Origin of the sequence: Sphingomonas phoenicis (assembly GCF_047238005.1) — a bacterium.
Lineage (GTDB): Bacteria > Pseudomonadota > Alphaproteobacteria > Sphingomonadales > Sphingomonadaceae > Sphingomonas.
The window spans coordinates 1055804-1111361 of record NZ_JBDFMC010000002.1; the positions used below are offsets into that span (position 1 = coordinate 1055804).

General features: G+C 68.6%; 59 protein-coding genes and 1 riboswitch (1 of these 60 only partly in view). Of the genes, 29 read left to right on the forward strand and 30 right to left on the reverse strand.

Translation table 11 applies throughout. The features are described 5' to 3' along the window. Window positions 1–14 precede the first annotated feature (14 nt). Window positions 15–452, forward strand: a complete 438-nt coding sequence (locus ABC319_RS06245) for a hypothetical protein (RefSeq protein WP_413069392.1) — start codon at window positions 15–17, stop codon at window positions 450–452. Next, window positions 449–826, forward strand: coding sequence for a hypothetical protein (locus tag ABC319_RS06250; protein ID WP_413069393.1), 378 nt, complete (start codon window positions 449–451; stop codon window positions 824–826). The genes ABC319_RS06245 and ABC319_RS06250 overlap by 4 nt, the downstream gene beginning before the upstream one ends. Window positions 827–889: 63 nt before the next feature. On the opposite strand, the gene hslU is transcribed toward ABC319_RS06250, so the two are convergent. The 3 genes from hslU to phaR all read right to left on the reverse strand — a co-directional run bounded on the left by hslU (window position 890) and on the right by phaR (window position 3493). Next, entirely contained in the window at window positions 890–2188 is a 1299-nt protein-coding gene (gene hslU / locus ABC319_RS06255; RefSeq protein ID WP_413069394.1) for an ATP-dependent protease ATPase subunit HslU, read from the reverse strand. 114 nt (window positions 2189–2302) lie between these two features. Further along, window positions 2303–2845 carry an ATP-dependent protease subunit HslV gene (hslV, locus tag ABC319_RS06260; protein WP_413069395.1) on the reverse strand — a complete coding sequence of 181 codons (543 nt, stop codon included), beginning with the start codon at window positions 2843–2845 and terminating at the stop codon, window positions 2303–2305. Between the two features lie 75 nt (window positions 2846–2920). After that, entirely contained in the window at window positions 2921–3493 is a 573-nt protein-coding gene (gene phaR, locus ABC319_RS06265; RefSeq protein ID WP_413069396.1) for a polyhydroxyalkanoate synthesis repressor PhaR, read from the reverse strand. A gap of 137 nt (window positions 3494–3630) precedes the next feature. On the opposite strand from phaR, the gene ABC319_RS06270 reads away from it, so the two are divergent. Further along, entirely contained in the window at window positions 3631–4557 is a 927-nt protein-coding gene (locus tag ABC319_RS06270) for an alpha/beta fold hydrolase (protein ID WP_413069397.1), read from the forward strand. Between the two features lie 26 nt (window positions 4558–4583). Then, the gene (locus tag ABC319_RS06275) at window positions 4584–5765 is read left to right on the forward strand and encodes an acetyl-CoA C-acetyltransferase (RefSeq protein WP_413069398.1); all 1182 of its coding nucleotides are present in this window, start codon (window positions 4584–4586) and stop codon (window positions 5763–5765) included. 36 nt (window positions 5766–5801) lie between these two features. On the opposite strand, the gene alr is transcribed toward ABC319_RS06275, so the two are convergent. The 8 genes from alr to ABC319_RS06315 all read right to left on the reverse strand — a co-directional run bounded on the left by alr (window position 5802) and on the right by ABC319_RS06315 (window position 13322). Next, the gene (gene alr, locus ABC319_RS06280) at window positions 5802–6872 is read right to left on the reverse strand and encodes an alanine racemase (protein ID WP_413069399.1); all 1071 of its coding nucleotides are present in this window, start codon (window positions 6870–6872) and stop codon (window positions 5802–5804) included. Window positions 6873–6885: 13 nt separating this feature from the next. Beyond that, window positions 6886–7638 carry an ABC transporter ATP-binding protein gene (locus ABC319_RS06285; protein ID WP_413069400.1) on the reverse strand — a complete coding sequence of 251 codons (753 nt, stop codon included), beginning with the start codon at window positions 7636–7638 and terminating at the stop codon, window positions 6886–6888. Next, on the reverse strand, window positions 7629–8597 hold the full coding sequence (locus ABC319_RS06290; protein WP_413069401.1) for a FecCD family ABC transporter permease: 969 nt from the start codon (window positions 8595–8597) through the stop codon (window positions 7629–7631). Before ABC319_RS06290 ends, ABC319_RS06285 begins: the two co-directional genes overlap by 10 nt. Further along, on the reverse strand, window positions 8594–9424 hold the full coding sequence (locus ABC319_RS06295) for an ABC transporter substrate-binding protein (protein WP_413069402.1): 831 nt from the start codon (window positions 9422–9424) through the stop codon (window positions 8594–8596). The genes ABC319_RS06290 and ABC319_RS06295 overlap by 4 nt, the downstream gene beginning before the upstream one ends. Continuing rightward, complete coding sequence (locus tag ABC319_RS06300) at window positions 9424–11292, reverse strand: TonB-dependent receptor plug domain-containing protein (RefSeq protein WP_413069403.1); 1869 nt, start codon at window positions 11290–11292, stop codon at window positions 9424–9426. Before ABC319_RS06300 ends, ABC319_RS06295 begins: the two co-directional genes overlap by 1 nt. 105 nt (window positions 11293–11397) lie before the next feature. Continuing rightward, window positions 11398–11606: riboswitch (cobalamin riboswitch) on the reverse strand. 60 nt (window positions 11607–11666) lie between these two features. Continuing rightward, the gene (gene coaD / locus ABC319_RS06305; RefSeq protein ID WP_413069404.1) at window positions 11667–12173 is read right to left on the reverse strand and encodes a pantetheine-phosphate adenylyltransferase; all 507 of its coding nucleotides are present in this window, start codon (window positions 12171–12173) and stop codon (window positions 11667–11669) included. Beyond that, window positions 12170–13069 carry a polyprenyl synthetase family protein gene (locus ABC319_RS06310; protein WP_413069405.1) on the reverse strand — a complete coding sequence of 300 codons (900 nt, stop codon included), beginning with the start codon at window positions 13067–13069 and terminating at the stop codon, window positions 12170–12172. The genes coaD and ABC319_RS06310 overlap by 4 nt, the downstream gene beginning before the upstream one ends. Window positions 13070–13076: 7 nt before the next feature. Then, window positions 13077–13322, reverse strand: a complete 246-nt coding sequence (locus ABC319_RS06315) for an exodeoxyribonuclease VII small subunit (protein ID WP_413069406.1) — start codon at window positions 13320–13322, stop codon at window positions 13077–13079. 84 nt (window positions 13323–13406) lie between these two features. On the opposite strand from ABC319_RS06315, the gene ABC319_RS06320 reads away from it, so the two are divergent. Next, window positions 13407–14765 (forward strand): NAD-dependent succinate-semialdehyde dehydrogenase, encoded by a 1359-nt coding sequence (locus tag ABC319_RS06320; RefSeq protein WP_413069407.1) that lies wholly within the window; start codon window positions 13407–13409, stop codon window positions 14763–14765. 303 nt (window positions 14766–15068) lie between these two features. Here ABC319_RS06320 and ABC319_RS06325 read toward each other — a convergent pair whose 3' ends face one another. The 4 genes from ABC319_RS06325 to ABC319_RS06340 all read right to left on the reverse strand — a co-directional run bounded on the left by ABC319_RS06325 (window position 15069) and on the right by ABC319_RS06340 (window position 21221). Next, entirely contained in the window at window positions 15069–16757 is a 1689-nt protein-coding gene (locus ABC319_RS06325) for an AMP-binding protein (RefSeq protein ID WP_413069408.1), read from the reverse strand. A 49-nt stretch (window positions 16758–16806) separates the two neighbouring features. Then, window positions 16807–18525, reverse strand: a complete 1719-nt coding sequence (locus ABC319_RS06330; RefSeq protein ID WP_413069409.1) for a sensor domain-containing diguanylate cyclase — start codon at window positions 18523–18525, stop codon at window positions 16807–16809. Between the two features lie 48 nt (window positions 18526–18573). Further along, the gene (gene clpA, locus ABC319_RS06335; RefSeq protein WP_413069410.1) at window positions 18574–20892 is read right to left on the reverse strand and encodes an ATP-dependent Clp protease ATP-binding subunit ClpA; all 2319 of its coding nucleotides are present in this window, start codon (window positions 20890–20892) and stop codon (window positions 18574–18576) included. 134 nt (window positions 20893–21026) lie between these two features. Then, complete coding sequence (locus ABC319_RS06340) at window positions 21027–21221, reverse strand: DUF1192 family protein (RefSeq protein ID WP_413069411.1); 195 nt, start codon at window positions 21219–21221, stop codon at window positions 21027–21029. A 64-nt stretch (window positions 21222–21285) separates the two neighbouring features. On the opposite strand from ABC319_RS06340, the gene ABC319_RS06345 reads away from it, so the two are divergent. The 6 genes from ABC319_RS06345 (at window position 21286) to ABC319_RS06370 (ending at window position 26813) form a co-directional block, all read left to right on the forward strand. Beyond that, window positions 21286–22287: an NAD(P)H-quinone oxidoreductase gene (locus ABC319_RS06345; protein ID WP_413069412.1), complete on the forward strand. Its 1002-nt coding sequence runs from the start codon at window positions 21286–21288 to the stop codon at window positions 22285–22287. A gap of 421 nt (window positions 22288–22708) precedes the next feature. Beyond that, window positions 22709–23173 carry a hypothetical protein gene (locus tag ABC319_RS06350; protein WP_413069413.1) on the forward strand — a complete coding sequence of 155 codons (465 nt, stop codon included), beginning with the start codon at window positions 22709–22711 and terminating at the stop codon, window positions 23171–23173. Between the two features lie 119 nt (window positions 23174–23292). Next, window positions 23293–23979, forward strand: a complete 687-nt coding sequence (locus ABC319_RS06355) for a cell cycle transcriptional regulator TrcR (RefSeq protein WP_413069414.1) — start codon at window positions 23293–23295, stop codon at window positions 23977–23979. An 896-nt stretch (window positions 23980–24875) separates the two neighbouring features. Then, the gene (locus ABC319_RS06360; RefSeq protein WP_413069415.1) at window positions 24876–25739 is read left to right on the forward strand and encodes a dienelactone hydrolase family protein; all 864 of its coding nucleotides are present in this window, start codon (window positions 24876–24878) and stop codon (window positions 25737–25739) included. Window positions 25740–25763: 24 nt separating this feature from the next. Next, window positions 25764–26390, forward strand: a complete 627-nt coding sequence (locus ABC319_RS06365) for a glutathione S-transferase family protein (protein WP_413069416.1) — start codon at window positions 25764–25766, stop codon at window positions 26388–26390. A 72-nt stretch (window positions 26391–26462) separates the two neighbouring features. Next, window positions 26463–26813: a hypothetical protein gene (locus ABC319_RS06370; RefSeq protein WP_413069417.1), complete on the forward strand. Its 351-nt coding sequence runs from the start codon at window positions 26463–26465 to the stop codon at window positions 26811–26813. 3 nt (window positions 26814–26816) lie between these two features. Here ABC319_RS06370 and ppdK read toward each other — a convergent pair whose 3' ends face one another. From ppdK to ABC319_RS06385, 3 genes are all read right to left on the reverse strand, one after another. Beyond that, a complete protein-coding gene (gene ppdK / locus ABC319_RS06375) occupies window positions 26817–29504 on the reverse strand; it encodes a pyruvate, phosphate dikinase (protein ID WP_413069418.1) in 2688 nt (895 codons plus the stop codon). Window positions 29505–29590: 86 nt separating this feature from the next. Beyond that, a complete protein-coding gene (gene glyS / locus ABC319_RS06380; RefSeq protein ID WP_413069419.1) occupies window positions 29591–31822 on the reverse strand; it encodes a glycine--tRNA ligase subunit beta in 2232 nt (743 codons plus the stop codon). Continuing rightward, window positions 31819–32658 carry a glycine--tRNA ligase subunit alpha gene (locus ABC319_RS06385; RefSeq protein WP_413071630.1) on the reverse strand — a complete coding sequence of 280 codons (840 nt, stop codon included), beginning with the start codon at window positions 32656–32658 and terminating at the stop codon, window positions 31819–31821. The genes glyS and ABC319_RS06385 overlap by 4 nt, the downstream gene beginning before the upstream one ends. Before the next feature lie 117 nt (window positions 32659–32775). On the opposite strand from ABC319_RS06385, the gene ABC319_RS06390 reads away from it, so the two are divergent. The 4 genes from ABC319_RS06390 to ABC319_RS06405 all read left to right on the forward strand — a co-directional run bounded on the left by ABC319_RS06390 (window position 32776) and on the right by ABC319_RS06405 (window position 35645). Beyond that, window positions 32776–33693 (forward strand): TraB/GumN family protein, encoded by a 918-nt coding sequence (locus tag ABC319_RS06390; RefSeq protein WP_413069420.1) that lies wholly within the window; start codon window positions 32776–32778, stop codon window positions 33691–33693. A gap of 185 nt (window positions 33694–33878) precedes the next feature. Then, the gene (locus tag ABC319_RS06395; RefSeq protein WP_413069421.1) at window positions 33879–34541 is read left to right on the forward strand and encodes a 50S ribosomal protein L25/general stress protein Ctc; all 663 of its coding nucleotides are present in this window, start codon (window positions 33879–33881) and stop codon (window positions 34539–34541) included. A 142-nt stretch (window positions 34542–34683) separates the two neighbouring features. Continuing rightward, window positions 34684–35250: an aminoacyl-tRNA hydrolase gene (pth, locus tag ABC319_RS06400; protein WP_413069422.1), complete on the forward strand. Its 567-nt coding sequence runs from the start codon at window positions 34684–34686 to the stop codon at window positions 35248–35250. A 206-nt stretch (window positions 35251–35456) separates the two neighbouring features. Then, complete coding sequence (locus ABC319_RS06405; protein WP_413069423.1) at window positions 35457–35645, forward strand: hypothetical protein; 189 nt, start codon at window positions 35457–35459, stop codon at window positions 35643–35645. A 114-nt stretch (window positions 35646–35759) separates the two neighbouring features. On the opposite strand, the gene ABC319_RS06410 is transcribed toward ABC319_RS06405, so the two are convergent. Next, window positions 35760–36194: a hypothetical protein gene (locus ABC319_RS06410; RefSeq protein WP_413069424.1), complete on the reverse strand. Its 435-nt coding sequence runs from the start codon at window positions 36192–36194 to the stop codon at window positions 35760–35762. Window positions 36195–36422: 228 nt separating this feature from the next. Here ABC319_RS06410 and ABC319_RS06415 point away from each other — a divergent pair, with 228 nt between their 5' ends. The 7 genes from ABC319_RS06415 (at window position 36423) to ABC319_RS06445 (ending at window position 40654) form a co-directional block, all read left to right on the forward strand. Beyond that, a complete protein-coding gene (locus ABC319_RS06415; protein WP_413069425.1) occupies window positions 36423–36791 on the forward strand; it encodes a hypothetical protein in 369 nt (122 codons plus the stop codon). A 32-nt stretch (window positions 36792–36823) separates the two neighbouring features. Then, window positions 36824–37435: a TIGR02466 family protein gene (locus ABC319_RS06420; protein WP_413071631.1), complete on the forward strand. Its 612-nt coding sequence runs from the start codon at window positions 36824–36826 to the stop codon at window positions 37433–37435. A 131-nt stretch (window positions 37436–37566) separates the two neighbouring features. Continuing rightward, entirely contained in the window at window positions 37567–37761 is a 195-nt protein-coding gene (locus tag ABC319_RS06425; protein WP_413069426.1) for a hypothetical protein, read from the forward strand. Window positions 37762–37824: 63 nt separating this feature from the next. Then, window positions 37825–38925, forward strand: a complete 1101-nt coding sequence (gene ychF, locus ABC319_RS06430) for a redox-regulated ATPase YchF (protein WP_413069427.1) — start codon at window positions 37825–37827, stop codon at window positions 38923–38925. A gap of 40 nt (window positions 38926–38965) precedes the next feature. After that, window positions 38966–39679 (forward strand): HAD family hydrolase, encoded by a 714-nt coding sequence (locus ABC319_RS06435; RefSeq protein ID WP_413069428.1) that lies wholly within the window; start codon window positions 38966–38968, stop codon window positions 39677–39679. Between the two features lie 302 nt (window positions 39680–39981). After that, window positions 39982–40161, forward strand: a complete 180-nt coding sequence (locus tag ABC319_RS06440) for a hypothetical protein (protein WP_413069429.1) — start codon at window positions 39982–39984, stop codon at window positions 40159–40161. 43 nt (window positions 40162–40204) lie between these two features. Further along, window positions 40205–40654 (forward strand): MaoC family dehydratase, encoded by a 450-nt coding sequence (locus ABC319_RS06445; RefSeq protein ID WP_413069430.1) that lies wholly within the window; start codon window positions 40205–40207, stop codon window positions 40652–40654. Window positions 40655–40736: 82 nt separating this feature from the next. Here ABC319_RS06445 and ABC319_RS06450 read toward each other — a convergent pair whose 3' ends face one another. From ABC319_RS06450 to petA, 4 genes are all read right to left on the reverse strand, one after another. Beyond that, window positions 40737–41378, reverse strand: coding sequence for a hypothetical protein (locus tag ABC319_RS06450; protein WP_413069431.1), 642 nt, complete (start codon window positions 41376–41378; stop codon window positions 40737–40739). Between the two features lie 156 nt (window positions 41379–41534). Continuing rightward, window positions 41535–42383 (reverse strand): cytochrome c1, encoded by an 849-nt coding sequence (locus tag ABC319_RS06455; RefSeq protein WP_413069432.1) that lies wholly within the window; start codon window positions 42381–42383, stop codon window positions 41535–41537. Between the two features lie 22 nt (window positions 42384–42405). Continuing rightward, window positions 42406–43695 carry a cytochrome b gene (locus ABC319_RS06460; protein WP_413069433.1) on the reverse strand — a complete coding sequence of 430 codons (1290 nt, stop codon included), beginning with the start codon at window positions 43693–43695 and terminating at the stop codon, window positions 42406–42408. Window positions 43696–43706: 11 nt separating this feature from the next. Then, window positions 43707–44291: a ubiquinol-cytochrome c reductase iron-sulfur subunit gene (petA, locus tag ABC319_RS06465; RefSeq protein ID WP_413069434.1), complete on the reverse strand. Its 585-nt coding sequence runs from the start codon at window positions 44289–44291 to the stop codon at window positions 43707–43709. 170 nt (window positions 44292–44461) lie between these two features. On the opposite strand from petA, the gene ABC319_RS06470 reads away from it, so the two are divergent. Genes ABC319_RS06470 through ABC319_RS06480 form a run of 3 tightly spaced genes read left to right on the forward strand, consistent with a single transcriptional unit; the run spans window position 44462 to window position 46418 of the window. Beyond that, entirely contained in the window at window positions 44462–44941 is a 480-nt protein-coding gene (locus tag ABC319_RS06470) for a tRNA (cytidine(34)-2'-O)-methyltransferase (protein ID WP_413069435.1), read from the forward strand. Next, window positions 44938–45783 (forward strand): oxygen-dependent coproporphyrinogen oxidase, encoded by an 846-nt coding sequence (hemF, locus tag ABC319_RS06475; RefSeq protein WP_413069436.1) that lies wholly within the window; start codon window positions 44938–44940, stop codon window positions 45781–45783. The genes ABC319_RS06470 and hemF overlap by 4 nt, the downstream gene beginning before the upstream one ends. A 2-nt stretch (window positions 45784–45785) precedes the next feature. Beyond that, the gene (locus ABC319_RS06480) at window positions 45786–46418 is read left to right on the forward strand and encodes a GNAT family N-acetyltransferase (RefSeq protein ID WP_413069437.1); all 633 of its coding nucleotides are present in this window, start codon (window positions 45786–45788) and stop codon (window positions 46416–46418) included. On the opposite strand, the gene ABC319_RS06485 is transcribed toward ABC319_RS06480, so the two are convergent. Beyond that, window positions 46376–47203 (reverse strand): DUF7847 domain-containing protein, encoded by an 828-nt coding sequence (locus tag ABC319_RS06485; protein ID WP_413069438.1) that lies wholly within the window; start codon window positions 47201–47203, stop codon window positions 46376–46378. The two genes, ABC319_RS06480 and ABC319_RS06485, sit on opposite strands and share 43 nt — an antisense overlap. Before the next feature lie 125 nt (window positions 47204–47328). Here ABC319_RS06485 and lipB point away from each other — a divergent pair, with 125 nt between their 5' ends. The 3 genes from lipB to ABC319_RS06500 all read left to right on the forward strand — a co-directional run bounded on the left by lipB (window position 47329) and on the right by ABC319_RS06500 (window position 49295). After that, the gene (gene lipB, locus ABC319_RS06490) at window positions 47329–48006 is read left to right on the forward strand and encodes a lipoyl(octanoyl) transferase LipB (protein ID WP_413069439.1); all 678 of its coding nucleotides are present in this window, start codon (window positions 47329–47331) and stop codon (window positions 48004–48006) included. A gap of 92 nt (window positions 48007–48098) precedes the next feature. Further along, on the forward strand, window positions 48099–48365 hold the full coding sequence (locus ABC319_RS06495; protein ID WP_413069440.1) for a hypothetical protein: 267 nt from the start codon (window positions 48099–48101) through the stop codon (window positions 48363–48365). 228 nt (window positions 48366–48593) lie between these two features. Beyond that, window positions 48594–49295 (forward strand): hypothetical protein, encoded by a 702-nt coding sequence (locus ABC319_RS06500; RefSeq protein WP_413071632.1) that lies wholly within the window; start codon window positions 48594–48596, stop codon window positions 49293–49295. A gap of 182 nt (window positions 49296–49477) precedes the next feature. Here ABC319_RS06500 and queE read toward each other — a convergent pair whose 3' ends face one another. The 6 genes from queE to ABC319_RS06530 all read right to left on the reverse strand — a co-directional run bounded on the left by queE (window position 49478) and on the right by ABC319_RS06530 (window position 55438). Continuing rightward, window positions 49478–50113, reverse strand: a complete 636-nt coding sequence (gene queE / locus ABC319_RS06505) for a 7-carboxy-7-deazaguanine synthase (protein ID WP_413069441.1) — start codon at window positions 50111–50113, stop codon at window positions 49478–49480. A gap of 10 nt (window positions 50114–50123) precedes the next feature. Next, entirely contained in the window at window positions 50124–50822 is a 699-nt protein-coding gene (gene queC / locus ABC319_RS06510; protein WP_413069442.1) for a 7-cyano-7-deazaguanine synthase QueC, read from the reverse strand. Window positions 50823–51044: 222 nt separating this feature from the next. After that, the gene (hslO, locus tag ABC319_RS06515; RefSeq protein ID WP_413069443.1) at window positions 51045–51971 is read right to left on the reverse strand and encodes an Hsp33 family molecular chaperone HslO; all 927 of its coding nucleotides are present in this window, start codon (window positions 51969–51971) and stop codon (window positions 51045–51047) included. A 148-nt stretch (window positions 51972–52119) separates the two neighbouring features. Beyond that, a complete protein-coding gene (argF, locus tag ABC319_RS06520; protein WP_413069444.1) occupies window positions 52120–53037 on the reverse strand; it encodes an ornithine carbamoyltransferase in 918 nt (305 codons plus the stop codon). A gap of 46 nt (window positions 53038–53083) precedes the next feature. Then, window positions 53084–54274: an aspartate aminotransferase family protein gene (locus ABC319_RS06525; RefSeq protein WP_413069445.1), complete on the reverse strand. Its 1191-nt coding sequence runs from the start codon at window positions 54272–54274 to the stop codon at window positions 53084–53086. An 87-nt stretch (window positions 54275–54361) separates the two neighbouring features. Then, a complete protein-coding gene (locus tag ABC319_RS06530) occupies window positions 54362–55438 on the reverse strand; it encodes a DUF5694 domain-containing protein (RefSeq protein ID WP_413069446.1) in 1077 nt (358 codons plus the stop codon). 79 nt (window positions 55439–55517) lie between these two features. On the opposite strand from ABC319_RS06530, the gene ABC319_RS06535 reads away from it, so the two are divergent. Further along, window positions 55518–55558, forward strand: the 5' portion of a protein-coding gene (locus ABC319_RS06535; RefSeq protein ID WP_413069447.1) for a TIGR00266 family protein. Its footprint extends 796 nt past the window's final position; only the first 41 of its 837 coding nucleotides appear in the window; it begins with the start codon at window positions 55518–55520; the stop codon falls past the right edge of the window.

Consider the following 55558-nt stretch of genomic DNA (forward strand, 5'->3'; position numbering starts at 1 on the left):
GCAGGAGAAGGTCGATGCGGCAACGATTGGGCATGGGTTGGATCGGGGCGGCGGCGCTCGCCGTGCCGCTGGCCGCCTGCGCGGCGGGCGGCACGCCCGGGGAAAAGCTGCCGCCGGGCCAGCAAGTGTCGTTCAACGACGGCAAGACGCTGGATCAGGCGCTGGCAGGGTTGACGCCGGGCCAGCCGCTGTCGTGCCTGCCCCAGGCGCGCAGCCCGACCAGCAGCGGGTACGGCAGCACGGTGCTGTACCGGGTCAGCCGCACCGAAATCTATCGCAACGACCTGGGTCCCGGCTGCGAGGGCGTGGGCCGGGGCGACATCATGGTGACGCAGAACCCGATCGGCCGGTCGTGCCGCGGCGACATCATCCAGCTGCTCGACCGCGGATCGCGCTTTCCGACCGGAAGCTGCGCGTTCGGCGACTTCGTGCCGTATCGGCGGGCGAAGTGACCGGCGTCCGCCTCGCCGCGCTCGCCGCGCTGGTGCTCGCCGCCCCGATCGCCGCCGCTCCGCGCGACCCGCTGGCCGGGCGGGTGGCCGGGAAACCGGAACGCTGCATTCCGCTGACGCAGAACCGCGGCGGCATCGTCGTCGATCGCGACACGATCATCTATGACGGGAATGGCGGGCGGAAATACAAGACGGGACCGGTAGGGTCCTGCCCCTCGCTCCGCCCGATGACGACGCTGATCGTCGAGGTATGGGGCGGTCAATTGTGCCAGAACGATCAGTTCCGCACCATCGAACCCGGTCTCAGCATCCCGTCGGCGCGCTGTCGCTTCCGCGAGTTCGTGCCGTATACCCGCCCCGAAAAGGTGCGGTGACCGTCGGTCGATAGAGAGTAACGGGATCCCGGACGAAATCCGGGATCCCGTTACCCACCGTGGCTACAGGACGAAGCGGCTGAGGTCCGCGTTGCGCGCGATGCTCGACAGCTGACCTTCGACATAGGCGGCATCGACGGTCAGGGTGGTTCCGCTGCGATCCTCGGCGTCGAAGCTGACGTCCTCCAGCAGCTTCTCCATCACCGTCTGCAACCGGCGGGCGCCGATATTCTCGATCTGGCCGTTCACCTCGGCAGCAATCCGCGCCACAGCCGCGATGCCGTCCTGCGTGAAGTCGATCGCGACCCCCTCCGTCTGCAGCAGCGCCCGATACTGGACCGGCAGCGATGCCTTGGTATCGGACAGGATCGCGATGAAGTCCGCCTCGGTCAGGCCCTTCAGCTCCACCCGGATCGGCAACCGGCCCTGAAGCTCGGGCAGCAGGTCCGATGGCTTGGCGACGTGGAACGCGCCGGAGGCGATGAACAGGACATGGTCGGTCTTCATCGGCCCGTACTTCGTCGCCACGGTCGTCCCCTCGATCAGGGGCAGCAGGTCGCGCTGCACCCCCTCGCGGCTGACCGACCCGCCGCTGCGCTGTTCCGACATCGCGATCTTGTCGATCTCGTCGAGGAAGACGATGCCGTTCGCCTCGGCATCCGCCAGCGCGGTGCGGTTCACATCGTCCTGGTCCAGGCGCTTGTCCGCCTCTTCCTCGACCAGCTTCTCCCACGCGGCGCGGACGTTCAGCTTGCGCCGCTTCAGCTGCTGGCCGCCGCCCAGCGACTTCATCATCTCGCCCAGGTTGATCATCTGGGCGCCGCCGCCGGGCATCTCGAACGGCATCGCCGGGCCCTGTTCCAGCTCGATCTCGATCTCGGTCCGGTCGAGATGGCCGTCGGCGAACCGCTGGCGGAAGCTCTCGCGCGTCGCCTGGCTGCTGTCCTTGCCGACCAGCGCATCAAGCAGGCGGCTCATCGCCGACTCCTCGGCCTTGTCCTTCACCGCGATGCGGCGGCGTTCCTTCTCCAGCCGGATCGCCTCCTCGACCAGGTCGCGCGCGATCTGCTCGACATCGCGACCGACATAGCCGACCTCGGTGAACTTCGTCGCCTCGACCTTCACGAACGGCGCATCGGCCAGCTTGGCCAGCCGTCGGCTGATCTCGGTCTTGCCGCAACCGGTGGGCCCGATCATCAGGATGTTCTTGGGCGTTACCTCGTCGCGCAGGTCGGCGGACAGGTGCTGGCGCCGCCAGCGGTTGCGCAGCGCCACCGCGACCGCTCGCTTGGCGTCGCGCTGGCCGATGATGTGCGCGTCGAGCGCAGCGACGATGGCTTTCGGCGTAAGGGAGTCGTTCATGCGTTACTCGCTCCCCTCCCGCTTGCAGGGAGGGGCTGGGGGGGGGGGGGAAGCGGCGGGCGACAGCGTGCGGGGAGGTGACCTCCCCCATCCCGCCCGCGAGCGGGAGGTGAATTACGGCACCGCGTCCAGCGTCTCGATGGTCAGCCGGTCGTTGGTGTACACGCAGACTTCCGCGGCGATCGCCATCGCCTTGCGCGCGATCGTCTCGGCATCCGCCTCGTAATCGACCAGCGCCTTGGCGGCCGCGAGGGCATAATTGCCGCCGGATCCGATCGCGGCGACGCCCGCCTCCGGCTCCAGCACGTCGCCATTGCCGGTCAGGATCAGCGTCACCTCCTTGTCGGCGACGATCATCATCGCCTCCAGGTTGCGGAGGAACTTGTCGGTGCGCCAGTCCTTGGCCAGCTCCACCGCGGCGCGCAGCAGCTGGCCCTGATGCTGTTCCAGCTTGCGCTCCAGCCGCTCGAACAGGGTGAAGGCGTCGGCCGTCGCCCCGGCGAAGCCGGCGATGACGCTGCCGTCGCCGAGCCTGCGTACCTTGCGCGCATTGGGCTTCATCACGGTCTGGCCCATCGAGACCTGGCCGTCGCCGGCGACGACGACCTTGCCGCCGCGCCGGACCGAACAGATGGTGGTGCCATGCCATGTCGGCATGGAGTTGGTGTTCCCGCTCATGAACGCCGATGTAGGATGCGGCCGGCCACCTTCAACGCGGCATCCGGCGATCCGTCAGCCGGCGAGCTTGTCGACCTTGTTCTGCAGGTTGGCGAGCTCGGCCTTCAGCGCGGCGATCTCGTCGTCCTTGGCGGCATGCTCGCCCGTGGAAGCGGAGCCGGCGGACGCTGAAGATGCCGCGCCGGAAGTCGCCGTCGCCCCGGGCTTGAACGCCTCGAACATCGCCATGTTGCGGCGCGCCATCTCTGCGAAGGGCGAGTGGGCGAAAGCCCCTTCCACCGCGGTGCGGAACTGCTCCTGATTGCGCCGGAAGCTGTTCATCGATGCCTCCAGATAGCCCGGGACCATCGCCTGCATCGAGTCGCCGTACATCGAGATCAACTGGCGCAGGAAGCTGACCGGCAGCATCGCCTGCCCCCGGCTCTCCTCTTCCATGATGATCTGGGTCAGCACGTTGTGGGTGATGTCGTCGTCGGTCTTGGCGTCCACGACCTTGAAATCGCGCCCCTCGCGCGTCATCGCCGCGAGGTGCTCCAGCGTGATGTAGGAGGAGGTTTCGGTGTTGTAGAGGCGGCGATTGGCGTACTTCTTGATGATGACGCTGCCACCGGCGTTCTGCTTCTTCATGGCTCCCCCCGATTATGTCGTCTGAAAGTCCTACTCCTAACGATGACGCGCCGCAACATGCACCGCGTCCCCTTCCCCTGTTCCTTTCCATGCTGCGCAGCGAAACCGCAGCATCGCCGGCGCGGCAGGCCGCGGCCATGGCCGGGCTCGACGCATACCAGCGCGCCGAACGCCTGCCGCCGCCATCTACGCCGCCGGCCGGACACCGGCATGGCCGGGCGCGCCTGATCGGTTGGGGGCGGCACCGCCGGCCGGTCGTGCTGGTCCCCTCGCTCATCAATCCGTCCGCCATCCTCGACCTGTCGGAGCGGGTGTCGCTGCTCCGCGCGCTGGATGCGGCGGGGTTGCAGGCATGGCTGCTGGACTGGGGCACGCCGAACCCGGCCGAGCGGGCGATGGATGTCGGCGATCACGTCCGCGACCTGCTCGTTCCCTTGCTGGCAAGGTTCGACGAGCCGCCGGTGCTGGTCGGCTATTGCCTGGGCGGCACGATGACCCTGGCGGCGGCGACCTGCTCGTCCGTCGCCGGCGTCGCGACCATCGCGGCGCCGTGGCGCTTCGCCGGCTATGGGCCGGCCCGCGAGGCCATGGCCCGGCACTGGGCCGGCGCGCACGATGCCTGCGACGCGATGGGACTGGTCCCCGTAGAGGTGCTGCAGGCCGGGTTCTGGCGACTGGATCCCGTGCGGACGATCGACAAATATGCCGCGTTCGGGCGCATGGACCCGGCCAGCGAGGAGGCGCGAAGCTTCGTGCGGCTGGAAGACTGGGCGAATGCCGGCGCGCCGCTGACCTTCGCCGCCGGGCGCCAGCTGTTCGAGGACATGATCGCCCGCGACCTGCCCGGCACCGGCGGCTGGTTCGCCGACCCGCGCACGCTGAAATGTCCGACAGTCGAGTTCGTCTCCACCACCGACCGCATCGTCCCCGCCGCCACCGCCGCCGGGCTGGCGGATCGGCGCGAGCTGGCCGCGGGGCATGTCGGGATGATCGTGGGGCGTCACCGGACCGCCCTGTCACGGCCGCTGATCGACTGGATCATGGCGCTGCCAGCCCCTAGATAGGGTCGAACCCTGGAGAGGATTGCCCCATGACTGCCCCCACCGATGTCGTCATCATCGCCGCCAAGCGCACGCCGGTCGGCAGTTTCCTGGGCGCGTTCAGCGCGACGCCGGCGCACGAGCTGGGTCGCATCGCGATCGAGGCCGCGCTGGAGCAGGCGGGCGTCGCCGGTGCCGACGTATCGGAGGTGATCCTGGGCCAGGTGCTGACCGCCGCGCAGGGCCAGAACCCGGCGCGCCAGGCGTCGATGGCGGCCGGCGTGCCCAAGGAGGTACCGGCCTGGGGCGTCAACCAGGTGTGCGGATCGGGGCTGCGCGCGGTCGCGTTGGCGGCACAGGCGGTGGCGACCGGCGATGCGACGATCGTCGTCGCCGGCGGCCAGGAATCGATGTCGCTCAGCCCGCACGCGCAGACGATGCGCGGCGGTACCAAGATGGGCAATGTCAGCCTGGTCGATACGATGGTGCATGACGGGCTGACCGACGTGTTCAACGGCTATCACATGGGCATCACCGCCGAGAATCTGGCGGAACAGTATCAGGTGACGCGCGGCGACCAGGATGCGTTCTCGGTCCGCTCGCAGAACCTGGCCGAGAAGGCGCGCGGCGAGGGTCGCTTCCGCGACGAGATCGCGCCGGTGACGATCAAGGGGCGCAAGGGCGACACCATCGTCGCCGACGACGAGTATATCCGCGCCGGGGCGACGGTAGAGGGCGTGTCGGGCGTGCGGCCCGCGTTCAAGAAGGACGGCACCGTCACCGCCGCCAACGCCAGCGGCCTGAACGACGGCGCCGCCGCGCTGGTCATCACCAGCCGGGCCGAGGCGGAGAAGCGCGGTGCGCCGGTGCTCGCCACGATCCGCAGCTGGGCGTCGGCCGGCGTCGACCCGTCGGTGATGGGCATCGGCCCGGTCCCCGCCTCGAAGAAGGCGCTGGAGAAAGCCGGCTGGACGATCGGCGAGCTCGACCTGATCGAGGCGAACGAGGCGTTCGCGGCGCAGGCGCTGTCGGTCGGCAAGGAACTGGGCTGGGATGCCGAGAAGGTGAACGTCAACGGCGGCGCGATCGCGATCGGCCACCCGATCGGCGCCAGCGGCGCGCGCGTGCTGACCACGCTGATCTACGAGATGGGCAAGCGCGACGCGAAGAAGGGTCTGGCGACGCTGTGCATCGGTGGCGGTATGGGCATCGCCATGTGCCTGGAGCGGTAAGACCGGCATGCCGGCCGGGCGGTTCCGCCTGGCCGGTCAGGTCCACATCCGCGTGAACCGCCGGCCCAGTCCGGTCAGCAGTTCGTACTGCGACATCCCCGACTGTGCCGCCGCGGCGGGCAGGTCGTGGGGAATAGCGATCCAGTCCCCCTCCGCCAGCGGCGCCGCGCCGACGTCCAGCGCGACCAGATCCATCGACACGCGGCCGATGACGGGCAGCGGTGCGTCGCCCGCAAAGGCTACTCCCCGGTCGGAGAAGCCGCGCCAGTAACCGTCGGCATAGCCCAGATTGACGATCGCCACCTCGGTCGGGCCGGCCGCCGTCCAGGTGGCGTTGTAGCCGACCGTCTCGCCGGCCTGGACCCGGCGGCGCTGCAGGATCTGCGCCTCGATCGTCGCGACCGGACGCACCGCACCGGCCAGCGCGGCACTCGGCACGCCGCCGTACAGCGCCAGCCCCGGCCGGGTCAGGTCGAACGCGTAATCGGTACCCAGGGCCACGCCCGCGGAATTGGCCAGGCTCATCCGCCGCGCCCCCGTCCGCCCGGCCAGTGCGGCGAAGCGGCCGCGCTGCGCCTCGTTCATCGCGCTGTCCTCGTCGGCGCAGGCCAGGTGGCTCATCAGCGTATCGATCGCCAGCCCGTCGAGCAGTCCGTCGGCAATGTCCTGCGCCGACACCCCCAGCCGGTTCATGCCGGTGTCGACCATCACGTCGCACGCGCCGCCGCCAGCGTCCCGCCAGCGCGCAACCTGCGACGGCGTGCTGAGCACCGGTCTGGCGATGCCGGTGGTCGCCGCGGCCATGTCCTCGTCGCGGACGCCGTGCAGCACGGCGAGCGGCAGCGCCAGCGGCGCGAGCGCCACCGCTTCCGCCCAGGTGGCCACGAAGAAGTCGCGACAGCCGGCCCCGGCCAGCCGCGACGCCACCTCGCCCGCCCCCAGTCCATATCCGTTCGCCTTGATCGCCGCGCCGCACGCCGCGCGCCCGCTCATCCGGTCCAGCGCCCGCCAGTTGCGCACCAGCGCAGCGGTATCGAGGCGAAGGCGCAGCGGAGCGGAAACGTCGATCATCGCCAGCGGCATAGGCGCGGCGGCCGGCCTCGTCATCCTTCGATGGAAATCAGCGCGACAGCCGGCCGAACGGGACGGGCAATTGGCGGCCGTCGCGCTCGATCATCGCCACCTCGACGTCGAAGACATGGCCGAGCATATCGGGAGTCAGCACCAGCGCGGCGGGACCGAAGGCGGTCACCCGTCCGTCCTTCACCAGCAGCACGTCGTCCGCGATCCGCGCCGCCTGGACCAGGTCGTGCAGGACGACGACGACGCCAGTCCCCTCCCGCGCGACCTGACGCAGGCGGTCGAGCATGTCGATCGCATGCGCCGGGTCGAGGCTGGCGAGCGGTTCGTCGGCCAGCAGCCAGCGCGGCTCGCCCGCCAGCACCCGCGCCAGCAGCACGCGCGATCGCTCGCCGCCCGACAAGTCGCCCACCGCGCGCGTCGTGAATGCGTCGATGTCTGTCAGCGCCACGGCAGCGGCGATCGCCCGTTCGGACCGGTCGCCATGCGGCAGCCGCCCGAGCGCCACGACGTCGGCGACCTGCATGTTCCAGTGCACCGCCGCTTCCTGCGGCAGATAGCCGATCAGCCGCGCCCGCTCGCGCGCAGGCATGGCGGGGACGTCGCGCCCGTCCATCATGATCCGGCCGGTGCAGGGGAGCAGCGCGGCGGCCGTCTTCAGCAGGGTCGACTTGCCGGCCCCGTTCGGGCCCAGGATCGCGACGACCCGGCCCGCCTGGAAACCGGCGGATACCGCGTGCAGCACCGCCCGGCGCCCCAGCGTGACCGAAACGGTATCCAGGGTCAGCGCCATGCCGACCGCCGCGCACCGAGCAACAGGAAGAGGAAGAAGGGCGCGCCGATCATCGCCATCGCCACGCCCAGCCGCACCTCGCCCGCACCGGGCGCCAGCCGGACGAGGCTGTCGGCGGCGAGCAGCAGCGCCGCGCCGCCCAGCGCCGACGGCAGCAGCAGCGCCCCGGGCCGATGGCCGAACAGCGGCCGCAGCAGGTGTGGCACGACCAGCCCGACGAACCCGATCACTCCCGTCGCGGCCACTCCGGCGCCGACCGCCAGACCGGTACCGAGCACGACGAGTCCCCTCACCCGTCCCGGCCGGATGCCGAGCGAGGCGGCCGCGTCCTCGCCCAGTGCCAGCGCGTCGAGCGCGGGTGCGGTGCGCGACAGCAGCAGCGCGCCGCCCGCCATCGGCGGCAGCGCGAGCGCTACGTCGCTCCAGCCACGATCGGTCAATGCCCCCATCAACCAGTCCATCACCTCCGCAACGGCATAGGGATTGGGCGCGATCGAGATCAGGAACGCGGTCAGTGCCGCGGCGAGGCTGGCGAGCACGGTGCCCGCCAGCACGAAGGTAACGGTAGAATCGGACCGCCACGTCAGCGCCGCGAGCAGCGCCATGGCGCCGGCCGCGGCCACGATCGCCGCACCGAACACCGTGGCGCCGCCGCTCGCCCCGGCGACGATCGCCGCCACCGCGCCCAGTGCCGCGGCGGCGGACACCCCGATCACCCCCGGATCGGCCAGCGGGTTGCGGAGGTAGCCCTGCAGCACCGCCCCCGACAGCCCCAGCACGGCACCCAGTGCCAGCGCCAGCACCGCCCGCGGCAATCTGAGCTCGACGACGATCCACCAGCGCGGATCACCGTCGATCCAGGCCGACAGCGGCACCCACGCCTTTCCGTAGGCCAGCGAGCCGAGGAACAGCAGCGCCACCGACAGCGCGAGCAGCATCAGGCGGACCGGACGGCTCATGCCTGCGATGCCCGGATCGCGGCGAGGCGGCGGAGCGCGGGCGGGATCGAAGGCCCGGCGCAATTGACCAGATCGCGCGGGAACGCGGCGACCGGCGTTTGCGGCAACAGATGTCGTCGCAGCGTCGCGGCACGGCCGTCATCAGGGGCGAGGATGATGTCGGGTGGATGCGCGACGATCGTCTCCGCCGGCAGCCGGCCGGTATAGGTCAGGCCATAGCCCGCGGCGGCGTTCGTCAGCCCGACATGCGTCATCATCGCATCCAGCAGCGTCCCCCCGCCGGTGGCGAGATCGCCGGCGATATAGAGGAGCACGCTGGGATCGGCCGCTGCACCGGTCCGGCGCGAACAGCCGTCATGGTTGGCCGGCGGACAAGTCGCGGTATCCGCCACCGCCGCCTCGATCGCGGCGACCATCCGCTCACCCGCCGCTTCCGCGCCGACAGCCGCCGCCAGTTGCCGCACCTGTGCCTCGCTCGCCGCGATGGTCTGGGGTGCGTCGAGATACAGCGTCTTCAACCCGGCACGCGCATAGGCGTCCCGCGTGGCGGGGGCGGCGAAGCTGCTCGCGACGACCAGATCGGGGGCGAGCGCGATCACCTCCTCCGCCGTACCCGCCGTCGCCCGGAACCGCCGCGCCAGATCGATCGGGATCGAGGTGGCGGCCGGGTCCTGCGAATAATGGCTGATCGCGGCGATGCGCGCGGCCGGCACCATCCGCACCAGCATCGCATCGGCGCAAGGATTGACCGACACGATCCCCCCACCCCCCGCATTCGGTGCGGCAGCACAGCCCGCTAGCAGCAGGAGGAGGGGGAAAAGCCGCATCAGTCCAGCTTCACGCGCACACCGCCATAAGCCGCCCGCCCGAACACGCCGTACCCGGCGACCACGCGGTAATCCTCGTCGAACAGGTTGTCGACGCGGCCGTACACCGACAGCCGCTCGCCGATCGGCAGTTCGGCGCGCAGCCCGGCCAGGACATATCCGTCGAGGCGGACGGTGTTCGACGCATCGTCGAAACTGTCGCCGACATGCGTCACCGTGCCGCCGACCGACAGGCCGAACGGGAAGCGGTAATCGATGTTCGCGGTGACGGTCTGGCGAGGGCGCCGGGCCAGGTCGCGGCCCAGATTGGTGCCGGCGGAGCGGTTCTCCGAGTCGATATAGCTGTAATTGCCCGTGAAGGTCAGCGCCTCGACCGGGCGTAGCGCGATCTCCAGCTCGACGCCCTGGGCACGCGCCCGCGCGATGTTGCCATAGGTGAAGGTGCCCAGGTCGAAATCGATCTGGTTGCGGGTGCGCCGGTCGAACCATGTCGCACCGAACCGCGCCCGCCCGTCGAGGAACGACTGGCTGATGCCCACGTCGTAGTTGCGGGCCGTCTCCGGGCGCAATTCCTCGTTACCGATGTCGCTGTACAGCTGGAACAGCGTCGGCGCCTTGAAGCCCTCGCCATAGCTGGCCCTGAGCGTCGTACCGGTGCCGAGTGCGAGCGCGGCGTCCGCGCCGAACGTCGTGCGGTCGCCGAAGCGGCGATGGTCGTCGTACCGCACGCCGCCAGTCACCGTCAGTGCCGCGACCGGCTTCACGATCACCTCGCCATACACGCTGGAGATGCCGGTCTTCTCGACCGTGTCGCCGTCGCGGTATCGGCTGTCCTCATGCTCGGCGCCCGCGATCAGCCGCGCCTGCTCGACGATCCGGAAATCGCCCTGATACTCGTACCGCTGCGATCGTCCGCGCCCGCCGAAATAGGGTTCGTCGCTGTCGCGGGTCAGGTAGTTGTCGCGGTTGATGTCGGCGATCGTGAACGCTGCCCGGTTGCGCAGCCGACCGTCGGCGGTGTCGGCCCGCACCCCGGCATAGCCGTAGACCTCCTGCGACGTCGAATATTCGTCCGCATCGATCAGGCCGAACGGCGGGTCGTTCGAAAAGCCGTCCAGCCGGGTCCGGCTGTGCGCGTACCAGCCGCGCAGGTCGATGCCGATGCCCGGCGCGATCTCCAGCCCCAGCCGGCCGTTGGCACCGTACTGGCGATACCCGTCGCGCTCGCTGCCGTTCGCCGCGGCCGAGATGCCGTCGGTGCGCAGGAAGCCACCGGTCAGCGAGCCGCTGAGCGCGCCCGTGCCGCCCGCGATGCCGGCGCTGGCGAACGCCTGATCGGCATAACCGTATTCGGCATTGGCGCGGGCCGACAATCCTTCGGTCGGTGCTCGCGTGATGATGTTGACGACACCGCCGATCGCCTGGCTGCCCCAGGGTACCGAGTTGGGGCCGCGCAGTACCTCCACCCGCTCGACCGAGGACGACAGCAGGTTGGCGAAGTCGAAGCCGCCGCCCGGCGACGACGGATCGTTGACGCGCACGCCGTCGATCACGACCAGCGTCTGGTCCGCCTCGGCACCACGGATGCGCAGGCTGGTCTGGCCACCGATCGATCCGGTGCGGGTCACGGTGACGCCGGGGGTGGTGGCGAGCAGGTCGGCGATCGCCACCGTCTGGCGGCGCTCGATCTCCTCGCGGGTGATGACGGTGATCGCCTGCCCGACCTCGCGGACCGGCTGTTCGGCGCGGGCCGCGGTGACGACGATCTGGTCGTCGGCGTTCTCGGCCGCGGTCCCGGGCTGGTCCAGGCTCTGCGCGGCGACGGGCAGCGCCAGCACGGCGGTGGACAGCAACAGGTACTTCAGCATCGGGGCACGTCCCTCGTCGCGGCCGCGCGCACCATTGCGCCCTGCCGTGGGGCGTCGCTCGCTCGAGGAAACAGCCTCGTCCGCTCCGGTGCTCCCGCCGGCGCGAAGGATCGACCGTGGCGGGCAGGTCTCCTGACTCCCGGGTCGTCGCGTGCCGCCCCGCCTTCCCGGTGCCGGTCACCCGGCGATCCAGTGGCATATCGGGACGGCTGCTCGCCGGTCACAGTTGCGGGGACAGCGCCGGGCTTGCGGACATCCGCGCACCGGCTTCCCTTTTGATCCCCTTGCGGGGAACCCGTCACGCCGCGGCGGTTAGCCGCAGGCGGGGCATGGGTCAACGGATGTCGGGAACCGGTCGCGCCCGCCGCCGCGCCTCAGGCACCGCGGCGCCCCAGCTGCGCGACGCGCGCGACCAGATCGCGGCAGACCGCGGGCGTGACGAACTTCGACACGTCGCCGCCGTACAGCGCGATCTCCTTGACCAGCCGGCTGGCGATCGGCTGCAACGCCACGTCGGCCATCAGGAAGACCGTCTCGACATGGCGGTTCAGCTGCTGGTTCATCCCCGCCATCTGGTACTCGTACTCGAAATCGGCGACCGCCCTCAGCCCGCGGACGATCATCGTCGCCCCCTCGCGCGTGGCGAAGTCCATCAGCAGCGAATCGAACGCGACGACGTCGATCGCGGCATCGATTCCGGCGACCTCGCGCCGCACCGTCTCCATCCGCTCGTCCAGCGTGAACATCGGCGACTTGGACGGATTGGTGGTGACGCCGATCACCAGCCGGTCGACCAGCGTCGCACCGCGGCGGATGATATCCATGTGACCCAGCGTCAGCGGATCGAACGTGCCCGGATAGACGCCGATACGCTGGGTCAACGGTCGCGCTCCACCACGTATCGCGCCACCGCGCGCAGCAGGTCGGCCTCCGCACCATAGCCGCGCAGATGGCCGATCGCCTGGTCGACCAGCATCCGGCACTGCTCGCGCGCCCGCTCGACGCCCAGCAGCGACAGGAACGTCTCCTTGCCCGCATCGCCGTCCTTGCGCAGCTTCTTGCCCGCCAGCTGCTCGTCGCCCTCTGCGTCCAGCAGGTCGTCGGCGATCTGGAACGCCAGCCCCAGATCGTGCGCATAGCCGCGCAGCGGCGTCCGTCCCTCGTGCGGGACGCGGCCCAGGATCGCCCCCGCCTCGACCGCGGCGCAGATCAGCGCGCCGGTCTTCATCTGCTGCAGACGGGTGACCGTGTTCAGGTCGAACCGCGCCTTCTCCGCCTCCAGGTCCATCATCTGGCCCCCCGCCATGCCCGACGGGCCGGCGGCACGCGACAGGTCGAGCACCAGTTCGGACCGGACGAACGGATCGGGATGGGTGCGCGGATCGGCCAGCACCTCGAATGCCAGCGCGTGGAGGCAGTCGCCTGCCAGGATCGCCGTCGCCTCGCCGAATGCCCTGTGCACCGTCGGCTTGCCACGGCGCAGGTCGTCGTCGTCCATCGCCGGCAGGTCGTCGTGGATCAGCGAATAGACGTGGATCGCCTCGATCGCGACGCCGACCAGCGCGGCGGCATCGCGGTGCACCGCGAACAGGTCGGCCGTCGCCATGACCAGCAGCGGGCGAAGCCGCTTGCCGCCGCCGATCGCCGCGTGGCGCATCGCCCGGTACAGGTCGGCGCGCGGGTCGTCGGGAATGGCGAGCAGCGTGTCGAACCGCCGGTCGACCTCCTCGCCGACCACGGTGATCGCCTGGTCCAGCGACGCGGGCAATGCGGTCATCGGATCGTCAGCCCGCGGCAAAGGGGCGGGTGCCGGCGGGCTTCCCCTCGGCGTCGAGGCGGATCGCCTCGATCCGGGCCCGCGCCGCGTCCAGCCGCTCGGCACAGCGGGCACGCAACCGGTCCCCCCGCTCGTACAGCCGGATCGATTCGTCGAGCGTCGCGTCGCCGCTTTCCAGCCGCCCGACGATCCGCTCCAGTTCCTTCAACGCGTCCTCGAACGAGAGGTCGTCGACCGGCGTTTCACTATCCATCGCCCTGCTATGCGACAGGAGTTTTCGGGTGGCAAGGCGGCGACGGACCGGGATACCGCCGGGCGCCTGCGACGTTGCACCGCCATGTTCACCCCGATCAATCCCGCGACCGGCCAGGCCGGCACCCCCATCCCCGAACTGACCGACGACGAGGTGGAGGCGAAGCTGGCACTGGCCGCCGATGCCTATGCCGCGTGGCGCACCACCGACCTGTCGACGCGCACCGCGCTGCTGTCGGCGATCGCCGACCGGTTCGAGGCGGACAAGGAGCGCCTCGCCCGCATCGCCACCGACGAGATGGGCAAGACGCTGAAGAGCGCCGTGGCGGAAGTGGAGAAGTGCGTCGCCGGCTTCCGCCACTATGCCAAGGCGGGGCCGGAGATGCTGGCATCGCGGACGTTCGACACCACCGGCGGCCCCGCGACGGCGCGCTGGCTGCCGATGGGCCCGGTGCTGGCGGTGATGCCGTGGAACTTCCCCTACTGGCAGGTGGTCCGCTTCGTCGCCCCGACGATCATGGCGGGCAATGTCGGGCTGCTGAAGCACGCCTCGCTGACGCAAGGGTGCGGCGCGGCGATCGAGGAGACGATCCGCGCCGCGGGCGCCCCGGCCGGGCTGTTCCAGAACCTTGCGATCAAGGCGGGGCGCGTCGACGCGCTGGTCGCCGACCCGCGTATCGTCGCGGTCACGCTGACCGGCAGCGAGGACGCCGGATCGAAGGTCGCGGCGACCGCCGGGCGCGAGCTGAAGAAGGTCGTGCTGGAACTGGGCGGGTCTGACCCGTTCATCGTCATGCCCTCCGCCGATCTCGATGCCGCGGCAAGGGCGGCGGTGACCGCGCGCATCCAGAACAGCGGCCAGTCGTGCATCTGCGCCAAGCGAATGATCGTCCATGCCGATGTGTACGACGCGTTCCTCGACCGGTTCGCGCAGGGGATGAGGGCGGCGAAGGCCGGCGATCCGCTCGCCGCCGACAGCGACATGGGCCCGCTCTCCAGCGAGGAGCAGCGTCGGACCGTGCTCGACCAGCTGGCGACGATCCGCGCGGCGGGCGGCCGCCTGCTGTTCGGGGGAGAGGCGCTGCCCGGTCCCGGCGCGTACATGTCGGCCGGCATCCTGGTCGACGTGCCGCCCACGTCGCCGATCGCGCAGGAGGAGCTGTTCGGCCCGGTCGCGATGCTGTTCAAGGCCGCCGACATCGGCTCGGCGATCGCGCTGGCGAACGACATACCCTATGGCCTCGGCTCATCGGTGTGGACCAGCGACCCCGCCGAGCGCGAGCGCTTCGAACGCGACATCACGGCGGGAATGACGGCGGTCAACCAGATGCTGGCATCGAACCCGGAGGCGCCCTTCGGCGGGATCAAGAAATCCGGCCATGGCCGCGAACTGGGTCCGTACGGGTTGCACGAGTTCATGAATCTGAAGACCGTATTCGGCTGAAGCGAACCGGCAAGCCGCGGTTGCCCCGGCCCGTTCTGCGCCTGCCAACCGCCGTCACCTTTGCGCCGGCAGGCCTCTTCCGTCGGCGCCGCCAAATTGCGATCTATCCAGGCCGAACCACTCACGACGACCACCCCGGCGAAGGCCGGGGTCCAGTTGCGATGGCCCGCGTGTCGATGCGCAACGCCCCTCGCTCCCGCCCCTCCGCTTCGCCGGGGGGTACTTCATCTTGGATGCATCACACCCCCAACGGGCCCCCATCGGCAGACCCCGCCTGCGCGGGAACGACCCACACGCCCGGGATCACTCCGCCGCCAGCACCTCGGCCAGCAGGTCCTTGCGACTGAGCTTGCCGATCATCGTCTTCGGCAAACTGTCGCGTACCACTACCGCATCGACCCGCTCGTGCCGTCCCAGCTGCGGGTTCAGCCAGGCGCATAGCCCCTCGCCCGTCGCGTCCATCCCCTGTTCCAGCACGACATAGGCGCGCGGCCGCTCGCCGCGGTAATCGTCGGGCAGGCCGATGACGAGCGCTTCCTTGATCGCCGGATGATGGTGGAGGATCGCCTCGATCTGGCTGGGGAACACCTTGAAGCCGCTCACCGCGATCATGTCCTTCAGCCGGTCGACGATCGCGACGAAGCCGTCGGCGTCGATCGTCCCGACATCGCCGGTCCGCAGCCACCGCCGCCCCGCCGCATCGGTGACGAATACCTCCGCGTCGGCATCCGGGCGGTTCCAGTATCCCTTCATGATCTGCGGCCCCGCCACGGCGATCTCGCCCGGCTCTCCCGGCGGCGCGGCGATGGTGGGATCCTCCTTGTCGAGCAGCCGGATGTCGGTCCCGGGCACCGGCTGGCCGATCGACCTGCCCCGCGCCGGACCCTCGTACGGATTGCACGACACCACGCCCGAACTTTCGGACAGGCCGTATCCCTCGACCAGCAGGGCACCGGTGACCGCCTGGAACTTCTGCTTCAGCTCGACCGACAGGGGCGCGCCGCCGGACACGCAGACCCGCAAGCTTGAAAAGTCGGTGGAGGGCGTCGCCGGATGGTCGAGCAGCGCCTGGTACATGGTCGGCACGCCCGGCATCGATGTCGCCCTGGTCCGGTGGAGCGCGGCCAGTGTCTGCCCGGCATCGAACCGGGGCAGCATCACGATCTCGCCGCCGGTCAGCACCGTGCGGTTCAGCACGCAGGTGTTGGCGAAGACGTGGAACAGCGGCAGCACGCCCATGATCCGGTCGACCTGCCGGCCGCGCTCGGGATCCAGCCCGGCGACCTGCTGGGCGTTGGCGGCCAGGTTGGCATGGGTCAGCATCGCCCCCTTGGGCGTGCCCGTGGTACCGCCGGTATACTGGATCAGGGCGACGTCGCGTACCGGATCGATCGTCGGTCGCGCGCAGGTGCCGGCATTGGCGATCAGGGTCGAGAAGGCGACGACGCGCGGATCGTCGGGCCTTGCCGTCACCTCGCGCCGCCGGGTCAGCCGGTACAGGATCGACTTGGCCGGCGGCAGCGCCCCCGCCACCGACCCGACCACCAGCCGCTCCAGCGCGCTTCGCTCCAGCACCTCCAGCGCGGTGGGCAGCAGCGCGCTGGCAGACAGGGTGAACAGCAGGCGCGTGCCCGAATCGGCGACCTGGTCGGCCAGTTCGGCCGCGGTGTACAGGGGCGAGAAGTTCACCACCGTCGCACCCAGTTTCAGGATGCCGTAATAGGCCGCGACGTAATGCGGCACGTTGGGCAGGTACAATCCGATCCGGTCGCCCTGCCCATATCCCAGTGCCGCCAGCCCGCACGCGACCCGGTTGGCGCCATCCAGCGTCTCCGCATAGGAATAACGGCGGCCCATGAAATCGATCAGCGGCGCCGCCCCGGCCTTCAGAGCCGACGCCTCGAACAGCTCGGCCATCGATTGCGGATCGGAGGTCCAGTTCCAGGCGACGGGGTGGCGATAGCGGTCGACCCAGGGTGCCAGCGTTTCCATTTACATCGGTGTAAGCAACACGGCCGACCGGTGCAACCGGGCTGGTCGTTCAGGCGGCGACGGGCAGCGTCGCCGCGTCGCGCGCCCGGTCCCGCCCCGCCGCCTTGGCCGCGTACAGCGCGCGATCCGCCTGCCGGTACAGGGACTTCCAGTCGGTCTCGCGCAGCAGCGATCCGGTGCAGGTACCGATGCTGGTGGTCACCCGCATGTCGAACGGCATCCGCGCCATGCGCAGCGCGTGCAGGATGGCGGCCGGCCTCACCCCCGCATCGGCCGGGGCGACGACGGCGAACTCCTCGCCACCCAGTCGTGCCACCAGCGATCCCGCGGGCACCGCGGCTTCCAGCGTGCGGGCGAAGCTGCGCAGCACCTCGTCGCCGCCGTCATGGCCGATCGTCTCGTTGACGTCCTTGAAATGGTCCAGGTCGGCGATCATCAGCGTCTGGTCGCCGGTGCGCCCGATCGCGTGGTGCAGGAATGCGCGGCGGTTCAGCAGGCCGGTCAGCGGGTCGGTATCGGCCAGCGCGCGTGCGATCAGCTCGCGCTCGCGGGCATGGTCGCGCTGCCGTTGCAGCAGGCGCAGCCGGTACGCGATGCCGATGCTCGACAGCAGCGCTTCCAGCCCCATCGACATGACCGTCGACTGGTCCAGCCAGAACGACCAGTCGATCCATCCCAAACCATGGACGATGCGCAGGCTGGACGTGACGATCGGCACGCCCCACGCGATCGCGAACAGCCACAGGTAGTTGCTCCGCCGCCGCCACGCCTGGATCAGCAGCGCCGGCACCAGCAGTATCAGCAGGACGTAGCTGGCGGTGACGATCCGATCGAGCGCCAGGATGTGGCGCGGTGCCAGCACCGCGAACGCCAGATTGGATGCCAGCAGCCCGGCGACGACGACGTTGCTCGCCGTGCCCAGCCAGCCGGCGAACACCCGCCGCTCGAAGAAGAAGCGGGCGAACATGATCACCGACGCGGCGCAGGCGCCCAGCAGTACCGCGTTCAGCCGCAACCGGTCGTTATTGTCCAGATGGGGCAGCCAGATGCTCAACAGGCCCGATGTCGAGACGACATAGGCGAACAGGCTGGCCAGCAGCCCGCAATAGGCCGCCTGGAACGCCTGGCGCAGCGCCATCAGCAGCGCGAGATTGTAGATCAGCAGCCCGCCGATCACCCCGCCGAACGCGGCGTAGAAGGTGCCGAGCGACAGTTCCGCCAGCCTGCTGTCGGCGACCGTGCCGACCACCGAGCCCAGGACGATGCCGCGCAGGTTCCCCGATCCCTCGACATGCCACAACAGCCGCACCGGCCGCGTGCCCGCGCGGGCGACCGGCATCTCGATGCGTGCGCCCATGCCCAGCCGGGTGCTCGTCGTGCGGCTCGTGAACCCGCCCGCCCGGATCGTGCCGTCGGCGTACAGGACATACAGGGTGACCCGGTCCTGCCACACGCTGGAGGTGCGCGCGACGTCGATCGGGCCGGCCGGCAAGGGTGTGGAGATCAGCCAGTAATCGCCGGCGCCGAACGCGCGCTGCGGGGTGGTGCAGTCGAACCGGTCGGGGCGGGCGAACAGCGCCCGTGCCGTCATCCCCGGGGCGGCGGGCAGGACGCACAGCGGCACCTCCCGTCCGGCCGGCATCGCCGCGGCGGGCGCGCCGTACAGCGTGACGGCGGCCAGCAACAATGCCAGCCTCCACACCCACCGTATCGCCGAGCCGATCATGACATCGGCGTAGGTCGGCAATGGCGAAAAAATGGTAAACAACTTCGGAAGTTCCGGGGTCGCCACCGCGACCCCGTTGCTTCCGCGCGGCTATTCCGCCTGGACCGGGGCCGCCTTGCCGCCCTTCTTCTTGGGCTTCTTGGGCGCGGCAGGCTCGATCGCGAAGGACAGCGCGCCGTCCTTCATCCGCACCGTCACCTCGCCGCCATGCACCAGCTTGCCGAACAGCAGTTCCTCGGCCAGCGGCTGCTTGATCTTCTCCTGGATCAGGCGTCCCATCGGCCGCGCGCCGTACAGCTTGTCGTATCCCTTCTCGGTCAACCAGCTCTTGGCCGCATCGTCCAGGTTGATGTGGACGCCGCGGTCCGCCAGCTGCAATTCCAGCTGCAGGATGAACTTGTCGACCACGCGGGCGACCACCTCGGTCGGCAGGTAACCGAACGGCACGATCGCATCCAGGCGGTTGCGGAACTCCGGCGTGAACAGCTTCTGCACCGCCTGCTCGTCCTCGCCCTCGCGCGACAGATTGCCGAAGCCCAGCGTCTCGCGCGCCATGTCCGACGCACCCGCATTGGTCGTCATGATCAGGATGACGTTGCGGAAATCGACGGTCTTGCCGTGCTGGTCGGTCAGGCGGCCGTTGTCCATCACCTGCAACAGGATGTTGAACAGATCGGGATGCGCCTTCTCGATCTCGTCGAGCAGCAGCACGCAGTGCGGGTTCTGGTCGACCGCATCGGTCAAGAGGCCGCCCTGGTCGAAGCCGACATAGCCCGGGGGCGCACCGATCAGCCGGCTGACCGAGTGACGCTCCATATACTCGCTCATGTCGAAGCGCTGGAGCGGGATGCCCAGGATCGATGCCAGCTGCTTGGCCACCTCGGTCTTGCCGACGCCGGTCGGGCCGGTGAACAGATAGTTGCCGATCGGCTTCTCCGGCTCGCGCAGGCCGGCGCGGGCCAGCTTGATCGCACTCGACAGCTTCTCGATCGCCGAGTTCTGGCCGAACACCACCCGCTTCAGGTCGGTCTCCAGCGTGGCGAGCGCCAGCTTGTCGTCGGTCGACACCGATTTCGGCGGGATGCGCGCCATCGTCGCGATGACCTGCTCGATCTCCTTGGGGGTGATCGTCTTCTTGCGCTTGTTGGGCGGCACCAGCATCTGCATCGCGCCGACCTCGTCGATCACGTCGATCGCCTTGTCGGGCAGCTTGCGGTCGTTGATGTAGCGCGCCGACAGCTCGACCGCCGACTTGATCGCATCGGGCGTATACTTGACCGAGTGGTGCTCCTCGAACGCGGAGCGCAGGCCCGCCAGGATCTTGATCGTATCCTCGACCGTCGGCTCGTTCACGTCGATCTTCTGGAACCGGCGCAGCAGGGCGCGGTCCTTCTCGAAATGGTTGCGGAACTCCTTGTAGGTGGTCGATCCGATGCAGCGGATCGTGCCGCCCGACAGCGCCGGCTTCAGCAGGTTCGACGCGTCCATCGCGCCGCCGCTGGTCGCGCCGGCACCGATCACGGTGTGGATCTCGTCGATGAACAGCACCGCGTGCGGCAGCTTTTCCAGTTCGTTGACGACCGCCTTCAGTCGCTCCTCGAAATCGCCGCGATAGCGGGTGCCCGCCAGCAGCGCGCCCATGTCGAGCGAATAGATCACCGCCTCGCGCAGCACGTCGGGCACCTCGCCCTCGACGATCTTGCGCGCCAGGCCTTCCGCGATCGCGGTCTTGCCGACGCCGGGATCGCCGACATACAGCGGATTGTTCTTCGACCGGCGGCACAGGATCTGGATCGTGCGATCCACCTCCGGCCCGCGCCCGATCAGCGGATCGACCTTGCCGATCTTCGCCTTCTCGTTGAGATCGACGGTGAATTGCTTCAGTGCGCTTTCCGTCTTGCCCTTCTCCTGTGCCTTGGCGGGCTTCTCCTCCTCGGCACCCTTGGGGGTCGAGGCCTCGGTCGCGGCACCGCCCTTGCCGACGCCGTGGCTGATGAAGCTCACGGCATCCAGGCGGCTCATGTCCTGCTGCTGCAGGAAATACACGGCATAGCTTTCGCGCTCGCTGAACAGCGCGACCAGCACGTTGGCGCCGGTCACCTCGTCGCGGCCCGACGACTGGACGTGCAGGATGGCGCGCTGGACGACGCGCTGGAACCCGCTGGTGGGCGAGGGATCGGTGGCGGCATCGACCTTCAGCGCGTCGAGTTCGGTATCCAGATAATGGGCGACCGTCGTCTTCAGCTCGCCGAGATCGACGTGGCAGGCGGTCATCACCTTGGCCGCATGCTCGTCATCGACTAGCGCCAGCAGCAGATGCTCCAGCGTGGCATATTCGTGACGGCGCGACGACGCGGCTTCGAGCGCCTTGTGCAGCGTGGTCTCGAGCGCGGGGGCGAAAGAAGGCATTCGCAGTTACTCCACGAGGAGCCCGGTCGGGGCCCCGTTACCGCCTATGTCGGAACGCCGGCCCGCCGCATCAAGCGCCCCCTGCCGGCTAGCCTCCTGCGGGGAAGCGTCGTGTGCGGCAGGAACGGCGGCGGTCACCGCCGGAACAGCGCGTCGGCGCTGGCGCGCTGGTCGGCGACGTGATCGATCCGCCGGCGGACGCGGGCGATCTCTCCCTCCAGCGCGGCGATCCGCGCCTCCAGCTCGGCATGGGACAGGGGATCGAGGTCCTCGACCACCAGCGCGGCCAGGATGTCGTTGCGCCGCGATGGTGCGTCGTCGATCTCCATGGACGCAGCGTTGACCGCCTGCGGGTCGTTGTCAATAACGCCGACAGGGCAACAGGGCGAAACGATGACCAGCATTCCGCGTACGATGACCGCGATCGATCCCGATGCTCCCGGCGGACCGGAGGTGCTGCGCCCGGTCGAGCGGCCGGTGCCGGTGCCCGGCCCGGGAGAGGTGCTGGTCCGCGTCGCCGCCGCCGGCGTGAACCGGCCGGAGGTGATGCAGCGCCAGGGCAAATACCCGCCGCCCCCGGGCGCGCCGACGATCCTGGGCATGGAATTGTCGGGCACCATCGTCGCCCTGGGAGAGGGGGTGGAGCGGGAACGGCTGGGCGAGCCGGTCTGCGCGCTGGTCACCGGCGGCGCCTATGCGCAATATGCCGTCGCCCCGGCCGGCCAGTGCCTGCCCGTCCCCGCCGCCCTGTCGATGGTCGAGGCGGCGGCACTGCCGGAGACGCTGTTCACCGTCTGGACCAACCTGTTCGAGCGCGCCTTCGCCAGCGAGGGCGATACCGTCCTCGTCCATGGCGGCACCAGCGGCATCGGCACGATGGCGATCAAGCTGGCCAATCTGTTCGGCGTCAGGATCATCGTGACCGCGGGCTCGCCCGAAAAATGCGCCGCCGCCCTGGCGCTCGGCGCCGATCACGCGATCGATTACAAGGCTGCCGATTTCGTCGGAGAGGTCGCGCAGTTGACCGGCAACCGGGGCGTCGACGTCGTGCTCGACATGGTCGGCGGCGACTATGTCCCGCGCAACCTGAAATGCCTGGCCGACGACGGTCGCCACGTCTCGATCGCGGTCCAGCGCGGCGCCACGGCCGAGGTTCCGTTGTTCGAGATCATGCGCCGCCGTCTGACCCTGACCGGCTCGACGCTCCGCCCGCGCAGCACCGCGTTCAAGACGCTGGTGGCGGACGAGATCCACCGCTCGGTCTGGCCGCATGTCGAGGCCGGCCGCCTCAGGCCCGCGATCGATCGCACCTTCCCGCTCGCCGACGCTGCCGGCGCCCATGCCCGGATGGAGGCGGGCGACCATGTCGGCAAGATCGTGCTGACGATGGAGTAATCACCGATGGAAAACCAGAACCATGACGGAACTGATTTCATCGTGAACCAAATGTGTCATTGATGTATTTTGAATCAGCTACATAGGCATATTTCCCTTTCTTTTCTGCAATTACTGCTAAATGGCGCACTTTCTCCATTATACGTTTTACCGTACCTTGTTTTGGATGCGAGAGACGTATGCCTGCATGAATCTCTTCAGTGAACCAAGCCGCTACACGACATATCTATAGGGTGCCGATCAAAATAGGGGCCAATGTCAGGGCAGATGCTATTAGAGATAGCGATCTTTCTTGGTTTTCAGGATCGCTGGGGGCATCGGCGATCGGGTCCCGCTCGAACCGATGCTTCCGGCACTTGGAAAAGCTTTAGTCAGGCAAGGCTTGTTGGCAAACAACGATTGCTGGTGGGAGCGAAGGGTCATGAGCAACCTTTTTCTGGTCTTCACATTGCTGACGGCACCGGCCGATATCGCAAAAAGAGGATCGCCGATCGAAAGCTGGAGTCGTCCCGGCGTCGGCTATGCGGAATATCGATCCGACTCCGTGGACTGCGCTAAAGCCGGCTTCTTTCGCGATGTGTCGAAGGATGAACCTGCGAAGAAATTCATCCGTGGTTTCATCACGGCGGACGATGAACTCAACAAGGGTGACATCGGCGGTCCCTCGCCGGATAGATGGATGGAGGCCATCTCGCGGACGCAACCCGATCGCCTCAAGCGGGACGTGCACGCCATACAGGTCGGCGACGTGGAACAATGCCTGCTAGGTAAAGGCTACCGTAAATTCGCGCTGTCACGAGAAGAACGTAGTGAACTTGGCCGCCTGCGACCGGGATCTGAAGCTCGACATCGTTTCATGCATGATCTGTCGTCGCGCCCGCGATGATCGCACCGCGCACCGAAACGCACCCCCGCCTTGCCACCACGGTCCACAGGGCGTACATCCCCGCCATGCACGGCCGCTCCGCAAGGGGCGGCCCTTATTGTTTGTACGGAGTTCCCGCCGTGGCCCAGCCGCTTATGCCTCACGCGACCGCTTCCTGGCTGGTCGACAACACCTCGCTCTCCTTTCCGCAGATCGCCGAATTCTGCGGCCTCCACGTGCTCGAGGTGCAGGCGATCGCCGACGATACCGCCGCGACCAAGCTCACCGGCCGCGATCCGGTGCGTGCGCACGAGCTGACCCAGGACGAGATCGACAAGGGTCAGGCCGATCCCAATTACGTGCTGAAGATGATCAAGGGGCCGGAACAGGTCCGCCGTACCAAGGGTCCGCGCTACACCCCGGTGTCGAAGCGTCAGGACAAGCCCGACGGCATCGCCTGGATCATCCGCAACCATCCGGAGATCACCGATGGCGCGATCGGCAACCTGATCGGCACCACCCGCACCACCATCGCCGCCATCCGCGATCGCAGCCACTGGAACATCGCCAACATCACGCCGAAGGATCCGGTGACGCTGGGCCTGACCACCCAGCGCGAGTTGGACGCCGCGGTGGCGAAGGCGGCCAAGGCCGCCGGCACCGAGGCCCAGCCGACCGACACCCGGCTGGAGGGTGACCGCGAGGCACTGATCGCCCAGCTCCACGCCGAGCGCGAGCAGTCCGCCCGCGACGCCAACACCGCCCTCCACGGCGACGACCCCGCCGCCCAGGCCCGCGCCCTCTTCGACGACCCGTTCCGCCGATAAACGCAGGATGGGGCGGCGGCGGCCGCCCTTTCCGGCTTCGCACGGAGCTCCACCTCCTCACACCCCACGTCGCCCCGGCCTCGAGCCGGAGCCCCGCTTCTCCCGAACGGCACCAACAGCGAGACTCCGGCTCACGTCAGGGGGCGGACCAAGCCATTCCCTCCACGAGAGGGGCAAGCCACGATCCACCCGCCCCGCCCCACCCGCCTCCCCGGCGAAGGCCGGGGCCCAGTTGGGAAACGCCGAAGAGGCGCGGTGCCAGTCGTCACGACCGTCACACCGCCGGACCCGGCCTTCGCGAGACCTTTGCGAAAGTCCCTCTCCACTCCGTTTTTCATCATCCCGGCGTGCCCCAGGATGACCGAAGAGTTTCGCAAAGGTCCCGCTTTTGCCCGGAAGGGCTGAACTCGGATCGATCCCGCCCCGGATCAAATACCAAACGTCGAGAACGGGCCTCCACAGCGATCTTCCGACAAACCACAGAGCGCAGCACCCGCGTTCCCGGGGCGCCATGTCCTACCCGGCCCGCTTCCTGTACGATGCGCGACATGACGATCCGCCGCTCCGACGTCCGCGCCCTCACGCAGCGGCTCACCACCCGTTCCACGCCACCACCACGCCCCGTGTCGACATGCGCGGGCGGCTCCGTCGCAACCGTCAACTTCCTCAACATTCGCACCGCGGCATGCCGGCACCGTCGCCCTTGGAATCGGCGCTCGACGTTCGCAGCCACCCGTCTCAACATTCGCCGCCCGAAAGCTCCGCAGTCCTCAACTTCCTCAACATTCGCGCCCGCGCCGGCCGCCCAAGTCATTGCATCGCCACATTACCCTGCCCGCTTGCCACCCCCCGCGCCCGGCCTATGCTCCGCTGACCAAGGATGAGGATCACCGACGATGTGCGATGAACTGACCGCGCGCGACAACGCGCAGAGCGACGGCGCCACCCGGCGCCAGTTCGGCCTCGGCATGGGAGCCGCGACGCTGGCCATGATGCTGCCCAGCCCGGCCAACGCGCTGACGGTCGCCGGCCGCGCCGTGTCGATCAGGACCGCCGACGGCACCGCCGATGCCTGGTTCGTCGCGCCGACCGCGGGCAAGCATCCCGGGGTGCTGATCTGGCCCGACATCATGGGGCTGCGGCCGGCGTTCGAGCAGATGGCGCGGCGACTGGCCGAATCCGGCTATGCCGTTCTCGTGGTCAACCAGTTCTACCGCTCGACAAAGGCGCCTTTCCTCAAGCCCGGCGAGTCCTACGACCAGCCTGCGGTGCGTGAGCGGATCACGCCGTGGCGCGCCGCCCTGACCCCGGCGGCCACCACCGCCGACGGCCGCACCTTCGTCGACTGGCTCGATGCGCAGCCGCAGGTCGACCGCCGGCGCGGCATCGCCGTCACCGGTTATTGCATGGGTGGGCCGATGATGATGCGCACCGCCGCCGCCCGCGCCGATCGCGTCCGCGCCGGTGCCTCGTTCCACGGTGCCGCACTGGTCGGCGACACGCCCGACAGCCCGGACAAGCTCGTGCCCCGGCTGAAGGGCGGCTACCTGATCGCGATCGCCGCCAACGACGACGCACGCGCGCCGGGCGACAAGGATGCGTTGCGCGCCGCCTTCGCCGCGGCGAAGGTGCCGGCTGAGATCGAGGTCTATGCGGGTGCCAACCATGGCTGGTGCCCGCCCGACAGCCGCGCCTACGACCGGCCCCAGGCCGAACGCGCTTGGGCCCGGCAACTTGCGCTGTTCGACCGCCAGCTCTGACGACGTCGCGAGAGGGGAAGATCGATGACGCTGACATTCTACACCAACCCGCAATCGCGCGGACGGATCATCCGCTGGATGCTGGAAGAGGTGGGGGAGCCGTACGACACCGTGGTGCTCGATTACGCCACCACCATGAAGGGCGACGAATACCGTGCCGTTAATCCGATGATGAAGGTGCCCGCCATCGTTCATGACGGCCGGGTCGTGACCGAGGCGGCGGCGATCTGCGCCTATCTGGCGGAGGCGTTTCCCGCCGCCGGCCTCGCCCCGACCGACGAGGAGCGCGCCGATTACTACCGCTGGATGTTCTTCACCGCCGGGCCGATGGAGGCGGCGATCACCAACAAATCGATGGGCGTCGCGCCGGAGGGTCGCCAGCAGCAGATGGCGGGATACGGCAATTTCGATCTCGCCGCGCAAGTGCTCGACGGCGCCGTCGCCCGTCACCCCTATATCGCCGGGGACCGCTTCACCGCCGCCGACGTCTATGTCGGATCGGGCGTCAGCTGGTTCACCCAGTTCGGCCTGCTCGACAGGACGCCGGCCTTCGCCGCTTATCTCGACCGGCTGTACGCGCGCCCGGCCTTCACCCGCGCCGCCGCGCTCGACGATGCGGCGATCGCGGCGGCGAGCCCGCCGGCCGGCTGACGGACCGGGGGTGTCGTTCGCGGGAAACTAACCGCCGCCATCTCGTTGTCGCTCCGTAACAGGAGACGGACGATGTTGTTCACGACGCCGACGCAATTCGCGGTGCTGGGGCTGGTGCTGGTCGCGGGATGGCTGCTCGGGCTGGCCAGCCACTCGGGCGGTCGCAAGTGGAAGGAGCGCTATGCCGCAGAGCGAGAGGCGCATGCCGCCGCCCGCCGCGACGCCGATACACGCGTCGCCGAGGTCGAACGCCGTCATGCCGAACTGGAACGCGAGCGGGCGGCGGCGGTACCCGTCGCCACTTCGCGACCCGTCGCCGCAGCGGCGATCAGTCGTCCGCTGGCCGCGACCGCCGCCCGCCCGGCCTACCCCGCCGGCGACCGTCGCGGCTGGTTCGACTGGAACCGGCCGACGGTGCGGTAGCGGCTATCCGGCGAGCGCCGCTTGTGCCGCCGCCAGCCGGGCGATCGGCACGCGGTACGGGCTGGCAGAGACGTAATCGAGCCCGACCTTCTCGCAAAAGGCGATGCTCGCCGGGTCGCCGCCATGCTCGCCGCAGATGCCCAGCTTGATGTCGGGCCGGGTCTTGCGCCCGCGTTCTGCGGCCAGTTCGATCAGCTCGCCGACCCCCTCGACGTCGATGCTGACGAACGGGTCCTTGGGATAGATGCCCTGCTCGACATAGGCACCCAGGAACCGGCTGGCGTCGTCGCGGCTGACACCCAGCGTCGTCTGCGTCAGGTCGTTCGTCCCGAACGAGAAGAACTCACCCGACTCGGCGATCTCGCCCGCCTTCAGCGCCGCGCGCGGCAGTTCGATCATCGTGCCGACCAGATATTCCACCGCTCGCCCGCGCTCCTCGAACACCGCCTTCGCCGCCCGGTCGACCACGGCCTTCATCAGGTCCAGCTCGCGCTTGGTCGCGACCAGCGGGATCATAACTTCCGGGATCGGCGCCGCCCCCGACTTCTCCGCGACGTCGATCGCCGCCTCGAAGATCGCGCGCGCCTGCATCTCGTAGATCTCGGGATAGGTCACGCCCAGCCGGCACCCGCGATGGCCCAGCATCGGGTTGAACTCGTGCAGCTCGTTCGCCCGCCGCTTCAGCGTATCGACATCCACCCCGGCCGCCGTCGCGACCTCGGCGAACTCCGCTTCCTCATGGGGCAGGAACTCGTGCAGCGGCGGGTCGAGCAGGCGGATCGTCACGGGCAGCCCGGCCATCACCTCGAAGATCGACAGGAAATCGCTGCGCTGCTCGGGCAGCAGCTTGTCCAGCGCGGCACGGCGGCCCTTCTCGTCCGACGCCAGGATCATCTGGCGCACCGCCGTGATCCGCGCCGCGTCGAAGAACATGTGTTCGGTCCGGCACAGTCCGACGCCTTCCGCCCCGAACTCGCGCGCGACGCGGCAGTCCTCCGGCGTCTCGGCATTGGCGCGCACCTTCAGCCGACGCACCTCATCCGCCCACACCATCAGCGTCGCGAAATCGCCCGCCAACTCCGGCTGCACCGTCGCCACCTCGCCCGCCATCACCTCACCCGTGGCACCGTCGATGGTCAGCGTGTCGCCCTCGCGCACCTCGCGTCCGCCCACGCGCATCACCTTGTCCTTCGCGGAGATCGCGATGCTGCCCGCGCCCGACACGCAGGGACGGCCCATCCCGCGCGCGACCACCGCGGCGTGGCTGGTCATCCCGCCCCGCGCGGTCAGAATGCCGCGCGCCGCGTGCATGCCGTGGATGTCCTCCGGGCTGGTCTCGGTCCGCACCAGGATTACCGCTTTGCCATCGGCGTTCCAGCGCTCCGCCGTGTCGGCATCGAACACCGCCGCACCGGATGCCGCGCCGGGCGAGGCCGGCAGGCCCTTGGCGATGACGTCGCGCGTGGCGGAGGGATTGAGGGTCGGGTGCAGCAGCTGGTCGAGCGCCATCGGATCGACCCGGGCGATCGCCTCCCGGTGCGTGATCAGCCCCTCGTTCGCCATGTCGACCGCGATCTTCAGCGCTGCCTTCGCGGTCCGCTTGCCCGACCGGGTCTGCAACATCCACAGCTTGGCCCGCTCGACCGTGAATTCGATGTCCTGCATGTCGCGATAGTGGTTCTCGAGCCGGTCGAAAACGGCTGCCAGCTCGGCATAGACCTCGGGCATCGCCTCTTCCATCGACGCGGGCTTCGCTCCGGCTTCCTCGCGCGCTGCACGGGTCAGATATTGCGGCGTGCGGATGCCGGCGACGACGTCCTCGCCCTGCGCGTTGATCAGGAACTCGCCATAATAGGCCCGGTCCCCCTTCGACGGATCGCGGGTGAAGGCGACCCCGGTCGCGGAGGTTTCGCCCATGTTGCCGAACACCATCGCCTGCACGTTGACCGCAGTGCCCCAGGTCGCCGGGATGTCGTTCAGCCGGCGATAGACCTTCGCCCGCTCCGACTGCCACGATCCGAACACCGCGCCGACCGCACCCCATAACTGGTCGTGCACGTCCTGCGGGAACGGCTTGCCCCACTCCTTGGCCACCAGATCCTTGTATTCGGCGACCAGCGCCTTCAGGTGACCGGCGGTCAGCTCGGTATCGAGCGTGAAGCCGTTATCCTCCTTGGCGATCTCCAGCGCCTCCTCGAACGCGCCGTGATCCAGTTCCAGCACCACATCGGCATACATCTGGATGAAGCGGCGATAGCTGTCCCAGGCGAACCGCTCGTCGTCCGCGGCCACGGCCAGCCCCTCCACCGTGGCGTCGTTCAGGCCCAGGTTCAGGACGGTATCCATCATCCCCGGCATCGACACCCGCGCGCCCGAGCGGACCGAGACGAGCAACGGGTCGCCGGCATCGCCAAACCGCTTGCCGGTGATTTCCTCGATATGCGCGATCCCCTGCGCCACCTCGTCGCGGAGTGAAGCCGGGAATGCCTCGCCTTCCTCGTAGTAACGCGTGCACATGGCGGTGGAGATGGTGAAGCCCGGCGGCACCGGCAGCCCGATCGACGCCATTTCGGCCAGGTTCGCGCCCTTGCCGCCGAGCAGGTTCTTGTCGCCCTTCCCCCCGTCGGACACCCCGCCGCCGAAGCGATAGACGTATTGTTCGTCAGCCTGCGGGATCATCGCGGTCGCCATCGGTCGCTCCTTCATCGTCGATGCATACGTATGCTTGACGATGCCCTAGCAGCTTGGTGCGCGATGTCGATCCCTGCTGACGGGCGCTACCGGGACGGCTCGACGATCCTGGAGAAATCGGCGACGCCGTGTACCGCCTGCCGGATGCGGGCGAGCAGGGACAGGCGTGCGGCGCGCTTCGCCGGATCGGGATCGTTGACCGTCACCGCATCGAAGAACGCATCGATCGGCGCGCGCAGCATCGCGAGTGCCGCCATCGCGCCCTCGAAATCCTCCTTCGCCACTGCATCGGCCGCGGCCGGTTCCGCCGCATCCAGCGCCGCGATCAATGCCGTTTCGGCCGGTTCGAGATCGTATCTCGCCCCTGACTCGCCGGCGGCACCGGGCGTACCGTCAGGCATCTCCTTCTTCAGGATGTTCGCCGCCCGCTTGTATCCGGCGAGCAGGTTGACGCCATCCTCGGTGCCGACGAACGCCTGCAATGCCCGCACCCGCGCCAGCAGCCGGACCAGATCGTCCTCGCCGCCCAGCGCGAACACCGCATCGATCAGGTCGTGGCGGACTCCTGCCTCGCGCTGCTGCACCTTCAGGCGATCGGCGAAGAACTCGACGACCGACGCACCGACCTGCCGGCTGGTGGTCAGCCGCTCGTCCAGTGCCCGCTCGTACGCGGCACCCGCCTGCCCTACCGCCTGCCGGAACGCGTCGGTCGCGACCTCCGCCTCCATCCGCATGAAACGGGTCAACTGCTGGACGAACCGGGATGCCTGCACCTCGGGGCGCAGCGGTTGCCCGACCGGCGATCGCCACGCCGCCAGCGCCGCGACGGGCATCAACCCGATACGCAGGCCGTTCCGCTGGATCAGGCGGATGACGCCCAATGCCGCGCGCCGCAGGGCGAACGGATCCTTCGATCCGGTCGGCTTCTCGTCGATCGCGAAGAAGGTGGCGATCGTGTCCAGCTTGTCCGCCAGCGACACCGCGACGGTCACCGGATCGGTCGGCACGTCATCGCCCTGCCCGACCGGCTTGTAATGGTCGCGCACCGCCGCCGCGACCTGCGGATCCTCGCCCTGCGCGGCGGCATAATAGCCGCCGATCACACCCTGCAATTCCGGAAACTCGCCGACCATGCCGGTGACCAGATCGGCCTTCGCCAGTCGCGCGGCCCGTTCGGCGAGCGCGGGGTCGGCGTCCTTGACGATCCCCTCCTCCACCAGCCAGCGTGCCAGTTTGGCGACCCGGTCCACCTTGTCGGCGACCGTTCCCAGCTTCTCGTGAAAGACGATCTTGTCCAGCTTCGCCGCCTGCTCCTCCAGCGACACCTTCAGATCGGTGTCGTAGAAGAAGCGCGCGTCCGACAGCCGTGCCGCCAGTACCTTGCGGTTGCCCTCGACGATGCGCACGCCGCCGTCCGACGCCTCGATATTGGCGGAGCAGACGAAGGCGTTGGCGAGCGCACCGTTCGCATCGCGGCAGACGAAATACTTCTGGTTCACCCGTGCGGTCAGCTGGATCACCTCGGGCGGCACCGACAGGAACTCGGTGTCGAACCGGCCGAGCAGCGGCACCGGCCACTCGGTCAGCCCGGCATTCTCCGTCACCAGCCCCTCGTCCTCGACCAGCGCCAGCCCCGCCTCCGCCGCCAGCGCCATGGCCCGCGCGCGGATCAGGTCGCGGCGCTCCTGCTGGTCGACGATGACGTGGCAGGCGCGCAGCTTCTCGACATAATCCGCCGCGGACCCGATCGTGATCGCGCCGGGATGGTGGAAGCGGTGGCCCATCGTCGCGGCACCGCTCGCCACGCCGGCGACGGTGCACGGCACCACCTCTTCGCCCAGCAGCGCGACGATACCCTGAAGCGGGCGAACCCAGCGCACCGTCTCCGCCTCGACCGACGCGGCGCCCCAGCGCATCGACTTCGGCCAGGGAAAGCTCCGCACGATCGCCGGGATCGCCGCGGCCAGCACGTCCGCCGTGGCGCGGCCCGGCTGTTCGGTCACCGCGAAGAACACGCCGTCGCGCTCGACCAGCTGCTCGCGCGTCAGACCCGTCTTGCGCAGGAAACCGTCCAGCGCCTGCGGCGGCGCGGAGGATTTCGGCCCCTTCACCTCCTCCGATACCGCCTCGGTCGCCAGCGGCAGGTCGCGCGCGATCAGCGTCAGGCGGCGCGGCGTCGCATAGGTTTCGATCGCCGCCGCCGACAGTCCGGCACGTGCGATCTCCGCGGCGAACAGGCGCGCCAGATCCTCGCGCGCCTTGTCCTGCATCCGCGCCGGGATTTCCTCGGAACGCAGCTCGAGAAGAAAATCGCTCACGCCGCCCATCCGTTCTTGGTCATGTGCGCGGCGCACGCGCCCTTCGCCAGATCGCGGACCCGTCCGATATAGGCCTGTCGCTCCGCCACCGAGATCACGCCCCGCGCCTGGAGCAGGTTGAAGCTGTGGCTGGCCTTGATCGCCTGTTCATAGGCCGGGATCGGCAGGCCCGCTGACAGGCAGTTCTCGCACTCGGCCACCGCCTTGCGGAACAGGTCGAACAGCGCGTCGGTGTTCGCGACCTCGAAGTTCCAGGTCGACATCTGGCGCTCGTTCTCCAGGAACACGTCGCCATAGGTCACGCCGGCGTCGTTGAAGGCCAGGTCGTACACATTGTCCTTGTTCTGGATGTACATCGCCAGCCGCTCGAGCCCATAGGTCAGCTCGCCGGCCACCGGCTTGCAATCGAACCCGCCCATCTGCTGGAAATAGGTGAACTGCGTCACCTCCATCCCGTCGCACCAGACTTCCCATCCCAGTCCCCACGCACCCAGCGTCGGGCTCTCCCAGTCGTCCTCGACGAAGCGGATGTCGTGCAGGCCCATGTCGACGCCGATCGCCGCCAGACTGCCCAGATACAGTTCCTGCAGGTCGGGCGGGCTCGGCTTCAGGATGACCTGGTATTGGTAGTAATGCTGCAGCCGGTTGGGGTTCTCGCCGTAGCGGCCGTCGGTCGGACGGCGGCAGGGCTGGACATAGGCTGCATTCCACGCGTCCGGCCCCAGTGCGCGCAGCGTCGTCGCCGGATGGAAGGTGCCGGCGCCCATCTCCATGTCATAGGGCTGGAGGATGGCACATCCCCGCTCGCTCCAGTAATCGTGGAGCGTCAGGATCATCTTCTGGAAGGATAGCGGCTGGGTCACGGTCGCGGTCTCTGACCGATGGTGGACGCTCTAGCAAGAGCAAGGGCATCGCCCTACGTGGGCGAGCATCGCCCGAACGAAGGAACGACCTTGCGCTTCACCCGCTCCCGCCCGCTGCGCGCCGTCGCATCCGCCCTGTCGCTGCTGCTGGCGCTGCCCGCCTGCGCGAAGACGACGCAGCCGGCGGCGGCGGCGACCGACGCCGATCCGGCGCTATGGGTGGTGCGCGACAAGGATACGACGATCTACCTGTTCGGCACGATCCACGTCCTGAAGCCGGGTCTGACCTGGTTCGACGAGGCGGTGAAGACCGCGTTCGACCGGTCGGGCGAACTGGTGCTGGAAACGGTGCTCCCCGATCCGCAGGCGATGGCCGGCCTGGTCCAGGTTGCTGGCCGCGCCAGGCCGGGCACCCCGCCCCTGACCGAGCGGGTTCCCGCCGACAAGCGCGCCGCCTTCACCGCCGCGGTCACCGCGGCGGGCCTGCCGGCCAACGCGTTCGATTCGTTCCAGCCCTGGCTGGCCGCGACCCAGCTTTCGATCGGCCCGGTCAACAAGGTCGGCTACGAAACCGCGCAGGCGCCCGAGGCAGTATTGACCCAGGCGGCGAAGGCGGCCGGCAAGCCGGTCCGCGGGCTGGAGACGCCCGAGCAGCAACTGGGCTATTTCAGCACTTTGTCGGACGCGGCGCAGATGGAGATGCTGACCAGTTCGCTCGACGAGCTGCCGAAGGTGGACGGCACGATCGGCAAGATGGTCGACGATTGGGCGCATGGCCGCCCCGACGCACTCGCCGCCCAGATGAACGACAGCCTGAAGGATTCGCCGGAGGTCGCCCGCGTCCTGCTGCTCGACCGCAACCGTCGCTGGGCGGAGTGGATCCGCCAGCGCATGACCCGGCCGGGCACCGTCTTCGTCGCGGTCGGCTCGGGCCATCTGGCCGGCAGCGGCTCGGTACAGGCGCAACTGGCGAAGCAGGGGATCAGGGCGCAGCGGGTGAAATACTAGCTGCCGCACTTCTTTCTCCCTCTGGACAAGGGAGGCGCCGGGCGCGGAATGGCCCGCCTGTCCGGTCGGGGAAGTCGGCGCCATCTTGCCTTCGGCGCCCCGTCCCGCTATGCGCGCCCGCTTCCGGCCATGGTCATCCCTGGAGGCGTGTCCGGAAATTCTGCAACGAGTTTCGGAGATTTGACATGAGCGACACGATGACGCTCGCAGCCGAGACGCGTGACCGGGTTGGCAAGGGAGCCTCCCGGGCGCTGCGTCGTGACGGCCGCGTCCCCGCCGTGATCTACGGCCAGAACAAGGAACCGGTGGCGGTTCACCTCGAGGAGAAGGCGCTGACCAAGGCGCTGATGACCGGCCACTTCTTCAATTCCGTCGTGATGGTCGGCGGGGAGCGCACCCTGCCCAAGGACGTCGCGTTCCACCCCGTTACCGATCGCCCGACGCACGTCGACTTCCTGCGCATCGGTGAGCATTCGACCGTGACGGTCGCGGTGCCGGTCGTGTTCGCTGACGAGGACGAGTGCCGCGGCATCAAGCGTGGCGGTGTGCTGAACATCACCCGCCACGAGATCGAGCTGGTCGTCGACGCCGCCGACATCCCCAGTGAGGTCACCATCTCGCTGAAGGGTCGCGAGATCGGTGATTCGATCCACATCTCGGACGTGACGCTGCCCAGCGGCGCGACGCCGGCGATCGAGGATCGCGACTTCGCGATCGCCACGATCGTGCCGCCGACCGTGCCGACCGCGCAGGACGAGGCCATCGAGGCCGAGGTCGCCGAGACCCAGGCCGCCGAGTCTGCCGCAGAGGCCCAGGCCGACGCTGCCGAGGACGAGTCGAACGGCTGATCCCACCGGATCGATCGTATCGGGGCAGGGTGGCGGCAACGCTCCCCTGCCCCTTTTCGTTGGGGCATCCCGCAAGGCGCCGCCGCACCCGTGACGACGTGGACGCAAGGCGCGCTTCACTCCTGTGCAAGGATCGGAAAGCATGCAGATCTGGGCCGGGCTCGGCAATCCGGGCGCACAATATGCGATGCAGCGGCACAATGTCGGCTTCATGGCCGCAGACGCCATCGCCGAGATCCACGGCTTCGGTCCCGTCCGCAAGCAGTTCCAGGGTTGGACGCAGGAAGGCAGGATCGGTGCGCACAAAATCCTGCTGCTGAAGCCCGCCACCTTCATGAACGAGAGCGGCCGCGCGATCGGCGAGGCACTGCGCTTCTACAAGCTCGGCATCGACGCGCTCACCGTCTTTCACGACGAACTCGACCTGGCACCGTTTCGGGTCAAGGTGAAGACCGGCGGCGGCGCGGCCGGCCATAACGGCCTCCGCTCGACCGACCGGCACTGCGGCCAGGAATATCGCCGCGTCCGGCTGGGCATCGGCCATCCCGGGCACAAGGACCGCGTGCATGGCTACGTCCTCGGCAACTATGCCAAGGACGAGATCGACCCGCTCGCAGCGATGCTGGGCGCGGTGGCGGCAGAGGCCGGCTGGCTTGCCGATGACGACGACGCCCGTTTCATGAACGATGTCGCCCTTCGCCTCGCCTGAACGGCCCGGCCTGAACGCGCGCAAGTGATAGTCGTTCTCAATTGAGATATGTGTAAGTGATAGTTGCTCGCAACTGGAACAGTCACAATGATACTTATTCGCATCTTGCGTGAGAGTTGATCGCAACAGTTGTTTATTGTTGTTTCGGGAACTTTCCGGGCTTATTTGCCGTTCAGCAGACAACAACTCAGCCACGGAGAAACATCATGGCCCTCACGACCGCCGGCACCGCAGCATGCGCCAAGTGCAAGTTCTTCGATACCGAGCAGAGCGCCGATCTCGGCCTGTGCCGCTACAACCCGCCGATCAGCCAGCCCAGCGGCGACACCGCCGGCGTGTGGCCGAAGGTGGAGGCCAGTGACTGGTGCGGCCATTTCGAGCCTGCCTCGGCCTGAACGGCCGCTCGGCCGGCCCAGCCGGTCGCAGCATGCGGACTGAAGACGCCGGTCGCCGGGAGAATTGCTCCCGTGCGGCCGGCGTTGTCGTTTCGAATACCTGCCGCTGATCTATCAGGCGGCTTTGGGCATCTCTTTCGTCAGCATCGTGAGCAGCAGGGTGATCCCCTCCCCTTCGCGTTCGATATGCCGCCGCAGGGCGTTGAGCGTCAGGCGCGCCGCCGCCCGGTAATTGGCCGGATCGGCGACGATTGCCTCGTCCTTCCAGCGCATCGAATGCGTCCGGAACGCCTCGCCCGCCGCAATGCACTCGATCTTCATCGCCCGGCCCAGCATCGCCCGCTCCGCGCTGCCCGACGACACCGCCGGATCGAACACCTCCTCGTGCTTGAAGATCTGATAGTCGCGCAGGACGTCCGCCATCTCGGCGCGCAGGTCGGTTCGTTCACGGTCCAGGCCGGCATCCAGCGCCGCCGCGCCGCGTGCCAGAATGTCGAGGGCACGACGCTGATGATCGTGCAGTCGGTCGAGGGGCTCGTTGCTGTCCATCGTCGATCCCTCGGTCTGCGCCGGTTACGGATGCGTTGACGATACGACCAAAGTCTCAGTCCGGTCGACGAGCCGATTCGGTCCGGAAGAACCTGCCGACCGCGATTCGCCGACGCCACGAACCGCCGCTTGATCGCGACCGGTCGAAGCGCGCCGGCAACGATCCGATTGACGAGAGCGCGGCTACATCGTAGTGAGAGGCATTCTCATTAGCGTCGGGATGCCCCCATGTACGACCTGATCGACCGTCCCGTTGCCGAACTGCCCGCCTTCGAAGGGCGGATGCTGGCCGGGATGCGCCGCTGGGTCCACGCGCTGACGCTCGCCGGCGCCGCGCCTGCCGTCGCTCCGGATCAGGAGGCGTTCGACGACGCGATGCGGGCGCTGGACCGCGGCTCGACCGATACCCTCGTGTTCCAGCGTCCGTGCCATTCCACCGTCGAGGAGACGGAGGCGGTGGTACTCGGCCTGTGGCGGCTGGTCCGGGCGGATCGCCTCGCGACCGCACATGCCGCCGCCGGCGCGCTCGTCCATGCGGGTGAGGTGCGCGCGATGGTCTCGGCCATGGTCCGCGCGGTCGCCGCTCACCGCGATTGACAGTACCGCCTCTCGCCCGGCACTCGGGCGTGGTGACGATCAGGCAACTCTTCCCCACCCTCCTCTACCAGGACATGATCGACGGCGACCTGATCGCCGAGATCGAGCATAGCTGCCGTGCGCTGGCGGAAGACGACGGCGCCGGTCGCCGGTGGTCGCGCGAGCATGGCTATCGCGGCTACACCTCCTACGCCTCGCTGAACGACCTGCCCCGTCGCGATCCCGTCTTCGACGATCTGCGCCGGGTGCTCGACCGCCACGTCGCCCGCTTCGCCGAGGCGGCGGCGTTCGATCTGGGCGGCAAGCGGCTGAAGCTCGACAGCCTGTGGGTCAACGTCCTGCTCGCCGGCGGCCATCACGGCGCCCATCTCCATCCGCACAGCGTCGTCTCGGGCACGGTCTATGTCGCCGTTCCGCCCGGTGCCGGCGGACTGAAGCTGGAGGATCCGCGCTTGCCGATGATGATGGCCGCCCCCACCCGCCGCGCCGACGCGCCCGATGGCATGCGCCTGTTCGAGACCGTGATGCCCGATGCGGGCACGCTGCTCCTCTGGGAGAGCTGGTTGCGGCACGAGGTCGTGCCCCATGCCGGCAAGGCCGGCGCCGGCGGCGAACGCATCAGCGTCAGCTTCAACTATCGCTGATACACGGTTCGCCGCGCTCTTCGCACCTGCGGCATTAACCCGATTGATACCCGTCCTCGACGATGGTTAATGGCCAGCGGGCACAAGGAGCGCGGCCGGGGGGCCGCGCCAGACGAGCGAGGGATCATCAAGTGGTTGAAGTGGCGGTCGCGACCTACGGAGTATTGGCCAGTTTCGTGCTGTCGGGTGCCGAGCGGAACAAGCGCGAGGGCCGTCCGAATCCGCCGATGGTGGAATATACCGGCTTCGCGCTCTGCGCCCTGTCCACCGCCGCGGCGATCGGCCTGCCGGTCTGGGCGGCGGCGAACTATATGGGCGTCATCTGATACGTTGAGCGGCGGACCCATGGCGGCTAGAGGGGCGGCAACTCCCCTCTTCCAGGAACGACCATGGGTTTCCGCTGCGGCATCGTGGGCCTGCCCAATGTGGGCAAGTCCACCCTCTTCAATGCATTGACCGAGACGGCGGCGGCCCAGGCGGCCAATTACCCGTTCTGCACGATCGAGCCGAACGTCGGCAACGTCGCCGTTCCCGACGACCGGCTGCAGGCGCTGGCCGCGATCGCCGGCTCCGCCCGGATCATCGAGACGCAGCTGGCCTTTGTCGACATCGCCGGGCTGGTCCGCGGCGCGTCGAAGGGCGAGGGGCTGGGCAACCAGTTCCTGGGCAACATCCGCGAGGTCGATGCGATCGTCCACGTTCTCCGCTGTTTCGAGGACGGCGACGTCACCCATGTCGAGGGCAAGGTCGATCCGATCGCCGATGCCGAGACGGTCGAGACGGAACTGATGCTCGCCGATCTGGAAAGCCTGGAAAAGCGCGTACCGAACCTCGCCAAGAAGGGGCAGCAGGGCGACAAGGAGGCGAAAGCCGCCGCCATCGTCCTCGGCCGCGCGCTCGACCTTCTCCGCGACGGCAAGCCCGCCCGCCTGACCCCGGTCACCGATCCCGAGGAACAGCGCCTATTCGCGCAGGCGCAGCTGCTGACCGCCAAGCCCGTCCTCTACGTCTGCAACGTCGACGAGGCGCATGCCGCCGATGGCAACGCGTTCAGCCAGCGCGTGTTCGCCCGGGCGGCGGCGGAGGGTGCCGAGGCGGTCGTTGTGTCCGCTGCGATCGAGGCGGAGATCGCCACCATGCCGGCCGAGGACCGCGGCGAGTTCCTGGCCGAGCTGGGACTGTCCGAAACCGGCCTCGCCCGCGTCATCCGCGCCGGGTACAAGCTCCTCCACCTCCTGACCTTCTTCACCGTCGGCCCCAAGGAGGCACGCGCCTGGACGGTCGATGTCGGCGCGAAGGCACCGCAGGCCGCCGGCGCGATCCATTCCGATTTCGAGCGGGGCTTCATCCGCGCCGAGACGATCGCGTACGACGATTACATCGCCTGCAAGGGAGAGGCCGGCGCCCGCGATGCCGGCAAGCTGCGCGCGGAGGGCAAGGAATATGTCGTCCACGACGGCGACGTCCTGCTCTTCCGCTTTAACGTCTGACGCGGCGGGCGGCCCCGCTCGCCTGCCGGGAGGTACAGCCATGCCGATCGACCTCATCTGCCTGGATGCCGATGACACGCTCTGGCACAATATGCGTTTCTTCGACGAGACGCAGGCGGCCCTTGCGGCGATGCTGGCTCCCTTCGCCGACGAACCCGCCGCCCGTGCCGCGCTGGAAGCGTGCGAGATCCGCAACCTGCCCCATTACGGTTACGGCGCGAAGAGCTTCACGCTGGGCATGATCGAGACCGCGATTGAGCTGGGCGGCGACGCCCTGCCCGTATCGGTGATCGCCGACATTCTCGCCGCCGGCCGCCGCCTGCTCGCCCACCCGGTCGAGCTGCTCGACGGGATCGAGGCGACGCTGGACGCGCTGGCCACCCGTGGCCGGCTGGTACTGGTCACCAAGGGCGACCTCTTCCACCAGGAGGCCAAGCTCGCCGCGTCGGGCCTGGGCGAGCGGTTCGCGGGGGTCGAGATCGTCAGCGACAAGACGACCGAAACGTTCCAGCGGCTCTTCGCCCGTTACGGCGTTTCGCCGGAAGAAGCGGTGATGGCCGGCGACTCGATGCGCTCCGACATCCTGCCGGCTTTGGCGGCGGGCGCCTGGGCCGCCTACATCCCGCAACCGCTCGCCTGGAGCCACGAGCAGGCAGAGCGTCCCGCCGCCCACTCCCGGTTTCGCCAGATGGCCGCCTTGGCCGAACTCCCCGACTGGATCGATGCGATCGCCCGCGGCGACACCAATCCTTAGGGTCGGCCAGCTACGTCGCTTGCCGATGAAGGCGACCGAACCACTGGAATTGCACCATAGCTGGCCGATCATGGCGGCGGCGCAGCGCTTCGACGCCGGCATGATCCACGATCCGGCCCCGCTCGCCGACGACCCCTCCACCGACCGGCTCGCCGCCCGCGGCATCGGTCGCTGGTCGTGCGAGCTGGCCGATGCCCGGATCACATGGTCGGGCAGCGTCTACGACCTGTTCGGCCTGCCGCGTGACGTCGCCATCGATCGCGCCACCTCGCTCGGCCTCTACGAAGAGGGATCGCGCCGCGATGGAACGGCTGCGCGGCTACGCCATCCGGCATCGGCGCGGCTTCACCATCGACGTCGAATTGCGTACCCCTGCGTCGGGAGCGCGCTGGATGCGGCTGATCGGTGCGCCGGTCTGCGTCGAGGGGCGCGTCGTCCGTCTCGAAGGCTTGAAGCAGGACATCGGCTGCCGGTATCGCTGATCGCGCCGGCGGCACTCGCCCCTGCCCGGCATCAGGAGGGACGATGCGCTATTTCGAGGATGTCGAGGTCGGCCAGCGCGCCAGCTTCGGCCACTATGCCGTCGACCGCGACGAGGTGATCGACTTCGCTCGCCGATACGATCCCCAGCCATTCCATCTGTCCGAAGAGGCAGCGGCGGCAACCCATTTCGGGCGGCTGTCGGCCAGCGGATGGCACACCTGCGCAATGACCATGGCGATGATCGTCGCCGACCTGCGCGATCGGGAGGAAGCCGGGCTCGGCTCGCCCGGCATCGACGAGCTTCGCTGGCTCAGGCCGGTCTATCCGGGCGACACGTTACGATGCGAGGCCGAGGTCGTGGAAAAGCGCGCGTCGAACAGCCGCCCGGAGATGGGTTTCTACAAGAGCCGGATGAGCGTCTTCAATCAGAACGATATCGCGGTGATGAGCTTCCTCTCCACCGTGATGATCGCTACCCGGCCGAACCGCTGATCGGCCACGCGGCCGGACCGGCGCCGACGGCGTCTCCCCCAATGGCTGAACGAGACGTCGTCACGGCGATTACCGCGATGCGCTAACGATCGCTTGGACGCCGCCCGCCGCCGCGCCCGCCGAACGGCCGGTCGGTTCGTAGCGCGCGGGTACCGGCGCCCGGATTCGCCTGCCGCACTTCCCGATTCTCGCGCCGCGTATCGCGATAGTCGCGGCGGGTGTCCTGCCGAAACTCGCGACGCGCATCGCGCCGGCCGTCGCGGAACTGATCACGGTCGATCGTGCCGTTGCGATAGGCCTGGCGGTTGTCGCGCAGATCGCCGCGATAGTCGCGTTGCTCACGTCGCACGTCGCGGCGGAAGTCCGCCCAGTTGTCGCGGATCTGCCCGTTGCCGCGATAACTGCCGCGGCGGCCTTCCCAGTATCGCCGCTGGCCGTCGTTCCAGCGATACCGCTGGCGGTTGCGGTCGTACACGTAGCTGCCGGTGCCCGGATAATAATAATCGTTGTACCAGCCAAAATAGCTGGGCGCGTAGCCATAGCCACCGAAGCCGCCATAACCCGGGTAGCCACCGGCATAGCCATAGCCATAGCCGTCGTCGTAATAGCCGCCATTGCCGACGCCGACGTTGAGTCCGCTATAGCCATAGCCATCGGTGCATCCGGCCGTCGCAAGGCCGAGACCGACGAACAATCCGGTCAATCCGATCTTCTTCAGAAACATGGAACCTCTCCTACTTCGAGGCTCGCGGCAGGGACGCGCCGCTCGTGAGGGTCAAACGAGCATCGTTCGTCGCTTGTTCCGCACGTGAAAAGGGCGGCGCCACGGCACCGCCCCCTTCCGTTCCATGATGCGGGCCGGCGCAGCGCCGGCCTGCGATCAATGCTTCACGTCGCGCCACACGTTCTGGTACGCGCCCCACGCCAGGAAGCAGAAGATCGCGATGAAGATCACCGAGGCGAAACCGGCCGCGTGGCGTGCTTCGAGCTTCGGCTCCGCGGTCCAGGTCAGGAACGCCGACACGTCCTTGGCCATCTGGTCGTGGGTCGCCGCGGTCCCGTCCGAATAGGTGACCTGTCCGTCGGACGTCAGCGGCGGTGGCATCGCGATGTTCAGGTTCGCGAAATACGGGTTGTAGTGCAGGCCTTCCGGCGTCTTCGCGCCCGGGAACTTCTCGACCAGTTCGGCCGGCTGCGCACGGTAACCATCCTTGCCGACCAGCGAGAAGACGTAGTTCGACCCGTCGTGACGCGCCTTGGTGATCAGCGACAGGTCGGGCGGCAGCGCGTTGTTGTTCGCGGCCCGGGCGGCGACCTCGTTGGCGAACGGCGACGGGAAACGATCCGACGCCACGTTCTTGCGCGTCGTCGCCTCGCCGGTATCCGGATTCACCGACGGCTGCTCGATCACCCACTGGGTTGCGATCGCCTTCACCTCGGCTTCGGAATAGCCGATCTCTTCCAGGTCGCGGAACGACACGTATTTCAGGCTGTGGCAGGCCGCACAGACCTCCTTGTACACCTGAAAGCCGCGCTGAACCTGCCGGCGGTCGAACTTGCCGAAGAAGCCCGCCGACGAGAGGCCCGCATCGCGCGGATGCAGGTGGAACTCGTGCTCCGCCGATTCGGCGGCGGGGTTCTGGATCGCCTCCTTGGCGGTGAAGAACAGCGCGATCGCCAGCACGCCCACGAAGGCGAGGCCGATCAGCGTCGAGATTGCGCGAACCATGTCCGTGTCTGTCCTTACGTTCTCAGTTCGACGCCAAGGCGGTCTGGGCCGGGCTGGTGCCGCCATGCTTCGCCAGCACCGCCTCGGTGATCGAGCCGGGCAGCGGCCGCGGCCGCTCCGACCGGGAAACCCAGGGCAGGATGATGAGGAAGTGCGCGAAGTAATAGGCCGTGGCGATCTGGCCCATGATCACGTTGCGGGCGTTCGCCTCCGCGCCGCCGACATAGCCGAGCAGCAGGACATCGAACAGCAGCACGATCAGGAAGCCGCGATACTTCGGCCGGTAGTTGGCCGAGCGGACCGGCGACGTGTCCAGCCATGGCAGGAAGAACAGCAGCAGGATCGATCCGAACATCGCCAGCACGCCCCACAGCTTGGCCGGCAGGATGAAATCCGCGGTGAAGCTCTTCAGGATGGCGTAGAATGGCAGGAAATACCATTCGGGCACGATGTGCGCCGGCGTCGAGAGCGGATTGGCCTCGATGTAATTGTCCGGATGGCCCAGCAGGTTCGGGCTGAAGAACAGCAGCAGCGCGAACAGCAGCAGGAACGCGCCCAGTCCCACCGCATCCTTGGCGGTGTAATAGGGGTGGAACGGCACCGTGTCCTGCTCGCCCTTCACGTCCACGCCGGTCGGGTTGTTCGACCCCGGGATGTGCAGCGCCCAGATGTGCAGGATGATGACGCCCGCCGTCACGAACGGCAGCAGATAGTGGAGCGAGAAGAAGCGGTTCAGCGCGGCGTTGTCCGGCGCGTAGCCGCCCAGCAGCCAGATGCGGATCGTCTCGCCGACCAGCGGGATGGCCGAGAAGAAGCCGGTGATGACCTGCGCGCCCCAGAAGCTCATCTGCCCCCATGGCAGAACATAGCCCATGAACGCGGTCGCCATCATCAGCAGGAAGATGACGACGCCCAGCAGCCAGACCATCTCCCGCGGCGCCTTGTACGACCCGTAATACAGGCCGCGGCTGATATGGATGTACACCACCAGCAGGAACATCGACGCGCCGTTCGCGTGCGCGTAGCGCAGGAACCAGCCCGCGTTCACGTCGCGCATGATCCCCTCGACCGAACCGAAGGCGACGCCGGCATTGGCGGCATAGTGCATCGCTAGCACGATGCCGGTGATGATCTGGATGCCCAGCGCCGCGCCGGCGAGCACGCCGAAGTTCCAGAAATAGTTCAGATTCCGCGGCACCGGATAACCGGCGCCGACGGCGTTGTAGACGAGGCGCGGGACGGGAAGCTTCTCGTCCAGCCACCGCATCAGCGGCTGCTTCGGCTCATAATGCTTGGCCCAGGGAAAGCTCATCAGCGGCTACCTCAACCCACCGTCACGACGGTGTCGGAATTGAACGTGTATTCGGGAACGTGCAGGTTCAGCGGCGCCGGCCCCTGGCGGATGCGCGCCGCGGTGTCGTAAGCGGAACCGTGGCACGGGCAGAAATAGCCGCCGAACGGCCCCTTGTTCTCGCCCTCGCCCGCGCCCAGCGGCACGCAGCCCAGATGGGTGCACACGCCCAGCGTGATCAGCCAGTTCTCCTTGCCGGGCTTGGTCCGCTCGGCCAGCGTTTCCGGATCGCGCAGCTCGCTCAGCGGCACCTTGTTCGCCTCCGCGATCTCCGCGGGCGTCAGGTTGCGCACGAACAGCGGCTGCTTGCGGAACGACGACTTGATCGCCTGTCCCGGCGCGATCTTGGAGATGTCGATCTCGGTCGACGACTGCGCCAGCACGTCGGCCGACGGATTCATCTGGTTCACCAGCGGCAGCACGATCGCGACCGCGCCCACCCCTGCGAAGGATACGGCAGCGATGTTGATGAAGTCGCGGCGACGCGGATCGTGCACCTCTTCTTGCAGGATCGCCGGGTCCTCGCCCGGGGGAAGCTGATCTTCGACAGTCGCCATTCACCTAAACCCTTGCCCTGAACCCGGGGATGCCGACGCGAGGAAAAAGCACGCGCCCGCCGGCCGGATGCCGTCCCCACGGCTGGCCTCGGGAGCCCTGTTAGCCGCGAGGGGTCCGATTTGCCAACAGCATTTTGGCAACCGGTCGCACGGACGATACATGCACGTCCATGCGCATCGCCCTGTACCAGCCCGACATCGCCGGCAATGTCGGCACGATCCTCCGCACCGCCGCGTGCCTCGGCGCGGGCGTCGACCTGATCGAGCCGATGGGCTTTCCCTTCGGTGACCGCGCGCTGGCCCGTGCCGGGATGGACTATGCCGCTGCGGTCGAGGTCGCGCGCCACGCCGACTGGGACGCCTTCACGGCGCAGGTCGCGGGGCGCATCGTGCTCCTCACCTCGACCGGCGCCGTCGACCTTCCCGATGCGTCGTTCCGGGCGGACGACGTCCTGCTCCTGGGATCGGAGGGGGCCGGCGTTCCCACTTCCGTCCATGCCCGCGCCGACCTGCGCGTCCGCATCCCGATGCGGCCGGGCTTCCGATCGCTGAACGTCGCGGTCTCCGCCGGCATCGTCCTGGCGGAGGCACTGCGCCAGACCGGCTGGCCCTCCCCTCCTGCTCCCGCATTTGCTAGCGCGCGTCCATGATCGAGCATGACGACCAGCAACGCGCCGCCCGAACCTGGTTCGAAGGCTTGCGCGACCGCATCTGCGCCGCGTTCGAGGCGATCGAGCGCGAGGCGGGATCGGATGCCGCGTTCGACTATGTGGCCTGGGACCGCGCCGACCCGTCCGGACAGCCCGGCGGGGGCGGCGTCCGCGGGGTCATGAAGGGCCGCGTGTTCGAGAAGGTGGGCGTCAACGTTTCCACCGTCGCCGGCAGGTTCGAGGGCGATTTCGCCCGCACCATCAACGGCGCCGCCGACGACCCGCGCTTCTTCGCCACCGGCATCAGCCTGGTCGCGCACATGGCCAACCCGCACGTGCCGGCGGTCCACATGAACACCCGCTTCCTCGTCACGACGAAGCGGTGGTTCGGCGGCGGTGCCGACCTGAACCCGCCCCTGCCGGTCGCATCGGATACCGAGGATTTCCACGACACCCTGCGCACCGCGTGCGAGGCGCATCCGGGGCCGGGCGACTATCCGCGCTATCGCCAGTGGGCCGACGATTACTTCTACATCCCCCACCGCGGCGTCCATCGCGGCGTCGGCGGCATCTTCTACGACCATCTGGAAGGCGACTTCGACGCCAACTTCGCCTTCACCCGCGCGGTCGGGGAGGCGTTCCTCGACGTCTATCCCCGCATCGTCCGCCGCCGCATGGACGACGCCTTCACCCCGGCCGACGTGGCGACGATGCGCGCGTGGCGCGGTCGCTATGCCGAGTTCAACCTCGTCTACGATCGCGGCACGCTGTTCGGGCTGAAGACCGGCGGCAATGTCGATGCGATCCTGATGAGCCTGCCGCCGCTGGCGAGCTGGGAGTGACCATGGCCGGCCTCACCGCCATTCCCGATACCGACGTGGCGACGGTGGTCACCACCCTCGAAATGCGCGCCCGCCCGCCGCTGCGGCCGATGCCGCCCGCCCCGTTCCGGCTGGTCCGCTGGGCGGAGCCGGCGCCGGCGCGGTACCGGGCGCTGTTCACCCGCGTCGGCGCGCCGTGGCTGTGGTTCTCGCGGCTGGTGATGGCGGATGCGGCGCTGGTCGCGATCGTCCACGATCCCGCCGTCCACGTCTTCGCCGCCGTCGACCAGGCGGGGATCGAGGTCGGGATGCTCGAACTCGATTTCCGCCGGCCCGGCGAGTGCGAGCTGTCCTATGTCGGCCTGATCCCCGAGTTGGCTGGCAAGGGGCATGGCCGGTGGCTGATGGCGGAGGCGCTCGCCCGCGCCTGGGCGAAGGGGATCTCGCGGGTGTGGGTGCATACCTGCACGCTCGACCATCCCGCCGCGCTCGGCTTCTATCGTCGCCATGGTTTCGTCGCGATCGGGCGGACGGTGGAAACCTTCGCCGATCCCCGCGTCCTCGGCATCCTGCCGCCCGGCACCGCGCCCCGGATACCGCTGCTGGCGCCGGTTCAGCCGGCGCCTGCCTCCTCCTCCCCGGTCGCCGCGACATAGAGCTGCGCGGTGAACGCCGCGGCGACCACGGTGAACGCCGTCGTCACCGCCGCACCCGCCGCCGCCGCCACGAATGCCGCCACCGGCACGCCGTTCGCGCCCAGGATCAGGCGCAGCATCAGCCCGACGATCGACTGGATGGCCAGCGTCGGGATCAGCACGACGACCCCGAACAGGATCATCAGCCCGATGACGCGGAACGTCATGCCCCTGGTCAGCTGCACCGAGCGCATCAGCGCGCCGACGCCACGCCGCTCGTTCAGCACCACCGGGTTCAACAGGATCAGCCGCGCCGCCACGATCAGGATCACGACCAGCAGCACCAGCGAGTACAGCCCCACGAAGCCGCCGACCCCCGCCGGCATCGTCTGCATCGCGGCGCGGTTGGTCAGGTTCACGCCCGCCTTCAGCAGCGCGAAGGCCACCGGCAGCATCGCCAGCGCGAAGATCACGCCCAGCAACAGGAGCACGCCCACCGCCGGCAACAGCCGCTGCGTCGCCTGTCGCCCGGCATCGGCCCGCGTCGTCGCCGGATGCGTCGCCACCGCCAGCATCGCCAGCTGGCCCCATACATTGGCGACCAGCACCGCCAGCGCCACCACCATGGTCAGCACGGCGACCGTCGGCGATCCCGGCGTCGCGAAGGCGGTCAGCGCGTTGTTGACGATCGCCGGCAGGAAGATCGCGGTCGCCGCGATCGGTCCCAATATGCCCGCGCGCCCGCGCAGCACCTCGACCGTCCGGTCCCACACCGCGCCCATCCTGACGCCGCCCGATCCTGCCATGTGATTCCCTCCCTGCCCTGATCCGTCGATCCTGCGATAGCCGAGGGGCGGGCCGGACGCCAACTGTCGCCGCAACCCCCTCCCTCCGGTTGCGCCGGCGTGCGCCAGCCGCCAGATGACCGGACATGATCGACCCGCTTCGCCCAGATCCCTCGCCCGAGTGGCGCGTCGCGCCGGGCCTGACCCCCTATGACCAGGCGCTGGCGATCATGGAGGCGCGCGCGGCCGGGGTCGCGGCCGGGACCGATCGCGAGCTGATCTGGCTGCTCGAGCATCCGCCGGTCTATACCGCGGGCACCAGCGCCGATCCCGCCGAGCTCGTCGATGCACGCTTCCCGGTCGTTCCTGCCGGGCGCGGCGGGCGCTACACCTATCACGGGCCGGGCCAGCGCGTCGGCTATCTGGTACTCGACCTGAACAGGCGCGGTCGCGACGTGCGCTGCTTCGTCCATGCGCTGGAAGGCTGGGTGATCGCCGCGCTCGACCGGCTGGGCGTGGCGGCGTTCCGCGCGCCCGGCCGGGTCGGCATCTGGACGCACGACCGGGCCGGGAACGAGGCGAAGGTGGGCGCGATCGGCGTGCGGGTACGCCGCTGGGTGACGCTACACGGCTTCTCGGTCAACATCGCGCCCGATCTGTCGCATTTCGGCGGAATCGTCCCCTGCGGACTGCCCGATTTTCCGGTTACGAGCCTGTCGGCATTGGGAAATCCGTCGAGCATGGCAACTTTCGACGCTGCCCTGGCGTTGACGCTGCCAGGGTTCCTCCAAACTCTTTCTTGTCCTGTACAAAACGAGACTTGAGGGCCCCGCGTTATCCGGTTAACGTCCACGACGATTTGGGTTTCAAAGGGCGATCGATAGCCTGCCAAATCCTCTATACTAGGGAGCTTCCAATGCGTGCAATCATCTCCAAGGTTCTGACCGGTTCGCTGATCGCCGGCGCGGCACTGGCCGTTGCGGCCTGCGGTCCGAAGACCGAAACCACCGCCGACAACACGATGGTCACCGACATGAACACCACCGAGGGCATGGACACCATGACCGACAACATGACTGCCGTCGACGGCACCATGAACGGTGGCATGATGGCCAACGACACGATGATGGCGAACGACACGATGATGTCGAACGACACGATGATGTCCAACAACATGATGTAATCCCTTAGGGATTACTCGTGACGAAGGGGCCGTCCGGGCGACCGGGCGGCCCCTTTTTCGTGCGTGCCTGTCGTTGCCGGCGATGACGTTCGTTACGGCTGCGACCGGCGGTTGGGCGCATGCGATTAACGGTTTGGCTTCGCCGCATGCCGAAATCGGCTGCACAGGCCGGGGAAATGCTTTAGATTCCGTCCAGAAGAAGTTCCCTCGGGGAGGACGGGTCAAGTGATTAGCGTGGGTAAGTGGGCGGCGGGGGCCGCGATCGTACTGGGCATGGCGGTGGCGGCTGGCCCCGCCTCGGCGCAGTTCTTCCTTCAGCATCATGATTATGCGGGTGAGCCGGTTCAGGGCGACGAGCCCGGCATCACCCAGATACTGCCGGGCGCCACGCCGGAAGAGCGGCGGGCCAGCCTGGTCTGGACGATGCGCTCCGCGCTCAACGTCGCGGCGCTCCAGTGCCAGTTCGAACCGACATTGCTGACCGTCGGCAACTACAATGCCGCGCTGCTCGACCACAAGGACGAGCTGAAGGCGACGTGGGACACGCTGAACAAATATTTCATCCGCAACGCCAAGACCAAGCGGGAGGGGCTGGCCGCGCTCGATCAGTACGGCACCCGCACCTATTCCAGCTTCGCCACGGTCGCGTCGCAATATGGCTTCTGCCGCACTGCCGGATCGATCGGCCGCGACGCGCTGTTCGCGCCGCGGGGCAAGCTGGGCGACGTCGCGATTGCCCGCATGCGCGAACTCCGCAACAGCCTGGTGCCTTACGGCGAGCAGCGCTTTGCCCGCTACATCAACGCCACGCCCGTCACGCTGCCGCGCCTCGATCCGATCTGCTGGAACAAGAAGGGCGAGTGGGTCGTCAAGAAGTGCGGCGCCATCTCTTGGGGCCCCGACGCCACGCAGGTCGCCGCAGCTCGCTGACCGCACGCGCTGCCCCCTTCGCCGGAAGGGGGCGGTTCGGTCGCGCCGTGCCGGCAGCGAACCGCTCCTGGTCGACCCTGCAAAGGCAGGACCTCTTGCGCCAGCCACCCGGCACATGGCCGCCCGACCATATACACACCGTCAGCCCGAACCCGATCCGGGTATCGCGCGCTCCCCCGCCGCTATCGCAATCCCAGCATCTTGTGCGTCTGCAACGACAGCCGCCACCGCGGCCGTGCCATCACCAGGTCGATGCACGCCTGCTCGTGCGCGCCACCGGACCCCGCCTCGTCCAGCGGCTGGAGCAGCAGGTTGGCGAAGTCCCAGCTCTCCACCGCCGCCGGATCGATGCCGCTCTGCGGCCATACCAGCTTCAGCTCGTCGCCCTGCCGCTGGACCACCTCGCTTCCCGCCTTCGGGCTGATGCACACCCAGTCGATGCCCGGATGCGCCGCGATCGTGCCGTTGCTTTCGATCGCGATTATGAACCCCTCGGCATGCAGCGCCGCGACCAGCGCGTCGTCCACCTGCAGCATCGGCTCGCCCCCGGTCAGCACCACGAAGCGGCGCTCGCGATCGGTGCCCCAGAAGCCTGCCACCGCCGCGACCAGCGCCGCGGCATCGGCGAACCGGCCGCCGCCCAGCCCGTCGATCCCGACGAAATCGGTATCGCAGAACCGGCACACCGCGGTCGCCCGGTCCTGTTCGCGGCCCGACCACAGGTTGCATCCGGCGAAGCGGACGAACACCGCCCGCCGCCCGGCCTGCACCCCCTCACCCTGCAGGGTCAGGAACATCTCCTTGACGGCATAGCTCATCGTGCGTGGCTCAGGGGCGCACGGCGTAGGCCGTCGGATCCGCCACGCCGGCCTCGTCGAAGCCCTTGGCGCGCAGCCGGCAACTGTCGCACAGGCCGCAGTGCAGCCCGCCGGGCGCCGGATCGTAGCACGACCAGCTCAGCCCCAGGTCCAGCCTCAGCCGCGTTCCCTCGCGCACGATATCGGCCTTGGTCATGTGCTGGAGCGGCGCGTGGATATGGAACGGCTGGCCCTCCACCCCCGCCTTGGTCGCGAGTTCGGCAAGCCCCTCGAACGCGGCGATGAACTCGGGCCGGCAATCGGGATAGCCGGAATAATCCAGCGCGTTCACCCCGATGAACAGGTCGCGCCCGCCCGCCGCCTCGGCCCAGCCGAGCGCCAGCGACAGGAAGATCGTGTTGCGCGCCGGCACGTAGGTGACGGGGATGCCGCCGTCCTCCGCGGTGCCGAGGCCGTCCTTGGGCACGTCGATATCCGCGGTCAGCGCCGATCCGCCGAACGCCGACAGGTCCATCGGCATGACGACGTGGCGCTCGGCGCCCAGCGCATGCGCCACGCGCCGCGCCGCGGCCAGCTCGACATGGTGCCGCTGGTTATAGTCGATCGACAGGGCGAGCAGGCGGTACCCCGCTTCCCGCGCACGGGCGGCGGCGACCATCGAGTCGAGCCCGCCCGAGAGCAGCGCGACCGCAGGATTCTTGGGTGTCATGATGCGCCGCGCGCTAGTGCAACCGCGCCCAAAAAGAAAGGGCCGCGATCGCTCGCGGCCCCGAAGGAATATGGTGGGCCATGGGCCCATCAAGGGAGATAAACGTGCCGGTTCAGAGCACGGGAGTCGTCATGCGCCGCTTAACCTTACCAAAAGGTTAAGGAATCTGACCTGATCGGTCGAGCCGTGGCGGACGGGGGACGGACGGGCCGCCCCGCCCCGTCACGCCGCCGGCTCCAGCGTCTCCGCCACCACCGGGAACATGGTCGAGCAAAAGGCGCAGTCGACCTGGATCAGCCCGGCATCGTCGGCCATCTCGCGCCGCTCCTCGACCCCGAACTTGGCCAGCACGCCCAGGATGTGCTCCGGCGTGCAGCGGCACCCGCGCGACAGCGGGATGGACGCGAGCACGCGCACCTCGCTCTCCTCGTTGAACAGCCGCCACACCAGCGTCTCCAGCGGCAGCGCGGCATCGGCCAGCTCGTCGGCACCCATCGTCTGGCCGAGCGCCGCGACATGCTCCCATTCGGGGTGGTCCAGCTTGGTATGCAGCCGCTCGCGCCCGTCCTCGCCTTCGGGCAGATGCTGGAGCAGCAGCCCGCCCGCGACCGCGATACGCCCGTCCGCATCCCGCCCGAACCCGACCCTGACCAGCGTCGGGATCTGCTCCGACTGGACGAAATAGCTCTGCGCCGCCGCCGCCAGCGTGTCTCCGTCCAGCGGCACGATCCCCTGGTACCGCTCGCCCGTCGTCGCCAGGTCGAACGTGATCGCCAGATATCCCTGCCCGAACAACGCGAACAGCGTGGGCTGCTCGGGCGCCTCGGCCAGCCGGTCGGCATCGTACTGGATGTACCCGCGCACCTCGCCGCCGCGATAGTCGCAGACCAGCAGCTGGACGACGCCGGCCTCGGTCCGGGTCTGCATCGTCAGCTGCCCCGCCTCGTCCTTCAGCGTCGATCCGATCAGCGCGCACAGCGCCAGCGCCTCGGCCAGCAGCGCCTCGATCGCGGGCGGATAGTTGTGGGCGGACAGCACCGCCCGCATCGACGCGCCCAGCCGCACCACCCGCCCGCGCGCATGGCGATCGGGGATGGTGAAGCCCAGCGCACGATCGATGTCGGCGGCGATTGGGGTCGGGTCGGTCATGGTCAGGTCTCCGGCGCGATCCTCCTCGTCACCCCGGCAGGAACCGGGGTCTTTCGCGACATCATGAAAACGGTGCGGCGAGAGATGCCAGCCTGTGCTGGCATGACGGGAGGCGATGGACGCTATTTGGGAACCGGCCGATCCCCGATCAACCGATCTGCCCGAAGCACCAGCGCAGCACGCTCTTCTGCGCATGCAGCCGGTTCTCTGCCTCCGGCCAGATCAGCGACTGCGGTCCGTCGATCACCTCCGCCGTCACCTCCTCGCCCCGGTGCGCGGGCAGGCAGTGGAGGAACTTCGCATCGGGCTTGGCCAGCGCCATGAAGCTGCTGTCGACCTGATACGGGCCCAGCGCCTTCAGCTTGGCGTCGGCATGGTCCTGCCCCATCGAGATCCAGGTGTCGGTGACGACGATGTCGGCATCCTCCACCGCCTCGCGCGGGTCGGCGACGACGCGCGCGCGGCCGGACGCACGTACGATCGCCTCCTCCTCGGGATGGAAGCCCGGCGGGCAGGCGGCGACCACGTCGAACTGCATCAGCCCCGCCGCCTCGACGATCGAGGCCAGCACGTTGTTGCCGTCGCCCAGCCACGCCACCTTCAGTCCGGGCAGCGCCTTGCCGCTCTCGATGATGGTCAGCAGGTCGGCCATGATCTGGCACGGGTGCGACGTGTCGGTCAGCCCGTTGATGACCGGGACGGTCGCGTAATGCGCCATCTCCTCCAGCTTGGCATGCTCGTCGGTGCGGATCATGATCGCATCGACATAGCCGGACAGGACGCGCGCGGTGTCCGCCACGCTCTCGCCGCGGCCCAGCTGCATCGTGCCGCCGTCCAGCACGATAGACGTGCCGCCCAGCTGCCGGATCGCCATGTCGAACGACACGCGCGTACGGGTCGAGTTCTTCTCGAACACGCAGGCCAGCACATGGCCGGCCAGCGGCGCGTCGGCATCGACCCGCCCCCTCGGCCAGCCGGCGCGCGCCGCCTTGCGGTCCAGCGCATCGGCCAGCATCGCGGCGACGCCATCGCCGCCCGCATCGGTCAGGTTCAGGAAATGACGCATCATCCGTTCCTTCCAGATCCTCCTCCCGCCGGGAGGGGGGCTCCGATCAGTCGTCCGCGACCGGCACGTACACCCGCGCCGCCTCGGACAGTTTCTGGGTGAATTCCGCCACATGGCTCTCGTCGATCACCAGTGGCGGCAGGATGCGCACGACATTGTCGCCCGCCGCCACCGTCAGCAGCCCGTGATGGTCGCGGCAATGCGCCACGAAGCGGCGGCTGTCGCTCTTCAGCTTCAGCCCCAGCATCAGCCCGCGCCCGCGCACCTCGTGGAACAGGTGATCGTGGTTGGGGATCATCTGTTCCAGCGACTGGCGCAGCCGGTCACCCATCGCGGTCACGTTGTCCAGGAACCCGTCCGCCAGCATCACGTCCAGCACCGCCTCGCCGGCCGCCATCGCCAGCGGGTTACCGCCATAGGTCGATCCGTGCGTGCCCGCGACCATGCCCTTGGCCGCCCGTTCGGTCGCCAGGCAGGCGCCCAGCGGAAAGCCGCCGCCGATGCCCTTGGCCACCGCCATGATGTCGGGCGCGATGCCCAGATGCTCGTGCGCGAACATCCGGCCGGTGCGCCCGTATCCGCACTGCACTTCGTCGAACACCAGCATCAGGCCCAGCTCGTCGCACCTGGCGCGCAGCCCCTTCAGGAACGCGTCGGACCCCACCATCAATCCGCCCTCGCCCTGGATCGGCTCGACCAGGAACCCCGCGGTCTCATCGTCGACCAGCGCCAGCGCGGCTTCCAGGTCGTTGAACGGCGCATATCTGAACCCGGGCAGCAGCGGCTCGAACCCGTCGCGCATCTTGGCCTGATTGGTCGCCGAGATCGTGCCCAGCGTCCGCCCGTGGAACGCGTTGTTGAACGTGATCAGCGTGTTGCGCTGCGGATTGCCCTCGGCATAATGGAAGCGGCGCGCGGTCTTGATCGCGCATTCCACCGCCTCGGCACCCGAATTGGTGAAGAACACCGTGTCGGCGAACGTCGTATCGACCAGCCGCTCAGCCAGATGCTCGCCCTGCGGGCTGCCATACAGGTTCGATACGTGCATCAGCGTCGCCGCCTGATCGGCGATCGCCTTCACCAGATGCGGATGGCCATGGCCCAGCGCGTTGACGGCGATGCCGCTGGCGAAGTCGAGATACTGCTGCCCGTCCTCGCCATACAGATAGACACCCTCCCCTCGGACCGGACGCACCCCGCACCGTGGGTAGACGGGCATGAGCGGCGTGATGGTCACGGTAGAGCCTCCTCCAAACGAGAAAGGGCGGCCCGTGTCAGGCCGCCCGGACCGCCTGATACCGGCACCGGGGGCCCAGCGTCAATGTCAGCGCAGCACCGCCATCGTATCCGCCACCCGCACGTCGTGCATCATGCCCAGATACGCCTCGAAATACGGCTTGTGCGACGCGCCGACGATCGCCAGCGTCCGCGCACCCGGCCGCCGCGCCATGACGCTGCGGATATTGGCGACCATGCGCAGGTTGCGCGTCTCCCACCAGCCGACATAGCGGCGGCCATATTCCCCGGCCCCGCGATCCTTCAGCGCCGCACCGAAATCGCTGTCGAAGACGATCCGGCCGGCCGTTGGCGCATTGTAGCTGCGGTACAGCGCCATCGTCCCCGCCGGCGTCCCCAGCTTCGCCGACAGCGCCTCGTCGGCCTGGCGCCGGGCGGTCAATGCCGGGTTCTGCCAGATCCGGTTCAGCGCCTCGCCGAATTTCGGATCGTCGCCGACCTCGTCGTCGGCGGTATGATCGTCGGCCGGCCAGACGCGGTCGAGCCCCAGCCGCGCGGCCAGCGGCGCGGCGATCAGATAATCCTCGTTGTTGCGCACCTCGACCCTGGCCAGCCGGTCGGCCAGCGGCTGGGTCAGCCCGTCGCCCGTACGCCGCTCCGCCGGCGGCAGCCTCAGCCATTGTACCAGCGCCGAGGTGCCGTCCCCCGCCGCCAGCATCACCGCCGCCAGCCGCCGCCGCTGGGCCGGCGTCGCCCTCGGCGGCAGCGCCGCGAGCAGGCGTTCCATCTCGATCGTCGCGGCCGGCATGTCGAGACCGGTGGCCAGCCGCGCCGGCGTCTCGTCCCAGCAATAGGTCTTGGCGGCATCGGGATGCAGCGGGGCGTAGCGGCGCAGATACTCGCACTCAGCGCCGGACAGGCTTTCGGTCGTGATGAACTGCGGCTTCCATGCCGCCAGCCGGTCGAGCAGCGGCGCTAGGTCCACCGGCCGGAAACTGGCCGGCAGGCCCGACAGGTGCGCCGTGCCCAGCACCAGCACCTCCCCGGCCGCCTCGCCCTTCAGCGCACCGGGATCGAACCGCTGCGCCGCCGCCGACGCGAACGCCAGCACGCCTGCCGCCGCGATGCCCGTCATCAAGCCCGCCGCCATTCGAAACCACCGCATCGCACACCCCCCTTGATCGCCTGATTGACCGGCGGTATCGCTGCCGTGTATTATTATGTCAACACACTGAGGAACCGCCATGGCTGCCCCCTCTCCCTGGACGCATCACCGCCGCGCAGA

Bases quoted from the DNA above. Each gene is read 5' to 3' on its own strand.
- ABC319_RS06245 (WP_413069392.1), top strand. From the start codon at position 15: ATGCGGCAACGATTGGGCATGGGTTGGATCGGGGCGGCGGCGCTCGCC.
- hslU (WP_413069394.1), bottom strand. From the start codon at position 2,188: ATGAACGACTCCCTTACGCCGAAAGCCATCGTCGCTGCGCTCGACGCG.
- hslV (WP_413069395.1), bottom strand. From the start codon at position 2,845: ATGCCGACATGGCATGGCACCACCATCTGTTCGGTCCGGCGCGGCGGC.
- phaR (WP_413069396.1), bottom strand. From the start codon at position 3,493: ATGAAGAAGCAGAACGCCGGTGGCAGCGTCATCATCAAGAAGTACGCC.
- ABC319_RS06270 (WP_413069397.1), top strand. From the start codon at position 3,631: ATGGCCGGGCTCGACGCATACCAGCGCGCCGAACGCCTGCCGCCGCCA.
- ABC319_RS06275 (WP_413069398.1), top strand. From the start codon at position 4,584: ATGACTGCCCCCACCGATGTCGTCATCATCGCCGCCAAGCGCACGCCG.
- alr (WP_413069399.1), bottom strand. From the start codon at position 6,872: ATGACGAGGCCGGCCGCCGCGCCTATGCCGCTGGCGATGATCGACGTT.
- ABC319_RS06285 (WP_413069400.1), bottom strand. From the start codon at position 7,638: ATGGCGCTGACCCTGGATACCGTTTCGGTCACGCTGGGGCGCCGGGCG.
- ABC319_RS06290 (WP_413069401.1), bottom strand. From the start codon at position 8,597: ATGAGCCGTCCGGTCCGCCTGATGCTGCTCGCGCTGTCGGTGGCGCTG.
- ABC319_RS06295 (WP_413069402.1), bottom strand. From the start codon at position 9,424: ATGCGGCTTTTCCCCCTCCTCCTGCTGCTAGCGGGCTGTGCTGCCGCA.
- ABC319_RS06300 (WP_413069403.1), bottom strand. From the start codon at position 11,292: ATGCTGAAGTACCTGTTGCTGTCCACCGCCGTGCTGGCGCTGCCCGTC.
- ABC319_RS06310 (WP_413069405.1), bottom strand. From the start codon at position 13,069: ATGACCGCATTGCCCGCGTCGCTGGACCAGGCGATCACCGTGGTCGGC.
- ABC319_RS06315 (WP_413069406.1), bottom strand. From the start codon at position 13,322: ATGGATAGTGAAACGCCGGTCGACGACCTCTCGTTCGAGGACGCGTTG.
- ABC319_RS06320 (WP_413069407.1), top strand. From the start codon at position 13,407: ATGTTCACCCCGATCAATCCCGCGACCGGCCAGGCCGGCACCCCCATC.
- ABC319_RS06325 (WP_413069408.1), bottom strand. From the start codon at position 16,757: ATGGAAACGCTGGCACCCTGGGTCGACCGCTATCGCCACCCCGTCGCC.
- clpA (WP_413069410.1), bottom strand. From the start codon at position 20,892: ATGCCTTCTTTCGCCCCCGCGCTCGAGACCACGCTGCACAAGGCGCTC.
- ABC319_RS06340 (WP_413069411.1), bottom strand. From the start codon at position 21,221: ATGGAGATCGACGACGCACCATCGCGGCGCAACGACATCCTGGCCGCG.
- ABC319_RS06345 (WP_413069412.1), top strand. From the start codon at position 21,286: ATGACCAGCATTCCGCGTACGATGACCGCGATCGATCCCGATGCTCCC.
- ABC319_RS06350 (WP_413069413.1), top strand. From the start codon at position 22,709: ATGAGCAACCTTTTTCTGGTCTTCACATTGCTGACGGCACCGGCCGAT.
- ABC319_RS06360 (WP_413069415.1), top strand. From the start codon at position 24,876: ATGTGCGATGAACTGACCGCGCGCGACAACGCGCAGAGCGACGGCGCC.
- ABC319_RS06365 (WP_413069416.1), top strand. From the start codon at position 25,764: ATGACGCTGACATTCTACACCAACCCGCAATCGCGCGGACGGATCATC.
- ABC319_RS06370 (WP_413069417.1), top strand. From the start codon at position 26,463: ATGTTGTTCACGACGCCGACGCAATTCGCGGTGCTGGGGCTGGTGCTG.
- ppdK (WP_413069418.1), bottom strand. From the start codon at position 29,504: ATGGCGACCGCGATGATCCCGCAGGCTGACGAACAATACGTCTATCGC.
- ABC319_RS06385 (WP_413071630.1), bottom strand. From the start codon at position 32,658: ATGATCCTGACGCTCCACGATTACTGGAGCGAGCGGGGATGTGCCATC.
- ABC319_RS06395 (WP_413069421.1), top strand. From the start codon at position 33,879: ATGAGCGACACGATGACGCTCGCAGCCGAGACGCGTGACCGGGTTGGC.
- pth (WP_413069422.1), top strand. From the start codon at position 34,684: ATGCAGATCTGGGCCGGGCTCGGCAATCCGGGCGCACAATATGCGATG.
- ABC319_RS06405 (WP_413069423.1), top strand. From the start codon at position 35,457: ATGGCCCTCACGACCGCCGGCACCGCAGCATGCGCCAAGTGCAAGTTC.
- ABC319_RS06410 (WP_413069424.1), bottom strand. From the start codon at position 36,194: ATGGACAGCAACGAGCCCCTCGACCGACTGCACGATCATCAGCGTCGT.
- ABC319_RS06415 (WP_413069425.1), top strand. From the start codon at position 36,423: ATGTACGACCTGATCGACCGTCCCGTTGCCGAACTGCCCGCCTTCGAA.
- ychF (WP_413069427.1), top strand. From the start codon at position 37,825: ATGGGTTTCCGCTGCGGCATCGTGGGCCTGCCCAATGTGGGCAAGTCC.
- ABC319_RS06435 (WP_413069428.1), top strand. From the start codon at position 38,966: ATGCCGATCGACCTCATCTGCCTGGATGCCGATGACACGCTCTGGCAC.
- ABC319_RS06440 (WP_413069429.1), top strand. From the start codon at position 39,982: ATGGAACGGCTGCGCGGCTACGCCATCCGGCATCGGCGCGGCTTCACC.
- ABC319_RS06445 (WP_413069430.1), top strand. From the start codon at position 40,205: ATGCGCTATTTCGAGGATGTCGAGGTCGGCCAGCGCGCCAGCTTCGGC.
- ABC319_RS06450 (WP_413069431.1), bottom strand. From the start codon at position 41,378: ATGTTTCTGAAGAAGATCGGATTGACCGGATTGTTCGTCGGTCTCGGC.
- ABC319_RS06455 (WP_413069432.1), bottom strand. From the start codon at position 42,383: ATGGTTCGCGCAATCTCGACGCTGATCGGCCTCGCCTTCGTGGGCGTG.
- ABC319_RS06460 (WP_413069433.1), bottom strand. From the start codon at position 43,695: ATGAGCTTTCCCTGGGCCAAGCATTATGAGCCGAAGCAGCCGCTGATG.
- petA (WP_413069434.1), bottom strand. From the start codon at position 44,291: ATGGCGACTGTCGAAGATCAGCTTCCCCCGGGCGAGGACCCGGCGATC.
- ABC319_RS06470 (WP_413069435.1), top strand. From the start codon at position 44,462: ATGCGCATCGCCCTGTACCAGCCCGACATCGCCGGCAATGTCGGCACG.
- hemF (WP_413069436.1), top strand. From the start codon at position 44,938: ATGATCGAGCATGACGACCAGCAACGCGCCGCCCGAACCTGGTTCGAA.
- ABC319_RS06480 (WP_413069437.1), top strand. From the start codon at position 45,786: ATGGCCGGCCTCACCGCCATTCCCGATACCGACGTGGCGACGGTGGTC.
- ABC319_RS06485 (WP_413069438.1), bottom strand. From the start codon at position 47,203: ATGGCAGGATCGGGCGGCGTCAGGATGGGCGCGGTGTGGGACCGGACG.
- lipB (WP_413069439.1), top strand. From the start codon at position 47,329: ATGATCGACCCGCTTCGCCCAGATCCCTCGCCCGAGTGGCGCGTCGCG.
- ABC319_RS06495 (WP_413069440.1), top strand. From the start codon at position 48,099: ATGCGTGCAATCATCTCCAAGGTTCTGACCGGTTCGCTGATCGCCGGC.
- queE (WP_413069441.1), bottom strand. From the start codon at position 50,113: ATGAGCTATGCCGTCAAGGAGATGTTCCTGACCCTGCAGGGTGAGGGG.
- queC (WP_413069442.1), bottom strand. From the start codon at position 50,822: ATGACACCCAAGAATCCTGCGGTCGCGCTGCTCTCGGGCGGGCTCGAC.
- hslO (WP_413069443.1), bottom strand. From the start codon at position 51,971: ATGACCGACCCGACCCCAATCGCCGCCGACATCGATCGTGCGCTGGGC.
- argF (WP_413069444.1), bottom strand. From the start codon at position 53,037: ATGCGTCATTTCCTGAACCTGACCGATGCGGGCGGCGATGGCGTCGCC.
- ABC319_RS06530 (WP_413069446.1), bottom strand. From the start codon at position 55,438: ATGCGGTGGTTTCGAATGGCGGCGGGCTTGATGACGGGCATCGCGGCG.